This is a genomic window from Desulfuromonas sp., from assembly GCA_002869615.1.
GTDB lineage: Bacteria > Desulfobacterota > Desulfuromonadia > Desulfuromonadales > UBA2294 > BM707.
Genome location: PKUH01000024.1, coordinates 1 through 57671 on the forward strand (window position 1 = coordinate 1; position 57671 = coordinate 57671).

Below are 57671 nucleotides of genomic sequence, written 5' to 3' on the forward strand. Positions count from 1 at the left end.
ACCAAAGGGCGACCTCAAGAGCTCCGGGGGTGAGTCAAAATCATCAATGGATTCCTGATCGGAGTCGAAAAGCTGAACGGGGACACTACCCGAAGTTCAGGGAAGTGTCCCCTGACCAGGAGACAGGAAGAACCGCCGGGTCCCGGCCCGGCAGCCGGGCTCATTTCTTTATTAAGCGATAAAGAAACGAACCAAAGAAACCGCTCCCTTGCAGGGGCTTTTTTGTTTGTTCTAAATTGTTTCTGTTCAACTGTGCTACCGGGGAGTTTGCCTTGAGGCAAACGCAGTTCGTCGCTGTGGCGGTTGCGGTCGGGCTGCGGTTTAGTGATCGCGCTGACGGGAGCGACCTCAAGAGCTCCGGGGGTGAGTCAAAGGCAAAAGTATTGAGATTTGTTCCTGATTCTCTCTGACAGCTTATAGCTTAAAACTCACAGCTATCTTAAAGTGCGATATACCAAAAAAGGGGCAGCGTGCGCTGCCCCTTTGAGATCTCTATTTCCGGATATCAGGGATTCAATTCGAGATTGATCAGGGTTTCGCCGGTCGGTTCCTCGGTTGACCAGTCAGCGATAATCTCTTCTTTATTTGAATCAAAATCGTAGGTATAGACCTTGACCTGAACTTTGGTCATCCATGGGTCCCCCGGGATGGAATTGTAGGTCACATCGATCGTGTTGTTGCCATGCTGTAACTGACTGCCGCTGCCGGTGTAGTTGTAGCTCATATCCTCTTCACCCTTGATCTGGTAGAAATCCTGACCGTTAACCCGGACTGAGCCCTGGTAATTAATTGCGTAGATATAAATATAGAGCTTTGATTGATCATCGATCTGGCCGCTGAAACTCACGGCACCGGCGGTGCTCCCTTTCGGCCGGAACTTATCGAGGGGGCTGCTCTCATTCTTCGGTTCGACAGCAGCCGGATCCATAATCTCTCCGACCTGGATCTGCGGTGATTTCGCCACATCATAATAGCCGCCGGATGGAAAGTCGAGAAACAGACGGGCTTCGTAAATACCGGGACTGGCCGGAGCGAGGAACGTCAGTGTGCCGCTTGATCTCGAACCGAGATATTCGAATTCTCCATACTGTTCATTCGGGTCATCGACCCGGTAAAGGGCGACCCAGTCCTTCTCGGCCGGTTCGTCAATACCGCTGAAGCTGACAAAGATGGTGGCGCCCGGTTCCACCCTGGTGTTGCTGACCGTCAGCGTGGCGTTGCTGTCGATCACCTTCTGTGGTGGAGCCGCAGCGGTTGAATTCTGTGGACCGGTTTTGTTCTGCTGGTGCAGTCCCGGCTGGTCAAGCATTTCGAAATTAAAATCGTCGCTCGTAAAGGGTGCCATCAGGGCGCCAAAAAAAGCGCCACCGGCAACAAGGAAAATAATGACCGGCAGGACCAGGTATCCGACAGAGCCGGCGACGATCCATTTTGTCTTGCGGCCGGTTGAAGCGTTGACCGGGTGCGTTCCCTTGATCTGCTGCAGATCAAAGTACATGGTAAAGATGAATATCAGCGAGAATGGTGTGGTCAGCAGCGACAAAAGCGGACCGACCAGCGGAATGGCACCCACCGCCATGCAGATCAGGGCAAGGATGACGACTTTGAAAAAGGTGTTCCAGCCGTGCCCCTTGACGTATTGATAACTCTTGAGCAGCGAGTTCATGCCCCGTTCCTGTTCAACAGCGATGATGAAAGGAACAAAAAGGAACCAGACTGTAAACAGTACGCCGGGGATGAAGAAAAGAAAATAGGCCCCGACGATCAGAAATGAAGAGAGTGAAAGGGCCCACATGAAAGACCAGACCTGGTCCCGGCCGCGCCGCAGCGCTTCGCCGAAACCGCAACTCTGATCGATAACCGCATGGACAAAGGCTCCATACCCCCAGAACAGGACGTATGACATGACGAGAGCCGTGACCAGGCTGCCGAGTGGCATCAACAGCCAGCCGAGGCCGGGAATCAGCGGCATGGTGACAGCGGTGCCACCGCCGAAGATCACTCCTGCTGCCAGGGTCATGATGAACATCAGCAGGTAGAGCCCGATCAGCACGAAGAAACGGCTGGCAAAAACCCCGAAACTCTGGCTGAAGAGGTTGCCGATCGATTCCGGACTGCCGCCGAGACCGGCGTGCGGATCGACCGGGGCGGCAGGCTGTTGCGGCGGCGGTGTCGGACGCGGCGGAACAGCCGCTGCCGAGCCCGGGGCCGCGCCTGAAGCGGCCGAATCACGCGGCTCAGCCGCCTGCAGCTTCGCCGGATCGAGCGGGAATTGATGTTTGCACTTGGGGCAATTGACCTTGACCGGTTTGGACGGTGCTTTGTCGCGTGGCACGGTTTTGGTCAAGCCGCAGTACGGACAGGTGATATTCACCATGCTCATGAGGTTCCTCCAGAATTAATGGACCAAGCCTATCATACACTTCAGTTCAATCCCGGTCAGCCGGGAAAATAATTTCATCGATCTTTCGGCCGGTTCCGCACCGGGTCAGGTAGAAGAAGAGCCGGATATGGCGCCGGCGATCATCGAGATGGCGGAAGACGGCAGCAAAGTATTGCAGCTTTGTCCCCTGGCCGCGCAGCTCGAGTTGCCGCTGTTGCACGCTCTGCCGGACGATGGTCTGTTCGTCCGGGCGCAACCCGGTGTCGAAGAACCCGGGAGCCCGGGCCGGGATCACCCGTTCACACAGGGCATAATCCCGGGCGAGGTGTTCTGTCAGAACCAGCCGCTCCGGCTCGGCGAAGAGTTCCTCGACAGCAGCGCAGACCGCTTCGAAGATGCCATTTTGTGACAGCGGCAAGCGGAACAGTCCTTTCTTTTGCAAATGCAGAGCCAATAATTCAAGGGTTTTGCTCATGCCGCCGGTCAGCCCGGAAGCAGCCCGGAGAAAGTTTCGTAAACGTCCGGAATTCCAGGTTAAATCTATAAATCTGCTGATCGCCCTGAGGCACTCGAGGTCAGCGAAGTCGAGATCGTTATTGCTGGTAATGGTGTACGGAGGATTGGGATCGTAGCGCAAGTTTTGCGTTTTCGCCGCATCGCGCAACGGCGCGCCGGGGAGCAGCTTGACCGGTTCGATTTGCAGGTGATCCGGGTTCAGCGCGAACAGCCTGTCGATCGAATCGAGGAACTGGGCTGCGGTTTCGCCGGGCAGCCCGGCGATCAGGTCGAGATGGAGTTCGATCCGGGTTCTCTTGCTGAGCTGTTCGATATTGTTCAGCAGCTTATCGAGCGAGACCTTGCGATCAATCGCGGTCAGGGTTTCGGGCAGCGTCGATTGCACCCCGATTTCGAAATGAAACATCCCTTTCGGCACCTGTTCAAGCAGCTCCAGGGTCGGCTCATCGAGCAGGTGGCCGCCGATTTCAAAATGGAAATGCGTCTCCCGGTTGTTGTCGAGGATGAACTTGAAGATCTCATAGGCGCGCGGCGCGTCGTAATTGAAGGTGCGGTCAACCAGCTTGACCTTGCCGACCTGCTGCTCGAGCAGCCAGCTCAGATCGGCCTTGATCCGTTCCATTGAAAATGATCGTACCGAATCGTCGAGGGCGCTCATGCAGAAGCTGCAGTTGTAAGGGCAACCGCGGCTGGTTTCGAGGTAAACGAAGCCGCGTGCGGTGTCGACCAGGCCGCCGCTGAACGGCGAGGGGATGTCATCAAGGTTGTCGAGCGGCGGCAGATCCGGGCCGTTGGCTATGGCATCGCCATCGCGCCAGGCGAGTCGTGGCACCGCGGCCGGCTGCTTTCCATATTGCCAGGCGCTGAGAAGGCCCCGCATCGGGATCTCGCCTTCGCCCCGGATCAGGGCGGTGAGGCCGGGGTGGCGCGTGAAAATCCCTGCATCTTCGAAGGAGACCTCGGGGCCGCCGATGACCAGCTTCAGCTCCGGGTTGACCGTTGACAGCAGGTCGACCAGTTCGAGGGTTTCGCGCCGGTTCCAGATGTAGGTCGAAAATGCGATGACGTCCGGCTTCTCGGCGAGCATCGCCGACAGAATGTTCTCCTTCGGTTCATGCACGGTGTACTCGCGGATCAGTATTTCACCACAGGCGTCGCCGCAGTAGGCAGCGATGCAGGGCAGGGCGAGGGAGTTGTGGATGAATTTGCTGTGCAGGGTCGTCAGTAGGGTTCGCATATCACCAGAGATAATAACGGAAGGGAGCCGACATGGAAAGTTGATTTACCGTTTTTTCGGCCTGTGTTATCTTCCCTTATGATGAGTCAAAACAAAACCATACTGGCCGTAATCGCCGATGAGCAGGGCGAGGTCTTCGAACATCCCGACCTGCTGCTCGCCGGCATGAACGGCATGACCGCCCGGAGCCCGCATGCCGATGAGCTGATCCCGCTGCCGGAGGGGAGCCGCCTCTTCACCATCCCCGGCACTCCGCCGATGGGAATCGATCGAAAAAGCGGCGAGCTGGTTGTGCGTGACCATTTGCCGCAGGGCTGGGGCGGCGGCCGGGCGCAGGCGGTCTCGGCCTTTCTGACTCCGGCCTACACCCGGACCCTGTTGCCGGCTGCCGCCTGGCAGCGGAAAAAGCAGATGCTGCCGCTCTGGTCGTACACCGCCGTTGGCTGGTGTGTCGAAGAGGAGCGCTTCTATGCGGCGGCGGTCTGTGTCGACCGCAACCGGCAGTGGCAGCCGGAACATTTCGATGACCGGCAGCTCGATCCGCTGGTCCGCCAGGCGTTGCAGGAAAACCCGGAGAATCGTCTGCTCGAGCAGTTGTCGCGCTGTGCCCTCGATTACCACTGCTTCGCCGCCAAAAACCTCTTCTTCCGGCGCTGGGAGGCGCCGCTTCCGACCTCGCCAACCTGTAATTCACGCTGCATCGGCTGTATCTCGCTGCAGGAGTCGGATTGCTGTCCGGCCAGCCAGGACCGGCTGACCTTTGTGCCGACGGTGCAGGAGCTCTGCGAAGTCGCGGTGCCGCACCTCGAAGCGGCGGAGCATGCGATCGTCTCGTTCGGCCAGGGCTGCGAGGGCGATCCGATCCTCCAGGCCGAGACCATCTGCGAATCGGTGCGGCAGATGCGCCAGACAACGGCGCGCGGCACCATCAACTTCAACAGCAACGCCTCGATCCCGGATGCAATCGATCGTCTGGCCGAGGCCGGGGTCGAATCGATCCGGATTTCGCTCAACTCGGTGCGCGAGGATGTTTATAATGCCTATTACCGACCGGCCGGTTACGCTTTTTCCGATGTCATGGAATCGGTCCGGCGGGCCCGGGCGAACGGGCTCTACACCATGCTCAACTACCTGGTGTTTCCGGGAGTCAGCGACCAGCGGCCGGAGGTCGATGCCCTGGCCGACCTGGTCGAAGAGACCGGTATCGATATGATCCAGATGCGCAACCTCAGTCTCGATCCGACCGTGTACTGGGAGGCGACCGGCGAAGAGGGGGAGGGTATCGGCATGCGGACCATGCTCGATGAACTGAAGCGGCGAATCCCGAAGTTGCAGTTCGGCTATTTTAACCGGACGAAAGAGAATTTCTATCCGGATGGTCATGAGAGTGACTGGCCGATTGGATAACTTTGTGTAACCGGAACGTCTGTGTTCGCGGGTGCGGGCTGACATGAGAGCCGCTCAAGAGCAACGGGGTGGCAGTCAAAAGCAAAAGCCCTTTAGCCCTCGGATAAAGATAAAAGGGAACAGTCCACATCGGGACAGCCCCCTTTTCTTTTCTTACAGCTTAAAACTTACAGCTTACAGCTAACGCTTCACCGCTTATTTCGGCGTAATCTTGATCTCGACCCGTCGATTGAGCTGGCGGCCGTAGTTGGTGTCGTTGCTGGCGATCGGCTGGCTCTCACCGAAGCCGACTGCGGTAATCCGGCTGGCAGCAACACCGTTGGCGAGCATGATATTGCGCACTGCGCCGGCCCGGCGTTCGGAGAGGGTCTGGTTCAGCGACTCGCTGCCGGTGCTGTCGGTGTGTCCGGAAACAACAATCCGGGTCTTCTCGAATTCGGCGAGGACCGCCGACATCCGGGCGACGTCGCTCTGCGATGAACCGAGCAGGGTGAACGAGCCGACATTAAACTGGTTGTCGGAACGGAAGGTCACGAACAGGACGTTGCCGTCCCTGACGATATTAACCCCTTCGACCGAGGCCAGGGCGTTGCGCATCTTCTGCTCCTGGACGTCCATGTAGTGGCCGATGCCGGCACCGGTGGCGGCGCCGAGGGTGGCCCCGACCAGGGTTCCTTTGGTGTCGCCGCGTGCGGCCTGACCGACCAGGGCACCGGAAGCAGCGCCGATCAGCGCGCCTTTCTGGGCTTTTGTCATCGGCTCGGCACAGGCGCTGAGCAGCAGGGCGATCGATATCAGTACAAACAGTTTTTTCATAGTCATCTTCCCCTTAAGGTTATTGTTTTCCATTATTATAACCTTCATTTCCTGATTCGGACAGGTGGATATGCACAGTTTTTACTCGATTTGAATTCAATAGTGGGCAAAAGCCCAGGAATAGCTGGTCTGGTACTTCTCCTTGCCGAACCTGTTGACGGCCTTGAACATCACCCGGGCGATCCAGGCTGATCCTCCATCCTCTTTGATCTCCTGTTTCAATGCCAGGTCAGCCGCCCGTCTTTCCGCGGTGTTCCCTTTTTCGCCGTAGGCATATTTCAGGTCGTGGCGCAGGGCGATTTCGGTGATGTTCGGAATGCCGAACAGCCACGCGAAGAGCCCGTCCGGAGCCATTGATACACCGTCGAAGCGCCAGCTTTTGTACCGCTCCGGGTGGGCTGTTATGCGGTCGACGAGATACTGGAACCGGTAATGCCGGCAGAGTTCGATAGCGCGTTCGGTGGTGATGGTTTCGCCGATTTCGGGGAGGGTGATGTTTGGCTGGGCGTCGGCCAGGGTTGAACCGGCGAGCAGGGTGGCAAGGATCAGGGTGATGAAGAGGGTGAGCCGCTTTTTGATGAAAAGATGGTGCATCGGTTATTTCGTTTTCCTTTTAGGATGCCAATACGAAACGGAACTTCGTAACAGTGTCCTCCTGGTAGCCCTGTACTTTGGTCACCCAGGATCAGATGACAGGTTGGTGTGTCCCTTTACGTGGTCGTATCGTAAGGTGGAATTACTTTAACCCTAACAGATAAGGATAAAAAGTACGATCCTCCTCAAATCTGATCCAGGCCTAATCGGCAATGCCTGTCGGTACGTCGACGTTCTGAATCAATTCATTGGCAGGCCTCGGCTCTATCCCTATTAAAAAACGGATAACCGCTATAAATAAAATGATTTTGGTAGGGATCAGAAAATAACTTGCGAACAGCATAACGGCATAACTGGCGCCGCCACCTTCAATCGTGGATGCGAACAACCGTATAGTGATATATGAAATAAAAATAAAATTTCCAATTCCAAACAAGGTGTTGCTGAGGTAATGACGTTGAATTCTTTTTGCAATGTTCAATTTTTTGAAAATCAAATAGAGCAAAATCGCGGTCGGTATGTATGTCAAAAACAAACCTGATAAATGGTAAAGAACGGGAGGGTACTGCCTGAAAAACTGACCATACATCCCATTCGAAATGTTCTTTAGTACCACGCTTCCAAGTGGAATAATGCTGCCCAATAGTATTGTGAACCCCAATATTGCATTGACCATTTTAATTCCCCCTCCGTTGATTTTCAGTCAATAGTTCGCGAAAAGCATTGGCGACCGGTCATATCATCCTCATCGAACTTCCCGCCTCCTATCAATACCTTTCCGGTCCTTGACTGGATGGGTGGACACCCTTATTGAAATGTTTGGTCGAACTTGTCTTGATCAAGATATTTTTCGAATGCTCCAAGAGCTTGAGAAACGCTCGGCTCGGTCATCAACTCCTGCATGGCAACTTCTCCCACGATTCCGAACGCATATTGAATCGATGAGGTGCCACCTTCTTTAAAGGCTGCATTAGCCGTCTGCGGACAATCTTCGGTCATAAGACGTGTTATTAACCCGCCGACATATTTGTTCATACCATCGAAATCTTTCTGCGTCGCTTTTGTGTACGGTTTAATGGTGCTATGCGTAGACATCCCAAAGTAAATCCATTTAGCCAGGTTTTTTCTTTCTTTGCCATTAATCGAGTCAGTAAGGCAAACTGCTAAATCCTGAGCGGCTTGACCCGCATGCGTTATCACGGGGGTCAGTGTCAGCATGATGATGAGCAATGATGTCACAAATAGATGGTTTTTCATTGCAACTCCTTTTTTATCAACGGTTCATGATAATCGGCGGCGACGAAATGTTCGAACACCACCGCAATTTTAGACATTTTGCTTTTCAGATTCACACAGACGTATTTTCCGTCTGGTTGATTAGTTTGTTAGAAATTCTCTTTAAAGCTACAGAACCAAAAACAATATAAATACCAATATTGAAATAAATAAAGAAAAGATGAAAGCGTACCGTTTGGTTATGAATTTGGAAATTATTGCTCCATTCATTATGGTTGCAATGATTAATGAAGTTAAAAATAATTCGTTACCAACTATCGGGCCTAACATAAAAGACCACGGAAAACTGGTGATTGTCAGGGATATTACCAACGTGTAATTTAAGGCACTATATGGATCACCATTTTTCAGTGTAATTAAATACGCTATGAATAATGATATCAAGATAGGCGATGATGCTAATATGCCGTCTCTTATAAAATTGACAAGCTGTGAGATATGTTTACTCATTCCATATCAACGGACCAAGCTAAGCGGGCTGGGCCTGGTCACTTTCAAATTAGTAGAAACCTTTACGCGAACCACCGCCGTATTTCCCAGTCCGCTTGAGCAATTGGTTAGCCATTCGACCTCTACGATTTAAGCATAGAGATGAACATGCCCACCGTTATAAATAAGCCAATATAGAAATAGTAAATTTTAAGTAACAAAGGTGGCTTGACTAATATTTTAGTTGGTAGGAAAGCCACAATTAAAGTTGGGAGAAAAGCAATGAAGAATGCTATTGCTTCAATTTTTTGCGTGGGAGTGTTGTTTTCAGCTAACACAATTATGGCAAAACTGACAATCCCACCGATAATAAAAATTGGGACGAATATAAACAGTCTGACAAGTATGACAATAGAATTTTCCATATATGTGGCTAACTACTGATTAGACGGAATTATTTCCGCATAATATTCACTGTGAATTACTAAAGAACTGGCTACAGCTTCATGATTCCAGCAACTTAACATTTTGATCTGTAATATTGAAAATGAAAATGCGACCAATTCCCATCAATTTAATAAACAAAAAAGTTACCCATAATTCCGTCAAATGACGAAAAAAATTATCAGGTATACTCAAAAATAATTCGGCTCATTATAGCAACCATTTCTTACATTTTTCTTACATCTGGAGGGAAAATCAGGTGCTCCTGAATTTTTCTTGCAGGTGCCGTTGGGCTTCGACCAGGAAGCGGGCAGAGTCTTCTTCCAGCTCGTCATAATGTTTCAGTAACTCACCATACCCCTCGGCCAGCGGATTCTCCCGCTTGATCCGCTCACCAATGCGGATCAGGGCGCGCTCCATCACCTCGACCTCGCGGTAGGAGACGAGCCAGTTGTATTGAATCATGCGTGGGGCGACAGCTTGTAGCTTTTCCGGCAGGATGTGTTGGTATTCCTCGAGCAGGAGGTAGGTCTCTAAGGCGAATTCCTCGAGGGTCCCCTCGGCGTGCCGGTCCCAGTTGCGGGCAAGGAAGTGATCGTAGAATACATCGATGAGAATGCCGCGGAAATAGCCAAAGCGGGGATCGATCCGTTCACGGCTGGCGTTGACCGCCGGGCTGACCTGGGAAAAGGAATCGATGCTCCGGTGCTGACGCAGGCCGTGGATGATCTGCGGATGGTAGGGTGCCTTTTCGAGCCGTCCTTTGACGAAATCGCCCATCATATTGCCGAGGCGGACGAGGGGGGTCGGATCGGAGAGGTGGAGGTGCATCAGGTAGTTCATACTGAGATTATAAGGCGGAAACGGTCTGCTGTCCCGTTTCACCGCTTCCGAGGACGCCGTCCGCCATACGGATATGCTCGATATCGGTCCAGTCGAGGCCGAGCAAGGCGGCACCGGCCGCATCAACGGCGACCGGATCGGTGCCGACGATCAGCTTGCCGAGCGGCGGTTCGCAGTGGGCGCCGCCGAGGTGGTATTCCGGCATGCCGATGCTGGCATCGACGAGGGCGAGGTCGGGGGCGCGGTGGCGGTTCAGCTCGAAGATCGATTGGTGCATCCGGTTGTGAAAGGATGATTTCTTCCAGTAGCCGCCCTGCTGATAGTGGCTCGGTGGGGCGCAGCCGATCATGTTTTTCATCGAAACCGTTACATCGGCCAGCGAATGGGCCTTGAGCACCGGCACCGAGACGACAAAACTTTCGAACAGGATCTCCGGCAGGTACATCTCCGGGAAAATCGTGCAGTCGCTGATTTCCAGACGGCGCAGTGGCGCCTCGTTGAGGTCGATCAGCGGGATGTTGTGACGGACGGCAATCTGGCGATAGCCGAGCTCCTGGTAGATTTCGGTGGTCGAAAGCTGGCGGTCACCGCTCCCTTCGGCGATGACAATCTCGCCGTCACAGTTTTCTGAAATGGCGACAACCAATGCTTCGGCGATACTGACCGGCAGGGTGATCGGCGGTGGTGACGCATTGACCAGGTTCGGCTTGATCAGGATTTTCCGTTGGTCACGCAAAACGTCAAACGCCCCGGCATTGGCCAGGGCGGTATGGACTGATTCTTCAGCTGAGATGTAGTTTTCAATGTGACAAGGTTTAGCCATGATCCTGTGCCCGCGGGCTCCGGATTGATTACATCATGAGGATCTTGTTCTTGAGGATCAGGATCTCAAACGACATCGCCATCTTCGCCGCCAGTTTCTGCAGATCGAGCAGTTTCTCCGGCAGGTCGGCGCTTTTGTCGTCGATATAGATGATGGTGACAACCCGGCCCATGACGATAACCGGAACGAGCAGGGCGGTCGGCGGCATATTGCCGCCCATCGATTCAACGAGCCGGAGATTGTCGGCGCTGGCTTTCGGGATCGGGCCGATATAGTAACTGGCGGTGTCGATGACCGTCTTCAGGATCGAGGGGTGATCGAGGGTAATCTGGAACTGCCCGAAATCGGTTTTGGGCTTAACATCGACATAAAGTTTCCATCCCTGAACTACTTGTCCACGGATCTGGAAGAGGGCGGCGCGGTCGACTTCCTGGCCGAGATGCGCGATCAGGCTGTCGGCAATATCCTCGCGATCAGCCGGATCGGCCAGGTGTTTGAAGACTTCCTCGATCGAGAAAGAATCAATACTCGCGATGCTCTCCTCAACGATATCGGCCTCGGCGAGATCAAAGACTTCGTCCGGCTCGGGCTCCGGTTTTTTTGCCGGCGCCGCCGGTTTCGGTGGAGCGGCAGCCGGCTTTCGCTCTGGCGCTGCCGGCTTCGGCGGCTCCTCGATCACTTCGTCGTCTTCGTCATCTTCAAACTTTATCGTGCGGGCCGTTTTCTTTTTCGTCTCCTGCTTGGTCTTCTCTATCGCTTCCTGCTCAGATTCTTTCTTCCTGGCCTCGAGGTGTTTCTGTCGCTGCGTCTCCATGTCCTTGATTTTTGGCGCAACGGTGGCCGGAACTTCTTCCGGCATGATTTCGTTGCCGACCTTGTCAGGTGAGCTGACCTCTAATTCATCGCGTAAAGATCCCTCGACTTTCTTGCTGACCTGGACGTAGCGGATTTCCCGCGGGATGTGGTAATACTTTTCCAGGGCGAGGATCAGACGAACTTCGGCGGCGACAGCCGGACGCACGATCAGACCGGTCCGGAAGGAGATCTCATCGATCGCCTTGAGGTCGGACGGGTTGGCCATGACCAGGGTCAGCTTGCGATGTTCGATCGAAAAAGGTACGACCTGGTACTGTTCGGCAATGTCGCGGGGGATAAGGTGGATCACATCATCCGGAATATTGTGGAGTTCTTCACCGGAAACGAGCGGAACCCGGAGCATGCGGCTCAGGGTCTTGGCGATATCATCTTCACGAACGAAGTCGAGCTCGATCAGGTTGGTGCCGAGCTTGCCACCAAAAATAACCTGGTATTTCAACGCCTCCTCGAGTTGATGAGGCGAGATTACACCCTCCTGGACCAGGAGTTCACCGAGTTTCATTGCAGCTGCCATACGGCCCCCAACAGTATTAAAACGGACAAGTAGTAAAGGTTACAAACAATCCGACTATTTAAAACCAGATTTTGTCAATAGTCAACCGTTAGCTTCGAGCCGCCGGAAATATTCATTCCGGCACCATTCTTCGGTGGCAATCATGGCGGCCAGGGCGTCCCTGAAGCCATCCCGGCCGATTGCAAAAACACCATGTCCGAAAACCATGACCGCTCCGGGCTCGCCGATCACCGGGGCGATGCGTTCAGCCAGGCCGCCGGCGCCGACTTCTCCGGCAACAATCGGGATAGTGCCGACCTGGCGAACATGCGGGCAATCTTTCCAGCAATCGGTGATCGGGCACTCGGCCGTTTCACAGATCATGCTCATGATGACGGCAAATTTCGGATGTCCGTGCAGCAGGGTCCGGGCGCCGGTTTGAGCATAAACCTTCTGGTGCGCCAGCAGTTCGCTCGATGCAGTGATACCGCAGGTCGACGAGTTGTCGATCGGAACCGGGTCGATGCACCCTTCGAGCTCGTCGAGGGAGGCGGCGGTCTGGGAGATATAGATCGTCTCCTGATGGCGCAGGCTGATATTGCCGAAGAACGAGTCGACCAGTCCGAGCCGCACCGTTTCGCGGCCGATTCGACAGATCTCATCGAGAATGTGTGCCCGTTCGTCGAGTGTCCCTGCCGGCGCGAACGCGATATCCGATGCAAGCGGCTTGAGCCAGTTTTTCTGAAAATCGGCGAGCGCCAGTTGTTCCTCTGCGGAGAGACTCTTTTCGCCGAGGATATCGAGCAGGTACTTGACGAACACCGAGTGAAAAATCGAGGAAACATTGATGTAGGCCTGCTCCGGGGTGACCGCGCCGGTGGCGATAATGCCGAGTCCCTCGACCAGGATGCCCTTGCGGTTGCCGAGCAGGCGGGCGAGTTGATCGGCCGGCTGCGTCGCCAACTCCTGGTGCCGGACAAACGGGATGTCGTGCAGAAAGGTCCGGGTTTCGGTGTCGCGGGGGACCAGGCAGGACTCGGCCCGACCGGCTTTTCTGATCAGGAAGTCGGCAAAGGGGAGGGCCGGTTCGACCAGGGCGACGGCGACCACGTTGAGGCGCTCGAGCAATTCGTGTCCCAATTGACAGAGATCGTCAGCCCCGGTGCCGACGATGCGATCGTCGTTGGCGAGCAGGGCGCTCCGTCCCGGCCGCCCGGTCCGGTCCAGTTCGAGCTTGTCGAGGAATTTCTGTGCCTGCCTGATCATGGTTGCTGCCCGAGGAAGTCGGAGTCGGTAAACCGGCCGTGATCGTCGAGGCCTCTGATCCGGTAGTATTTCCGGCGCTCCTCGAGGAAGCGGGTTCGATCAATCGGGTTGATGGAGATGCCGTCACCGCTGCTTCCCTCCTCCGTGAAGAAACGCTCCGGCAGGATATCATCAGTATCGGCGAAGCCGTTTTCGATATTATAAAACCGTTCGGTCAGGTAGATCCGTTCACCGATCCGCTTGAGTTCCTGCGGTGAGTAATCATGGCCGGTGACTGCTGACAGAGCTTCGGCGTACTCTTCGAGTGATGCTCCGAAAAACGAGAATTTGCAGGCGACCAGTGAGTCGATAACGGCGTTGCTGTCCTCGGCGATCTTGATTATCCGGGCTTTGCCGGCGAACGAGAAGCGATCGGTTGCGACCGGTTTGCGCAGAATTTCGTGCGAGATCGGGTAGGCGCGGAGATGACAGCCACCCCGGTTGCTGGTGCAGTAGGCGAGGGCCATGCCGTAAGCGCCGCGCGGGTCGTAGGCCGGCAGCTCAAGCGATTTGACCGCCATCGCGACCTCCGGATGGCCGAGCTGTTGCGCCATTCGCCGCGAACCGAGGGCGAGCAGGTCGCCATCGCCGTTGCGGTGGGCAATCGCCGCGAGCAGCTCCCCGAGCTCGGTCGCGGTCGGGAATTCGCCCCTGATTTCACCCCAGGCGGCAAGGGTCGCGGCGGCGGTGATGGTGTCGAGGCCCATTTCGTTGCAGAGGGTGTTCGCCTTGACGATGGTGTGCAGATCGTCGATCCGGTTCAGCGCCCCGAAGTGGGAGACGGTTTCATACTCCGGCAGGTGTTCGCCTTGCGGCGTGCTTTTCTTGCACTGGATCGGGCAGGCGTAGCAGCCGTCTTTCCTGGCCGCGAAGTGTTTGCGGATCGCCGGTCCGGAGTAGTTCGATGAATTCGCGAACAGCGTCTTCCGAAAATTGTCGGTCGGCGCCATGCGCCGCTGCGCCATCAAATCGACCAGGGCCGGGGTGCCGTATTCGGCAATGCCGAGCTCGCCGAAAATGACCGGCGACGCCCGGAACAGGCGCATAATATCCTGCTGCGCCAGGCGCAGTCGATCCGGGTCGGCGACCCGGGTCTTTCGATCACCTTTGACGGTGATCGCCTTGAGTTTTTTATGGCCCATTACGGCGCCGAGGCCGCCGCGACCGACGGCGTTCCCTTCGCTCATCATGATCGAGGCGTAGAGCACGCCATTCTCTCCGGCCGGACCGATCGCGGCGACGCTGCTGGCGTTGGCGAAGGCGCGCACGGTCGCCGAAACCGGTTCTCCCCAGAGCAGTGTCGCGTCGTCGAGCCGGGCGCCGTCTGCGGTGATATTGAGGGCGACCGGCCGGCTGCTTGTCCCGGTCACAACCAGGGCATCGTAACCGGCCTGCTTGAGCCGGTAGGCGAAACGGCCGCCGGCCGAGCAGTCATAAATTGTGTTGGTCAGGGGCGACCGGCTCACCACGGCAAGCCGGGCCGCGGTCGGGGCGGCGGTGCCGCACAGCGGACCGACGGCGAAGATCAGCGGCATGTCGGGATCGAATGGGTCAAGGCGGTAGTAATCGCGCATCATCCTGACCCCGAGGCCGCGGCCGCCGAGATAATTCGACAGCCATTCTCCGGGGATCGGTTGCGAATGGATAGTACCGGTACTCAGGTTGACGTGCAGGGCCTGGCCTTGCCAGCCGAACGGTTGTTTTCCAGAAACGCTCATGTGGTATTTCTCATATCGATTATTATTGTCCGGAACGTGGCCGTCGGGTCTGGCAGTGCGGCTTTCGTCCGGCTGACGCAGTGCCGGATCCTTCGCAGACATAATCACCGATAACAGGCGGGTGTTGTCAAGCTCTTTCCGGAGCGGCCAGAGACTTGAAGCAGTTTGTCATGATCAGGGAGCTGAGCTGAGGGAACAGGCTTACTGCTGCTCGATCGTTTCGCCGGACTGATGATCACTACGGGCGACCATGGTTCGCGACTCGAACCGGGCGAGCAATGGCTCGATCGTCGATTTGAAGGCGGTCAGGTTTGCCTCGGAGACCGGCTTGGCCGATTTGGCCTTGACCCGCGATGGATTGACCGGTCGGCCATGCTTGTACATCCGGAAGCAGAGGTGTGGTCCGGTGGCCAGTCCGGTGCTGCCGACATAACCGATAACCTGCCCCTGGGAGACCCGCTTGCCCTTCTTCATGCCCCGGGCAAAGCTGTTCATGTGCAGGTAGAGGGTCTGGTAGGTGCCGTTGTGACGGAGCTTGATATGACGACCGTTGTTGCGGTCCTTGGCGATCTTGACAATGGTGCCGTCGCCGACGGCCTTGATCGGGGTGCCGGTCGGGGCGGCATAATCGATCGCCGGGTGTGCCTTCCAGGTCTTGGTGATCGGGTGGTAGCGGCGCATGGTGAAACCGGATGAGATCCTCGAGAAAGAGAGCGGCGCTTTCAGGAACATCTTGCGGACGCTTTCGCCATTCTCATCGTAGTAGCCGGCACGGCTTTCGCCATCCCTGTAATAGAAGGCGCGGAAGGTCTCGCCACGGTTATTGAATTCGGCGGCGAGGATGCGGCCATAACCGGCCGGTTCGCCATCGCGGAAACGTTTTTCAACCAGCGCTTGGAAGGAGTCGCCCTTGCGGATGTCGAGAATGAAGTCGATGTCCCAGGCAAAGATATCGGCGAGGTTCATCGCCAGCTCGGGTGCCTCGTCGGTCGACGTGACGGCATCGAAGAGCGAGGTTTCGATCGTGCCGCGAACGAGATCGGTTTTGATCATGTAGTCGATCGGCTGGCGCGAAACATCGAAATTGTCGGTTCCGCGGATAATGATCAGCTGCTCGTCGCTGTTGATGTCATATTCGAAGCGTTCGAATTCGCCTTCGGTCAGGCAGATCTTGTAGGGCTGCCCGGTGCAGATTCTGGAGAGCGGGAAGACCGAACGGCTCTTCCGGTTGAGGTCGTCAATCTCCTGCAGGGTCAGGTATTCGTCGAGGAGGACGCTGATCGAATCGCCCTGGCTGACCGCACCTTCAATAAATTCCCGACGGATTTCCGGGACGATCTCTTTCGGCGGTGCCTCGGTGTGGGCCTCGGTGTTGGGTGTGATATTGGTGAAGATGAAGGGGACGGAGATGGCAATGATAGCGAACGCCACCATGTAGAGCGGCAGCAGTGAACGTCGCTTGCGCTTGTTGCGCAGGTTGGATCCCCTGGGGGGATTGAAATCATGATTCATTACAGCCCGGTCCCTGACACCCGGAATGTTGACCTTCCGAGTGTGAATTATGGCATAATTATATTAAATTAGTGATAATTCTGCCTATAAGTATCATAAAATTATGTCGTCTGTCCAGCGCTTTTGATAAATCGACTTGCCAGCAGTGCTCCGTTGACGTAAAACCGGAATTGAAAAGCAACAGGCGGACCCATCGATAACACAGAGGAGAAGTTATGGTCAACCGTGAAAGAATCACCGAAGAATTTATGCGCCAGGCGGCAATTTCAAGTCCGTCTCTAAAAGAGAGCGCGATGGCACAATACCTGGAAAAACGTTTTGCCGGGATGGGGGCCGAGGTCGTTTACGATGTCGCCGCCGGCCGGGTCGGCGGTGAAGTCAGCAACCTGATCGCGCGCTTTCCGGGAAGCCGGGATGGTGAGCCGTTCCTGTTCTCCGTACACATGGACACAGTCGTACCGTGTGATCATGTCGAGCCGGTTCTGGTCGATGGTGTCGTGCGTACGGCCGGCGAAACGGTTCTCGGGGCGGATGACAAGGCCGGGATCGCCGAGTTGATCGAAGCGCTCGAGGTGGTGCGGGAGCAGGGCATTGAGCATGCTCCGCTCGAGGTCGTGGTGACCATTGGCGAAGAGATCGGCCTGGTCGGCGCCAAACATCTCGATTATTCACTGGTCCGCTCAAAGCGGGGTATCGCGCTCGATACGCCGGGTGTCGACTGGATTGTCCGCCGGGCACCGGGCGCCAACCGGTTCGAGGTCACGGTTTACGGTCAGGCGGCCCAAGCCGGTGTTGCCCCGGAGAAAGGGGTGTCGGCGATCGAGGTCGCGGCCCGGGCCGTCGCCAGGATGCGTCTCGGCCGCATCGATTTTGAAACGACCGCCAACATCGGCACGATCAATGGCGGTCTGGCGACAAATATCGTTGCCGAAAAGGTGATCCTGAGCGGCGAAGCGCGCAGCCATGATGCCGAAAAACTGGCGGACCAGACGGCCCACATGCTCGCCTGCTTTGAAGAGGCGGCCGACGAGATGGTGCGCGAAATTGATGGTACGGTGGTCCGGGCCAGCATCAAAAGTGAGGTCCGGCCCGACTTCCCCCGAATGGCGGTCGCCGCCGATGCCGCGATTGTTGACCTGGCCAACCGGGCCGCAGCCAATATCGGTCGGGAGATGCGGGACCGCCTCGGCGGTGGCGGCAGCGACGCCAATATCTTCAATGAAAACGGCATCGAGATGGTCATCATCGGGACCGGCATGCAGAACGTCCATTCAACCGATGAAGAGGTCGCGGTCGCCGACCTGATGGCGGTGGCGGAGTTCCTGGTTGAAGTGATCCGTGAGGCTTGAACCTGTTGCAATATTATTGCATAACTTAAATATAATTAGAGTATAATTATATTTTATTTATACTAATTTTGTTGTCGCTAATCTTTTCGTTGGCCCGGGCCAACTGTTCTTCACCAGAGATGATTGAATCGACCCGTTCGCGGTTTTCCACGAGATATCTTGTCGCCGCCGCACTGATTTCGTGGCGACCGCAGGCGAGGAGCTGCTGGCGGAGCTGCTGACGCATCTCCAGGGTCAGCCCCTGCTTGAGGTTCGAGAACTCATGCGCGCCCCGACCGCCGGGTGACAACGGCCGGTCAAGATCGCTAAAGACGGAGAGTTTCGCCTCCTTGATCGCCTCGTCGCTGAAGTCTTCGGCAGCAGCCCATTGCGCGGCCTGGTCATAGACATCAAGGGTTCTGATCAAATGCGGATCACGGTAGGAGAGCAGGGTAAAGAGCCCCGCCTCATTGTTGCAGCTCGCCATGCCGCCGTAGGCGCCGCCGCGCTCACGAATTTCCCGATGCAGAAATCCGGAGCGCAGCAGTTTCGCCAGGATCATCAGCGCCGGTGCATCCTGGTGCCGGTAAGGGACCGTCTTGAACGTCCGCGTTACATAGGAGACCGGCACCGAAGTGCTCCAGCCGATCCGGCCGCTTCCGGCCAGCTGTTTGGTGAAATCGACCGCGATGTCTCCGGTCGCTGACGGCAGCTGTTCGCTGAAGGTCGCGAGGTGTTTCTCGACCTCCTGAAATGAGTTCTCTTCGCCGGTGACTGCGAAGCTGATGTTGTCCCGATTCGCCAGCTTTGCGGCGATGGCGGCAAAGCGATCGGTTTCATGGCGCAGGCCCGTATCGTCAAGAGCATTGAGGTTGCGCAACAGGTGCAGCAGCGAAATGCCGGACCAGAGTTCGCGCTGCTGCGCCGAGGCTGACAGCCGGGCGGCGCCGGCCCGCGCCGCGTAGAGATGCCCCGAGCCGGGGATAGCGTTTTCGACCGAAGTCTGAAGCTGGCGCAGGACCGTTCGGACTCTTTCGATATCGGAAAAATCGGGAGCAATCAGGAACTCGCCAAGGATCCGGAAGAACGGTTCCTGCTTGTGGTTGAGTGCCTTGCCGCGGAGGCTGACCAGCGCTTCGAAATCATCGCTGTCTTCCGGGTTGTCGAGGATCTCGCTACTTAAGCTGATGCCGCCGGTGTGCGCCTCGACCTGTTGTGCCATCTCGACATAACTCTTGCCGGCCGCACCGACCTGGCTGGCGAGGCTGCAGTAAATCGGCAGGTAGGGGAGATCGCAGTGCTCAATCCCATCCAGCGAAAGGTGAGCGTTGAAATAGAGGATGCCGTTGGTCGGTTGCGGGAACCAGGTTGTCGGAATCGACGCGACCGCGGCGGCGCTATAAGCAACGGCCGGTTCCTTTTCGGGGATATCGGACAACTCGAGGGTCGGCAGGCAGGAGAGATCCTCTTCCTGTTCCTGACTCTCTTTCAGTTCGGCCGCCTTCAGGAGAATCTGCTCTTTCTCCCCGTCTGAAAGCTTTTCGGAAATCGTGGCAAGTTTTTGCTCGACTTCGGCGTCGATCCGGTTCTGCATTTCCGGATCGGGTGCCAGGGTCAGGGTGACCCGGTGCTGGTTGTCGAGCAGGTATTGGCGGATCAGGTCCGGAAAATAGTTGCTGTTGGCGGCCTCGCTACGCAGGCGGTCGAGGTTGTCCTCCAGCTTGAGGACCGAAACCGGATCGTCAGCGTGCAGCCATGGTCCCATGATCCGCATCAGCAGGCCGAGGGAGTAGTGATAGCGGTCGCCGCTCACCTCGCGCTGGCCAAACTCGAGGCGATGAATGACCGCATCGATTCGTTCCCGGGTGAACCCGGTTTCGGCGACCTTCCCCAGGGTTTCGAGAATCAGCCCTTCAATCGCATCGGTGTTTTCCGGTTCGGTTGCCTGCAGGCCGGCGGCGAAAAAGGTGGTCCGGTTATCGTCCTGGAATCCGCAGCCGGGAGCGAGGTTGCCGCCGAGCCGCGAATCGAGCAGCGCCTTATGCAGCGGCGCCGCCGGATTGCCGAGCAGCAGCATTGAGAGCAGACTGAGTGACAGGCGGCTGAAGCTCTCCTCGATGTCGCAGGTCAGCCAGGCGGTCTGCACAATCGATTTGTTTGTGGCTGTCTCGCCGGGATCGAGCGGAAAAGATTCGGCAACCCGGAATGGTTTGGCAAACCGCTGTTCGGACGGGACACTGCTGTCGATGTCGAGGCGGGAGAAGTGGCAGAGTACCTTCTCGGTCGTCACGCCGAGATGCTCTTCGACCGGAATGTTGCCGTAGGTATAAAACCAGGCGTTGCTCGGGTGATAGTAGCGGGCGTGAAAATTGCGCAGGTCGTCCCAGGTCAGATCCGGAATATCCGAGGGCTCGCCGCCGGAGTTGAAATGATAACAGGTCGTCGGATAGAGCGCTTTTCCGAGTCGTCGGTAGAGCAGGGATGAGGGCGAGGCCATCGCTCCCTTCATTTCGTTGTAGACGACCCCTTTGTACTCGAGGGGTGAATCCGGATTACCCGGTTCGCTGAACTCGAGCCGGTGCCCCTCCTGGAGAAAATCGTTCTCGCGCAGCAGGGGAAAGAAGGCGGCGTCGAGATAGATTCCGAGGAGGTTGGCGAAATCCTTGCGGTTCTGCGACGAAAAGGGGTAAACCGTCCAGTCGCTCGCGGTCATGGCGTTCATGAAGGTATTGAGACTCCTTTTCAACATCGAAAAGAAGGGGTCGCGAACCGGATAGTTGCGTGATCCGCAGAGGGCGGTGTGTTCGAGGATGTGGGCGATGCCGGTAGAGTCGGCCGGTGGCGTCCGGAACCCTACGGCAAACAGATTGTTGGGATCTTCGTTGTTGAGGTGGACCCAGCGCGCCCCGGTCGCCGAATGCGTGAGTTGGATCAGTTCGGTGTTCAGCTCTTTCAGGTATTCGACATTCAGTACATTGAAACCGTGGGTGGTGTCGCCGATGTTGAGCTTTGTCCTCTGCATACAGTCTATCCTTCAGTGTTGGTTAGGTGTTGTCTTCGTATATTATAACCGGTGATTCCGGTCTGTTGTGTTTCGGGCGCCGGTATTGAAACTTCACAAAAAAGCTCCGTCGATACAATGACGGAGCTTTTAAGAACTTTATGTTGAGTCGTTTTCTAAGATCAGGCCTTGACGACATTGGCCGCCTGCAACCCTTTGTCTCCTTCGGTGATGTCAAAGGTGACTCTCTCACCTTCGGCGAGGGATTTGAAGCCATCTCCCTGAATGACCGAGAAATGCACAAATACATCAGGGCCATCTGCCTGCTCGATAAAACCGAAACCTTTTGAATCGTTGAACCATTTTACAGTACCTTCAGCCATCTTTTTGTTCCTCCTCTTTCTGCTACCACCCGTGGTCTCTGGCCGGAGCGGATCTTTCTTTTCTATTCGAAAGCCCTCGCCGGCCCCTGTCAATAAAAAGCTGTAATATCAGCCATCTCAAAAAAACAATTATATTCCGTTTATCACAACAGGGAGGTCTTTGCAAGTTGTTGAAAACATTTTCTTTCTTGCTGACATTGCTGTTTTGTTGATTGCCCGATTCCGCTTTACTGCGATATGATGTGCTGAATTTTTATTTGATGGTGAACTCATGAAGCGGAAGATTATCGAACTCAGCCCCGATGGCTGTAAGGAAAAAGAGAGCCTGGTCGCCGCGGAGAAGTTGTTCCGGGTCAATATAAATGGCCGTGACCTGCTGACCCTGGTCGCCTCGCCGCATGAGCCGGAAGTTCTGGTCACCGGTTTTCTTTACCTGCAGGGCATGATTGCCGCACCGGATGATATCATCGCGCTCGGGATCTGCAGCGATTCCGGACAGGTGGCGGTGACGGTGCGCAAGGAGTTGCCGGAAAGTTTGTTGCCGATTATCTCGAGTGGATGCGGCGGCGGTATTGTTTTCGCGGAAGGGTCTGTGCCGGCGGTCGGGGCGACTGGCCAGTCTTTTCCGGCCGGTGATGCGGCGCTGGCGATTCGCCAGGGGATGGCCCGGCTGCTTGCGGTAGCGGAGCAGTACTCGGCGCATGGCGGCATCCATTCAGCGGCGATCTGCGACTGCACCGGATTGCTGCTGCACGCCGAGGACCTCGGACGCCACAATACGATTGACCGGCTGGCCGGGGCGGCGTTGCGCCAGCGGATCGATGTATCCGGCAAGCTGCTGCTGACCTCCGGCCGGATTTCCAGCGAGATGGTCGCCAAGGCGATCCGGCTCGGGGTGAAAGTTTTGGCATCGCGAACGTCGCCGACCGATCTGGCCGTCGAACTCTGTTGCGACCATGGGGTCGGTTTGGCCGGTTATGTTCGTGGCGGCAGTATGGAAGTTTATACCCATCCGGAACAGTTTACGGCATAGGTTAACCGGGAGAGTGTTGTGATGTCTGAAAAACTGCTCGAATTCAGGGAGGCGCAGCAGATTGTCCTGAATGACGTTTCTGTGTTGTCCGGCGAGATGGTTGCCTGCGGAGAGGCCGGAGGTCGGGTGTTGGTGCAGGACTTTCTCGCCCTGGCAGATCTTCCGGGCTTCGATAATTCGGCGATGGATGGCTATGCTGTGCGCGCCGCGGATACGGCGAGGGATGCCCTGCTTGAAATAATCGGTACCGTTGCTGCCGGCTCGAAGCGGACGCTTGAGGTCGGTCCCGGTCAGGCGGCCCGGATTATGACCGGTGCAGCAATCCCGCAGGGTGCCGATGCGATTGTTCCTTTTGAGGAGACGGCGGTCGAAGGTTCGGCGATCAGGCTCCCCGGAGCGGTTGAGGCGGGTCAACATGTCCGTGTACGGGGTGAAGATCTGGCTGCCGGCGCTGTTGCCGTTGCGGCAGGTCGTCATCTTTCGCCGGTCGATCTCGGACTGATATCCTGCTTCGGTAACGAACGGGTGAAGGTTGTCAGGCGACCGACGGTGGCGGTTCTGGCGACCGGAGATGAGATTGTTTCTCCCGGCGCCAGCCTCTGTCCGGGGCAACTTTACGACTGCAACACGACGGCCATTTGTACTGCGATTGCGCAAGCGGGCGGCCGGCCGGTGCCTCTCGGAATCGCCCGGGACAACCCTCAGTCACTGCGCAGCAAGGTACTGAAGGGCCTCGAATCGGATATGCTGATCACGGTCGCCGGCGCTTCGGTCGGCGAGTTCGATCTGGTCAGGACGGTATTGCAGCAAGCCGGTGTCGAAGAAAAGTTCTGGGGAGTATCGATCAAGCCGGGCAAGCCAACGGCATTCTGCCGATTCCAGGAAAAACCTGTTTTTTGTCTCCCCGGCAACCCGGTTTCGGCACTGGTGACCTTTGAGCTTTTCGTGCGCCCGGCCCTTTTGCAAATGACCGGTTGTCGGAACCCCCTGCCCGAGATGCTCCGGCTGCCGCTGGCCGAAGCGATTACCAAGAAAAAAGCGCGTACGCTATTTGCCAGAGTCCAATTGCTGAAGCGTCCGGAAGGCCCTGTTGTTGTCAGCTCCGGTCGCCAGCAGACAGGTATTCTCTCTTCGCTTGCCCGGGCCGATGGCCTCGCTGTTCTTCCCGATGGTCAGGCCTGTTTTGCCGCCGGGGAGAGGGTTGAGGTTATTCTGCTGCAGCGATAGGCCGCACCCTGCGAACACGGCTATCGGGAAAATGTCAGGCGCCGGCTTGACATTTTTGTTTCGGGTGATAGTTTAATGTTAAACTAATGATTATTGAGGTGTTATGAATCATCATTCGCCAGACATGCAAAATAAAAAAAGAGCCCTTTCTGCCTATATCAAGTTGATGCGGGCTGCCGAAGCGATCACCGGGCGGATTCACCGGCATCTGGCAAATCACAAGCTCTCTGTGAGTCAGTTCGGGGTGCTTGAGGCTATTTTTCATCTCGGCCCGTTGTGCCAGCGCGACCTGGCCAGAAAGCTGCTCAAAAGCGGTGGCAATATCACCATGGTGATCACCAACCTCGAGCGCCGGAAACTGATCCGGCGCCGGAGGGATGAAGCGGACCGCCGCTATTATCTCGTCGAGTTGACGAAAGATGGCAAGGACCTGGTCGAAACCGTTTTTCCCGATTACGCGAGCAGGGTCGTTAAAGAATTTTCCATTCTGGATGCGGCCGAACAGGAGGAATTGCAGCGACTCTGTCTGAAGCTTGGACAACAACCGCAGGCTTGATTCCATGCAGCCTGGAAAGGATTGAAAAATGAAGAAACTCGTTTTGGGAACTGATTCTGATGCGGCGGGACTGGTTTTACGACTCGGACTCGGGGTTGTCATGTTTCCGCATGGCGCCCAGAAGTTGCTGGGCTGGTTCGGCGGCTACGGGATCTCGGGAACCATGGGTTTTCTGACCGACACCATGGGAATCCCGGCCCTGTTTGCATTCCTCGTTATCATCGCCGAATCGTTCGGAGCCCTCGGGCTTATTTTCGGCTTCATGACCCGGCTATCGGCCCTCGGCATCGGTCTGGTCATGGCCGGAGCGGTTTTTATGGTTCATCTGCAGTACGGCTTTTTCATGAACTGGAGTGGCCAGCAGGCAGGTGAAGGGTTTGAATATCATATTCTCGCTATTGCCATTGCTGTCGTTCTGTTCTTTAAAGGCGGCGGGGCATTGTCGGTTGACCGGGCCATAGCTGGCGGCCGGCGATCATAAAAAGGAGCATGTCATGTTGGAGATAAGGCCTTCGGGCGAACGGGGTCATTTCGAGGTTGACTGGCTCAACAGCTATCACACCTTTTCGTTCTCAAACTATTACGATCCGGAGCATATGGGGTTTCGCCAACTCCGGGTCATTAACGAGGACCGGGTTCAACCGGGCGGCGGCTTCCCGACGCACCCGCATCAGGATATGGAGATTCTCTCGCTGGTCCTTGCTGGTGAACTCAAGCATGAAGACAGCAGCGGCAACAGCGAGATTATTCCGGCCGGTGGCGTCCAGCTGATCTCGGCCGGCACCGGTGTCCGACACAGTGAATACAATCCTTCGAACGAGGAGGTCGTACATTTTTTCCAGATCTGGATTCATCCCGAGCGCAGCGGCCTTGAACCGGGCTACCGGTTTGCCCGTTTCGATCTGCAGCAGCCGGATATTTTTATTCCGATCGCCAACCGCCGGGGGACGGGGGGAGCGGTGCAAATTCATCAGGATGCGGGACTTGATTTCCTCAACCTCACCGCCGGCAGCCGGGTCGAGCGGATGATTGTTCCGGGCCGGCACGCCTGGGTCCAAGTGGCGAAAGGGGAGGTAAATGTGAACGGTGTTGAGCTGGCGGCTGGAGACGGGCTGGCGGTCAGTCAAGAAAAGCAACTCGATTTCTCGACCGGCAATGGCACCGAACTGCTGCTCTTCGATCTGGCTTGAAAACAGAATCGAAACATTGATGGTCAGGTTGCCGATTGTTTTGTATACTCGTTTAATTCAAGGAGGGATTTATGGAATTTTACCGTTCTTTTGCCTGGTTGCCGATTGCCTTGTTCGTCAGCGGCTGTGCCATGTCATGGCAGCCGCAGGTTGATGCTTCTCGTGCCAGTGTTCCGACGGCCCAATCGGCAAGCCTTACCCTTGCTGCTGACCAATGTTTTGCCCGGGCTGACAATATGGATAAGCTGGCGCAGTGTGAGCAGGATTACCTGGGGGTACTGCAGGCCAATCCGGGTGATTACCATGCGTTAACCCAGCTCAGTACGATCAATATCCTGGTCGGCACTGCCTACACCGAAGGGACCTCTGCCAAGAGCAAACGCTTTCAAAAGGCGATGTCTTATGCCGAGCAGGCGATGTACATTAATCCCGAATTCAGGCAGCGGGTAGCCGCTGGCGAATCGATCTGGGATGCGTCCGACAGCCTGACGGAAGCAGAAGCCGAAGCAATGTTTTTCTGGGTTACAGCGCTTCAGTATGAGTTCAAGGAAGCAATGAATCTGCCGGAAAAAATTGTCAATATTAAATGGATGCAGAAAGCCCTGGTTTTCATTGAAAGAGTTGAAGCGGTGGACCCCGATTTCGGTGGCGGTGGAGTGCAATTCGCCAAAGCCATCTGTTATTATGCTCTGCCCAAGGCTTATGGCGGCTCGAAGGAACTCGGTGACAGAGCGATGCAGGCGGCGGTTGATCACGATCCCGACTGGTTGTTGCCGCGCTGGGCCCGGGCCAAATACTATTATGTAATCACCGATCAGCCCGACAAATCGAAACAGGAACTGGGCTGGGTTGCCAGTCGCAATCCGGATAACTTCAGGGATCCCTTGCCCTGGCGAATTCATTTTATTGAAAGTTCGGCGGCACTCCTTCAGCGATGAACGGTGGATGTCGTCATATCTGCCTTCAGTAGCGGTTCCAGACTGTCGAGATGGGCCAGGAAGATTTTCCGAAAGCTGCTGTAGCTGTGACCGCCGGCAACCGAAAACGAACGGCCGTCGGGTAAAGACCGGGCGAGCAGGGCCGGACCGTCGCCGGTTATGAAATCGTCCTTGCCATAGCCGAGGTAGATCGGTGGATAATCTTCCGGTCGGCTGTTGTATCGCTTGATCCAGCTCCAGATGACCCTCTGCCAGTCACTTTCGTCGTCGGTTGTCGCCGTCCAGTCGGCGACGCCCCCGGCGTCATTGATTTCATCGATGATGCCGCCCCAGCCGACAAATGGACAGATCAGCATGACGCCATCAACCTGTGCAGCGTATTCCCGCAGGTAAAAGAGACTGCCGAGGCCGCCCATGGAAAAACCGGCCAGCCAGATTTTCCGGTATCCCGCCTTTCTTGCCGGCAGCACGATATCCTCGTTGATCCGGTCTTCGACCGATTCGTTGCGGTAGTAGCCGAAGTGCGCATCCGGGGCCACGATGTCGAATGGCAGGCCTCTTTTTCTGATCTCATCGATCAGTCCATGTTCTTCAAATGATTCATTATCACCGCCGATCCCCCTGAGCAGGATCAGCAGGTTTCGTTCGGCATCCGCCTGCTTTTGCGGGTATTCGAGCGTCTTCATCGGGATAGTCGCGGCGGGTGTACAGCCGATTAGAACAAGTATCGTCATTAACAGGAGCCAGGACCGTTGAAGCTGTCTTGACATAGGTTTCTTGTCCTCGTTCAGGGGGTGCGTTTAAACTGACGGAAGAAGTTCCAGATCTGTTCGGTAGCGTTGAATCCTTTCAGTTTATCCGACTCGGGCAAATCCGAGGTGAAGTATTCGGCCGGCCACTGGTGGCCCCAGTCCTTGAGGCGGAAATATTCAATGCGGGAGCCGTCGGCGCAATCGGAGATAATCGATTTTTCGAGCGAACCGGATAAACCGGTGCTCGTCACAACATCGTCAGTACAGCGGTTGGCCTCCTGCCAGAACCTTTGCGCCTCGGTAAAGGAGCTGTACGAACGGCCGCCACCCTTGCGTGGGCTGGCGCCGCCGGCAATCGGTATATGTTTGTCCCCGGTTCCGTGAAAGGCGATAACCGGCAACGGGGACGACGGAGGCGGCAGTAGCCATTCCGGATTGTCCGGTTTTTCACGGCTGCCGATCACTCCGGAAACCACGGCAATAGCTGCCAGCCCGCTACCACGCTCGGCGGCATAGCGATAAGTCAGCATGCCGCCATTCGACATCCCGGCCATGTAGATGCGACTATTATCTATAGCAACAAGCGCTTTTGTCTTATTGATCACCGCATCGACAAAAGCAATATCGTCGATGTCATCTCGCGCCGCCTTGCCGCAGCAGTGGCCGGCATTCCAGTGTTGAAGGTAACCGAAAATACCGATCCCTTCCGGGTAGGCGACAAAGAAATTTTCCTTGTCGGCGAGTTGGCTGAAGCCGGTCTCTGTTTCGGTCTGTGCGGCCGTGCTGAAGGCGCCGTGCAGCACCACAACAAGCGGCAGCGGCGCCTCGGCTGCGGCCCCCGGCGGAATGTGAAGCAGGAAATCACGTTTTGCCAGGTTGAATCGGATGTCGGTCGCCACCCGGTACGTCGCTGCATCGGGAGCGTCGCCGTCCGGCAACGGCCTGGCGCAGGCGCCAAGGCACAGGATAAACAGCAGAAGTGCGAGCTTTTTCAGGATCATCGTGCCCATATTATAACAACGATTTCGATTGTTTTTAATAATGTTCATTTTTAAATAATTTACCAGGATGAAAACCGGGAGGAAACTTGTAGTGCCGCCGGGTCTCCGGTGTAGGGCACAATACTGACAATCCACTCCCTGAAATGACTTGTTTTTCGAAAAGTTTCATGTTATTCATGTCCGCCCAACTCAGGTTGGAAAAAGATGTCGGGGAGTAGCGCAGGCTGGTAGCGCATCTGGTTTGGGACCAGAGGGTCGCAGGTTCGAATCCTGTCTCCCCGACCATTTTTTTATGCGCCAGTAGCTCAGCTGGATAGAGCAACGGCCTTCTAAGCCGTGGGCCGGGGGTTCGAGTCCTCCCTGGCGTGCCATTCGCCCCGGGAGAGATTCCCGTTGACAATTTAAAGAGTAGTTGGATAATATCTGTTTCTTTTGCGGTGGGTGTAGCTCAGTCGGTAGAGCACCAGGTTGTGGCCCTGGTTGTCGCGGGTTCAATCCCCGTCACTCACCCCATTATCTATCCAAGCCCGCCTTTTCCGTTGTATTTTTCGGGGCACTTTGCCACCGGGAAGTTGGCAGAGGGTAGGGCTTTTTTGTTTTTGAAAACGCAGGTTATATTTGATATAAATTTGCGGGCATGGTGGAATTGGCAGACACGCCAGATTTAGGATCTGGTGCCGCAAGGCGTGGGGGTTCAAGTCCCTCTGCCCGCACCATAAATTCTCAGCCGCAAGGGCTGAACAAAAAAGAGGCGAATTAAAGATGGATGTTCAGATCGAAGAAGTCAGCAGTATCCGCAGGAAGCTCTCCTTTTCTATTCCGGCCGACCAGGTTGATGCCGAGATCGGCAAAGCCTATAAGAAGATAGCCAAAACGGCCAAGGTCAAAGGTTTTCGCAAAGGCAAGGTTCCCCAGAATCTGCTTGAGCAATACTACGGTTCCGAAATGCGCGAGCAGGTTGTTGGCCGCCTGGTCAACGACTCTTATTTCAAGGCTCTGACCGAACATGAAATTCCGGCGGTTTCGAATCCGCAGATTGTTGATAGCGGCACTATCGAAAAAGGCCAGGCTTACACCTATGCTGCCGAGGTTGAAGTCAGACCGGAGGTCGAGGTCAGGGATTACAGCGGTCTGAAGTTGCAGAAGGAAAAATTCGTTGCCGAAGAAGGGATCGTCGACAAACGTCTCGAAGAGATGCAAGCCGCGCGTTCCGAGCTCGCCGTCAGTAAACGCAAGACGGCCAAGGATGGCGATTTTACAACGATCGATTTCGAAGGGTTTGTTGACGGCGTTGCTTTCGCCGGCGGCAAGGCAGAGAATCATCAGCTCGAGCTCGGATCCGGTACGTTTATTCCGGGCTTTGAAGAGCAGATAGTTGGAATGAAGGTCGACCAGGAGAAGGATGTCGAAGTCACCTTCCCGGAGGAGTACGGCAACGAGGATCTGGCCGGAAAGCCGGCCGTTTTCAAGGTCGTACTCAAGGAGATCAAGGAGAAGAAGCTGCCGAAACTCGATGCCGATTTTGCCAAGGAGCACGGTGCCGAGTCGATGGCCGATCTCAAAAAACAGCTCGAAGAAGCCTACGTTGCCTCCGAACAGAGCCGGATCGACAATGATCTGCGCGAGCGGATGATGAATGAACTGATCGAAAAGAACCCGTGTGAAGTTCCGGCAGGGATGGTTGACAGCCAGCTCGAGTATATGCTCGGCAATATCCGGGCGCGCATGCAGCAGCAGGGCATGACGATGGAGATGCTCGGCATGAACGAGGAATCTTTCGCCGCGATGTATCGCGAGACAGCCGTCAAACAGGTTCAGGGCAGCCTGATTCTCGAGGGTATCGCCCGGCAGGAGGAGATCGAAGTCGGTGACGCCGATTTTGATGAAAAGCTCGAAAAGATTGCCGAAATGTCGCAGGCACCGCTGGAAACCGTTAAGAAATACTACATGGGCGACGAGGCCAAGTCCGGTCTGATGGCCCAGGTCAAGGAAGAGAAAGCGATCGAAGTCATCATGGCGAAGGCGAAGATCAAGGAAGTTCCGAAAGAAAAACTCGAAGAGCAGGATAAAAAAGAGAAGGAGTGAGGCGATGTCTCTAATCCCGATGGTGGTTGAACAGACGGGTCGGGGCGAACGCGCCTACGATATTTACTCCCGTCTGCTGAAGGACCGGATTATATTTCTCGGCGGCCCGATTGATGATCATATCGCCAATCTGGTGATTGCCCAGTTGCTGTTTCTGGAAGCCGAAGATCCGGATAAGGATATTCACCTTTATGTCAACTCGCCAGGTGGTGTTGTTACGGCCGGAATGGCGATCTATGATACGATGCAGTATCTCAAGTCGCCGGTTTCGACGATCTGTATTGGTCAGGCGGCGAGTATGGGGGCGATGCTGTTGGCGGCCGGTGAAAAGGGGAAGCGTTTTGCCCTGCCGAATTCGAGAATCATGATTCATCAGCCGCTCGGCGGTTTCCAGGGGCAGGCAACAGACATCAATATCCACGCCCAGGAAATCCTCCGAATGCGTGAGACGCTGAACGAGCTTCTGGCCAGGCATACCGGCCAGGAACTCGATAAAATTGCCGCTGATACCGAGCGGGACTTCTTCATGGGTAGCGACGCAGCGAAAAAGTATGGTATTGTGGATGATATCGTGCAACGCAAAACATGAAGAGGAGATAGATTAAGTGACTCAGAATGACGAAACATCCGGATCCTTGACCTGCTCGTTCTGCGGTAAATCGCAGGAAGAAGTAAAAAAGCTCATCGCCGGCCCTTCGGTTTATATCTGCGATGAATGTATCGAGCTCTGCAAGGATATTATTGCCGATGAGGCGCGTCTGGAAAGTACGGCCGGATCAGGCGACGGCAAGCTTCCGAAGCCGTCCGAAATCAAGGACGTGCTCGATGATTTCGTTATCGGACAGGAACGCGCCAAGAAGGTTCTCTCCGTTGCTGTCTACAATCATTACAAACGGATTGACAATGCCGGAAAGACCGGTGAGGTCGAAGTCCAGAAAAGCAATATTCTTCTGCTCGGGCCAACCGGCAGCGGGAAAACCCTGCTCGCCCAGACCCTGGCGCGGATTCTCAACGTGCCGTTCGCTATTGCTGATGCCACCAACCTGACCGAAGCCGGTTACGTTGGCGAGGATGTTGAAAATATAATCCTCAGTCTTCTGCAGGCCTCAGATTACGATCTTGATCGCGCGCAGCGCGGCATCATCTATATTGACGAGGTTGACAAGATTGCCCGCAAGGTCGATTCTCCCTCGATTACCCGCGATGTCTCCGGCGAGGGTGTGCAGCAGGCCCTGCTCAAGATTATTGAAGGGACGACCGCTTCGGTCCCGCCGAAGGGTGGGCGCAAGCATCCGCAGCAGGAGTTTCTCAAGGTCGATACGACCAATATTCTTTTTATCTGCGGTGGTGCGTTTGCCGGACTCGAGTCGATTGTTGCGCAGCGGGTCGGCGCCAAAAGTATGGGCTTCGGGGCAGATGTCCAGAAACTGCGCGAGGACAATGTTGGCGAACTTCTCGCCGGTGTCGAACCGGGCGACCTGCTCAAGTACGGACTGATTCCGGAGTTTATCGGCCGGTTGCCGCTGGTCGCAACCCTCGATGAACTCGACGAGGATTCGCTGGTGCAGATTCTGACCGAACCGAAAAACGCCCTGGTCAAGCAGTACAAGAAGCTGTTTGATATGGAGAAGGTTGAGCTGAAGTTTACCGACGGCGCTCTGCTGGCGATTGCCAAGGAAGCGCTGAAGCGTAAAACAGGGGCCCGCGGTTTGCGGTCGATTATCGAGAATTCGATGCTTGATGTGATGTATGATATTCCATCCCAGGACCGGGTCAAGGAAGTCGTTATCAGTGAAGATGTTATCTATAATCAGGCGCAGCCGATTATTGTCTATGATGTTGCCGAATCGGCATAAGCTTCTTCTCCCACAACCGAAAATGTTGCTATGTCTGAGATTAACGACACAAAAAAACTGTCTGCAATGACCACCGGGAAACTCTACCCGCTTCTACCCTTGCGTGATATCGTTATTTTTCCGTTCATGGTCACCCCCCTGTTTGTCGGTCGACCGCGCTCGATCAAGGCGTTGGAAGAGGCGATGGAGAAGGACAAGCTGGTCTTCTTAACGACGCAGATCGACCCGAAGGTTGATGATCCGTCGGTTGCCGATGTCTACGAAATCGGGACGATTGGCCAGGTGGTCCAGATGCTCAAGCTTCCCGATGGAACGATCAAGGTTCTGATCGAGGGGAAGAGCAGGGCACGTCTCGGTTCTTTCGTAGACAAGGAAGAATGTTTTTACGCTGAGGCTGAAGTGGTCAAGGAGCCTGAGCTCGCCAGTCCGGAGAGCGAAGCCTTGATCCGGGGTGTCAATGCGGCCTTTGAAAACTATGTCAATCTGAGCAAAAAGGTGCCGACCGAGGTTCTGCCGACGGTTTCCGGAATCACCGAACCGGGCCGCCTGGCTGACTCCATTATCGCTCATCTCCAGGTCCGTATCGCCGATCGTCAGGAAATTCTTGAATCTTTTGACCAGGTTGAGCGTCTCGAAAAACTGCTTGCCCTGCTTGAGCAGGAGGTTGAGATCCTGCAGATCGAAAAAAAGATCCGCGGACGGGTCAAGAGTCAAATGGAGAAGAGCCAGAAGGAGTACTATCTGAATGAGCAGATGCGGGCGATTCAGAAAGAACTCGGCGACAAGGATGAATTCAAGCAGGAAGTCAAAGAGCTTGAAGAAAAGATAGAAAAGAAAAAAATGTCGAAAGAGGCGACCGAGAAAGCGACCGCCGAAATGCGCAAGCTGAAGATGATGTCGCCAATGTCGGCCGAAGCGACCGTCGTCAGAAATTATATCGACTGGTTGATCTCGATCCCCTGGCGCGAACGTTCACGGGCCAGACTCGACGTTGACAAGGCAGAGAATATCCTCGACGAGGATCATTACGGCCTTGAGAAGGTCAAGGAGCGGATCGTCGAGTATCTTGCGGTTCAGGCTCTGGTTAAAAAGCTCAAGGGTCCGATTCTCTGCCTGGTCGGTCCACCCGGGGTCGGCAAGACATCTCTCGGGCGTTCGGTTGCCCGGGCGCTGAACCGGAAATTCGTCCGGATGTCACTGGGCGGGGTCCGTGATGAAGCTGAAATTCGCGGTCACCGCAGAACCTACATCGGGGCGATGCCGGGCAAGGTCATCCAGGGGATGCGCAAAGCCGGGGTGCGGAATCCGGTTTTTCTGCTCGATGAGGTTGACAAGATGAGCACCGACTTCAGGGGTGACCCTTCTTCGGCGCTGCTGGAAGTCCTTGATCCGGAACAGAACACGACCTTTTCTGATCACTTTCTTGATGTCGATTACGATCTCTCGCAGGTTCTGTTTATAGCAACGGCCAATACGCTTCCCTCCATCCCGCCCCCCTTGCGTGACCGGATGGAGATTATCCGGATCGAAGGATATACCGAAGAGGAAAAACTCAATATCGCGCGACGCTACCTGCTGATCAAGCAGCTCGAAGCGCACGGCCTGAAACAGGAACAGGTCAGCTTTTCCGATGAGGCGCTTTACGAGATTATCAGGCGTTATACTCGCGAAGCCGGTGTCCGTAACCTGGAGCGCGAAATTGCCAGCGTCTGTCGCAAAATTGCCCGGGATCTGGTCCGGACAATCAAGCAGGAACCGGACAAGCGCTATGATGTTGACGCTCCGCAGATCAAGGATTATCTCGGTGTGCCGAGGTTTGAGTACGGAGTCAAGGATGACGAAAGCCGGATCGGCATGGCGACCGGTCTGGCCTGGACCGAGGTCGGTGGCGAGGTTCTCAATATCGAAACAGTGATTCTTCCGGGCAACGGAAAGCTGACGGTAACCGGCAAGCTTGGTGATGTCATGAAAGAGTCCTCGCATGCGGCTTTAAGCTATGTCCGCTCACGCTGGCGCGAGCTCGGACTGGAAAAAGATTTTTATCAGAAGATCGATCTCCACATTCATGTTCCCGAAGGAGCCATTCCGAAAGACGGGCCATCGGCCGGGATCACCATGGCGAGTGCCCTCGCTTCAGCGTTGACCGGTAAGCCGATAGATCGGGATCTGGCAATGACCGGAGAGATCACCCTGCGCGGCCGTGTTTTATCGATTGGTGGACTCAAGGAGAAGCTTCTGGCGGCCAAACGAGCTGGAATTACACGGGTTCTGATCCCGAAAGATAATGAAAAGAATCTCGAGGAAGTACCTGATCAGGTCAAGAACAGCCTGACCATAATCCCGGTCGCTCATGTCGATGAAGTTCTTGAACAGGCTCTTGCAGTAAGTATGCCCTTGCCACCGTTTTCCGGAGATACACAAACGGTTTCCGAAGAGACTGATTCATTACCGCATTGATCCCCTAAAAAAGCGGTCTTGAAGCCAATTATTGCTTGACACTCTTTTCATCGGTTTGATATAAATAGCGCGTTTTCAGCAGGGCTTAACGATAATATAAATTCATGGAGGTATGTTGTGACAAAAGCGGATCTTGTAAATGCGATGGCGGAAAAGGCTGGTCTGAGTAAAGCGGATGCAGAGAAGGCTTTGAAAGGCTTCTGTGATGCAATTACTGACGGACTGAAGGCTGGCGAAAAGATTTCTCTGGTAGGTTTTGGTACTTTCAGTGTCAGCAAGCGCGCTGCACGGACTGGCCAGAATCCTCAAACTGGGCAGAAAATCAATATTCCTGCTGCCAACTCGCCGAAGTTCAAGGCTGGCAAAGCACTCAAGGACGCTGTTAACTAAACAGCAACCTCACGCTTTACTTTTTAGTTGTAAAACAACTTAGAATAGGGAACGGAAGAAACAGTCTTCCGTTTCCTATTTTCTTCTGATTTCATGGGGCTGTAGTAGAGTCGGTTACAACGCCGGCCTGTCACGCCGGAGGTCGCGGGTTCAAGTCCCGTCAGCCCCGCCATTTTATATGGGCGAATAGCTCAGTTGGGAGAGCATCGGCCTTACAAGCCGAGGGTCACAGGTTCGAGCCCTGTTTCGCCCACCATTTCAATCGAATAGAGGGGCTGTAGTAGAGTCGGTTACAACGCCGGCCTGTCACGCCGGAGGTCGCGGGTTCAAGTCCCGTCAGCCCCGCCATTATTCACAGGAGGCGAGTCATTTTTGACTCGCCTCTTTTATTTGTTTCGATTGACTTCTGCAGTATGGTTTGGCTACGATGAAAGATCAATAACCAGTAGATGGAGTAATGTCATGTCCCTTCAATCAAAGTGTTTGACCGTAAGCCTGTTCATGGCTGTTTTTTTATGTCTGATGTCGACAGTTTCTATTGCTGAAGTCAGGGTTGTCGCAAGGGTCGGGAGTGTTCCGATCACCGATTTTGAATTGAATCAGAAGCTCCGGCAGCTGATTCCTCTTGCAAGCAGTTATCACCGAGGTGTTTCCCAGGAGAAAATTGGAGAACTGCAAGTCAAGGCGATGGATTCACTTGTAGAAAGCGCATTGATGGTTCAATACGCCATCGATGAAGATATTCTATTGCCGGAAGATGCAGTTGGGGAAGAATTTAAACGTTTGCGCTCCGGTTACTCGACTGATGAATCCTTTAATAAAGCCCTCGGGGAATTAACGAGAACAGAATTGCGTGATGCGATTCGTCGTAAATTACTTGCAAGCGAGGCAATGAAAGTTGCTGTTGATAACAAGGCCGTTGTCACTGAAAAATCGGTAAAGGAATATTATGACGAGAACAAGCACCGTTTTAAGCGCCCCCGTCAATTCAGGGCCAGTCACATAATGATCAAGGTCGACCCGTCTGCTTCATCTGAAACCAAGAAAGATCGGTTTGAGCATGCAAGAAAACTTGCGCAAAGAGCGCAATCAGGGGAAGATTTTTATAATCTTGCCTATTATAATTCCGATGACAAGACAAAATATGTTGGTGGCGATATGGGTTATTTCCATCAAGGTGGGATACAAAAGGAGCTCGAAGACGTCATATTGAAAATGAAGGTCGGTGAAATTTCCGATCCGATTAAAACTCTTTACGGTTATTCCATCGTTAAACTGGTAGAAAGCAACCCCCCTCAACAACTCTCTTTTGACGAAATGAAAGGAAAGCTGAAAAAGCAACAGAAGAAAAATCTTTATGAAAAGCTTAAGGCGGACTGGTTGGCCAGCTTGAAGGCTAAATACAAAGTTGAAAAAAATATCGAGTGATAATGTCGCGTTGTCTCAATATTTCTGTTTTCTGCCTTTCCCTTTTAGCGTTTTTGATAGCATCCTGCGCACCAGTGGAGATGAAAGTCTCGGACTGGCAGGATGAGTCACTGCCTGAAACGGTTTGGCCGGATCCCCCTGAAACTCCCCGGATCAAGTTGTTGCGAACGATAGCTACCGAGAGGGATCTTTCCGGACAAGAAGAGAACGGTTTCCTTGAGTGGCTTATTGGTGATAGGGGATCTGAGGATTCTCTGGTTTCGCCGTATGGTATTACCGCTGACGGTTCTGGCAAGGTGTGGGTCGCTGATCCAGGTGCCGGCCAGGTCCTGGTTTTCGACTTGGCACGACAAGAGATCAAGCCTCTCGACCCGCCACCGGGACTTTTTTTTCAGTCACCTGTTGGCGTTTCTTATGATCCGAACAATCGGCGACTTTATGTTTCTGACAGCATCACCGGAAGTGTACATATCTACCAGGATTCTGGTGTTTATGTCGGAATCCTGTCACCCGGTAATATGATAAAACGACCTGCCGGGATGGCTGTGGACCAATTGTCCAATTTGTACGTTGTCGATGTGCTGAGAGGGGTTGTCGAAGTTTTTTCGACAACCGGGAAACATGTCAGGTCTATTGGCAGCAAAGCGTCAAAAAACGGATTATTTAATCGTCCTTCTAATGTGTGGGTTGATCAGTCCGGGAATATCTATATTGTCGATTCACTCAGGTTTAGAGTCGAAATTCAATCGCGAAATGGAGAATTGTCAGGTGTACTCGGTGGTGTCGGCAATGCCGCCGGAGACTTTGCACGGCCGCGAGGGGTTGCAGTTGATTCGCAGGGCCATATTTATGTATCTGATGCGGCATTTGACAATGTGCAAATATTCGATATGGCGGGAAGACTACTTCTGTTTTTCGGATCGGCCGGAGAAGGCCCTGGTGATATGTGCTTGCCGGCCGGATTATTTATTGATAGTAACGACCGGATATATGTAACGGAAGGCTGTAATCAACGCTTTCAGGTGTTTCAGTATCGTAGTCATGCGGAGTAAAACCTCAAGTTTATTTCTTGCGGCCTTTAGTTGGTGTGTTTTTTGCTTGTTTTTACTCAGTTAAGCTTGTGAAGATATAAGATAATTAACAGGGATGTCCTGTATAAAATGAAACGGTTTAGTGTGAATAAATCAAGTTTTAAAATATTGATAACAGTTTTATTGATCCTCTGTGCTTTTATCAGCAATGCCCCGGATGTCAGATCGGCCCAAAAGCGTCTCGGGTCTACCCCGAGTCATCCTCACAATTTTTCTGACACGGCGACCAGCGCGATACATGCTCCTGCCGGGACTGAAAGCCGCATATGCGTATTTTGCCATACACCACATAGCTCTTCGGCTGACGGACCACTCTGGAATCGAAATCGCCCTACCGGGCCAAATGGCGATGGAACCTTTCCGCTGTATGGCCAGCTCGGCGATCTCTGGATTGATGATATTTCTGGACTTTCAGAATATAACACCACTGATTATCCGAACGGAGCCTCGAGACTTTGCCTCTCATGTCATGATGGAGTAACGGCTATTGGTGAAGTTATTAATCCGGGTAGCGGTTCGGCTCCCCTGGGAGGGCTTGGAACCATTGAATCGATCAGCGGTCCCGGCGACCCGGCGATTATCGATCTGACGACTTCACATCCGGTTTCGTTTGTTTACAATGAAACTGTGCGTGCATCCATTGAAGGTAACAAGCAGGTTGGCGGTTCCGGCATTCCCGTCGGGTCATATACTCTGCCCTCGGCCGGCATCCTTGACGGTAATCAGCGGATGCAGTGCACGGCTTGTCACGATCCGCATACCGATACGCGAGAGTTGAATTACGATCTACCAATGTGGCGAAAGTGGAGCGGAATTGAAGCAAATGACTATGACAACACTTGTCTGGAGTGTCATGGCTCATTCGATACTGGTAGCCCGGGATTGAACCAGCCGGTAATTAATATCGGTGGTAATCATAACTTGTGATTTGAACAGTGAATTGACTTGAGATATATTTCTATGATTCGCATCTTTTATTTTTTAGCCTTTGCCTCATTGTTTTTCTTGTTGTGGAGCCCTTCCGCTTTTGCCCGGACAAGTCAAGGTCTTCTCCAGGGCGCTCATGGCGATAAGTCTGTCATGCCCAAGTCCTGTCGAGCTTGTCATAAGGGGATGAATATGTCAGTTAATGGTGAGGAGGATTCGTGCCTACAGTGTCATGGTGGCGGGTACGCGCGCTCAAATATGCAGTCCAGAGGATATCTGGCGAAAAATATTGAATTGGCAAATATTGAAACTGAATTGCAGAAGCCTTATCGACATCCTGTTTTGACAGAAAGGGGCATTCACAGGCAAAACGAGATCAAACCTGAACAGGAGATCAATGCCCCGCGTCACTCCGAGTGTGTTGATTGCCATAATCCGCATGCGGCCTCATCCGATAATCCCTACGCAGGTTTCAGTGGCAAAAAAATCGGCAACCTGACTGTTGAGTTAGATCAGGAATATCAGCTCTGCTACCTCTGTCATTCCGACAGTCAGAACCTTCCCGGGAATTCGACCAACAAGCACGCCGAGTTCAAAACGACTAATCGGTCCTACCACCCGGTTGAGGGCGAGGGCGCAACCGAGTTTGTCATCAGCCTGAAGGAACCTTATGCTGCCCGCCAGGAGCGGCCGGGTGATATTTCGATCATCACCTGCAGCAGCTGTCACGGCAGCGACGATAGTCGCGGACCCCGGGGACCACACGGGTCAAATTACGAGGGTCTGCTGAAGTTTAACTACGAGATGAGAGATGGTATGAGCGAAAGTGCTTTTGCCTATGCGCTCTGTTACGAGTGTCACGAGCGTGACAGCATTCTCGGGAATGAGAGCTTCCCTTATCACTCACTTCATATCGAAGGGAAGGGTGGGCAGGACGGAACATCATGTTTCACCTGTCATGATGCGCACGGCAGTGTGCAATATGCATCGCTGATTCGCTTCAACGAAGATGTCGTCGAGCCTCTCCCTTCAGGTAAACTGAAGTTCGATACGGTTGCCGGAAATTCGCGGAGTGGTTCCTGTACTTTGGTCTGTCATGGAGTTACTCATGATGATCAGAAATACTGATTTTCGCCGTTTGTTTTAAGTCTATTCAGGCCAGACATCCGTCTGGCCTTTTTGTTGTTTTGCGTCGATTTTTCCGGTCATTTATGGTAGTTGTTTAAGGATATGCCAAGTTATGTCTGCAAGATAGGAACGGCCGATGGTCGTGTTGTTGAAAAGAGCTTCGAAGCCGCCAGTCGGCAGCTTCTGGAAGCGAATCTGAAAGAGCAGGGCTTTCATGTTTTCAGGATTCGTCGAAAGACTTTTCAGCTGTTCACCGATATGGGAAAAGGTGCCGGACGTCTCAGCAGTCGCCGGTTCCTGGCATTCAACCAGGAATTCCTGGTTCTGCTTAAATCGGGACTGCCAATCCTGCAGGTTCTTGACACTATCGCTGAACGTCTTGAATCAGGTTCCTTTCTCGATGTTCTGACTGAAATAAGGGATGAAGTCAAGGGGGGAGCTGCGATCTCCGAAGCTTTCGGGAAATTTCCTCGGCATTTTCCACATCTCTATATTGCCACAATCAGGGCCGGGGAGCGGACCGGAGACCTTCCTGTTACCCTGGAGCGTTATATTGCCTATCAGAAGCGGGCTGAGAAGCTTAAAAGCAAGGTCCAGAGTGCTTCATTTTATCCGATATTGCTTTCAATCGCCGTTGCTGTCGTTCTACTCTTTCTGATGCTTTATGTTGTACCGAGTTTTACTCAAATCTATGCTGATGCTGATGTTGAGTTGCCTATTGCCACCCGAGTGATTATATTTCTTGCAGAGTGGCTGGTCGATACGATGCCGTTTATTTTGCCCGGATTTTTTTTGTTGCTGTTCGTAATCAAAAGCTTCATCGCTACGGAACGGGGGCGGATAGTGCTTGACCGGGCCAAGCTGATCGTCCCTTTTTTTAGTCGATTGCTGGTCGATTACGCTCTTTCGAGTTTCTGCCGAACACTGAGTACCACGATGATGAGCGGGATTCCAATTGTTCAGGCCATGCAGATGTCGCGCGGCACCCTGAATAACCGTATACTGGAAGATAAGCTGCACCAGGCGACTCTTCGGGTGGAAGAAGGGACCGCCATTTCGACATCCCTTGAACAGGCCGGGTTTTTTCCCGGGATTGCTCTACGGATGATCGGTGTTGGTGAAAGCAGTGGCTCACTTGCCGAAATGTTGAGTGATGTTGCAGACTATTATGAAGATGAGGTCGAGCGTCGGCTCGACCGTTTGACGACAATGATCGAACCGTTGATGATGCTCTGCATGGGGCTTCTGATAGGTGGAATTGTCGTCGCGATGTATATTCCGATATTCCAGTTGGCCGGCACGGTGCGTTGATGGGAGAAGCTGCGTTGAATTTCAAGCGGAAAAAAATTGGTGAAATTCTCATTTCAATGGGAGCCATCACCCCGGCCGAAGTCCAGTTGATCCTGGAACAGATGGATCAATCAGGCAACCGGTTCGGTGAAACAGGGGTTGCCGAAGGCATGTTTGACGATGATGTTCTCGCCCAGGCCCTGGCTGAACAGTTCCGACTTCCCTACGTTGACCTCGATGCATTTCTTCCCGAGGCCGGCCTTGCCGATGAAATTCCGTCCGGCCTGCCGATGAAATTCCGTTTTTTGCCGCTCAGCCGTACCGAAGATGGGCTTATCGTCGCGGTCGCTGATCCTACGGACGTTGTCTCTCTTGATGAACTCGAACTCCAGCTCGATACGGTGCTGCAGGTTCAGGTTGCACCCTGGAGCAAGATACGGAAGATACTGGAAAAAGGGGATGTCGGCTCGAAGCATGTTCTCAGAGACGTATCTGAAGATTTTAAGCTGCAGTTGGTCAAGGAGACAGATAAGGGTGAAGAGGTTCTGTCGATTGAGAAGCTGACAGCAGATACCAGCCCGATCATCCGTCTCATCGATTCAACTCTTTATGATGCATTGAACAAGCGGGCCAGTGATATTCATATCGAGAGCAGTGCCGAGGGTGTGGTTATCAAGTACAGTGTTGACGGCGTTCTTTTCCGCGCCACTGACCCGCTTGATGAGCGGTTCCAGGGACCGATCATTTCCCGGATCAAGGTTATGAGCGAGCTTGATATTTCGGAGCGCCGTATCCCCCAGGACGGCCGCTTCAAGGTCCGGTTGGCAGGTAAATCGATTGACTTCCGGGTGTCGATCATGCCGAGTATTTTCGGGGAAGATGCCGTTATTCGTATCCTTGACAAGGAGTCGATTGCCAGCGATTTGCAGGGCTTGACCCTTGAGGCGCTGGGGATTCCTGCTTCCGAGCTTGTCCGCTTTCGGCGCATGGTCAGGGAACCGTACGGAATGGTTCTGGTGACCGGTCCGACCGGCAGTGGTAAAACGACAACCCTGTATGCGGCTCTTTCAGAAATTAATTCCGAAGATGAAAAGCTGATTACGATTGAAGACCCGGTCGAGTACCAGGTCAAAGGCGTCGTGCAGATTCCGGTCAACGAGAAAAAAGGGCTGACTTTTGCCCGTGGTTTGCGGTCAATCCTGCGGCACGATCCGGACAAGATCATGGTCGGTGAGATTCGTGACCCTGAAACAGCCCAGATTGCCGTCCAGTCGGCTCTGACCGGTCACCTTGTGTTCACTACTGTACATGCTAACAACGTATTCGACGTTCTTGGACGTTTTCTCCATATGGGAATCGACGCATATAATTTTGTCTCGTGCCTCAATTGCGTTGCTGCGCAACGTCTGGTTCGCAAGATCTGTCCTCACTGCAAGCAACCGGTTAAATATAGCAAGCAGACACTTGTCGAGGCCGGCTTGCCCTATGAAAAGTTCCGCCGCGTCAAGTTTTATGAAGGGGCTGGATGTGATGAATGCCATGGTACCGGATATCATGGGCGAAGTGCCATCATGGAACTGCTGGATATGAATGACGAGCTTCGCGAGTTGATAGTTTCAAAGGCACCTGTTTCGAAACTCAAACAGGCGGCCCGCAAAGCCGGAACCATTTTTCTCCGCCAGTCGGCGGTCGAAAAAGTCATCGAAGGAATAACAACACTGCCGGAAATTAACCGGGTCACTTTTGTCGAACAGGATGAGTCGTGATTTATCGCAACTATCTCGGTCTTGATCTGCAGCCACTGGCGATGCGCGCTGTTTCTTTACGGCGCAAGGGGAAGTCGACGACTTTGAATGGTGGGCGGATGCTCGGACTCGAAGAGGGTGTTCTGGCCCCCTCATTCCGCAATCCGAATATCATGAAGATCGAGACTTTCATTGAAAGTCTTCATGAGGTTGTTGGTCCCCTGGCCGGCGCTGAAAACCGGATCTCTCTGGCAATACCGGAACAATCCGGCCTGCAATTGCTGGCCGACATCGAGTCACCTCTAAAATCGAAATCAGATGGAATTGATATATTGAAATGGCAGCTTCGTGACAAGCTGCCAGAAGATGTCGAACTGCAACTTGACTATCAGATATTATACAGAGAGGAAACCGGTCGGCAAAAACTGTTGGTCGTCTGCATGGCAAAGGCGGTCCTCGAGCAGTATGAGGAGGTTCTGGATGAGGCAGGGTACGGTGCCGAATTGATCGGATTCAGATCAATGGGCCTTTTTAATTATTATCGTCCCCGCCTCGACACCGGTGAAAACTTTGCTCTGATCCAGGTTGAAGATGGTAGCCTGGTGTTCCAGTATTTCCAAAACTCCCGGCTGTCCTTTCATCGTTCACGGCTGGTCAATCATGACATCGAGGATGTTTATCGTGAAATCAGCCGATCACTGGCCGGTGAACAGGGCCGGTTTGCCGGAATTAACCGGGCGTCGATCTTTGTTCATACAAACTGGGACGAAAAAGAGAGCCTGACCGAAGCCCTGGGCAGTCTTTTCAGCAAGGAACCCGAACTTCTTAAGCCGGTGATGGAGCGGCTGACCAGTGAATCGTTGACCCTCACTGAGAAACAGCGTCTTTCCCTGGTGACAGCAGTCGGTTCAGCCGAATTGTTAATGTAGGTAGAATAGATGAAGTATTCACTAAACCTGGCCAGTCGGTCATATATCAATAAACGGGCCCTTTACGCCGGCTATCTGGTCTGCGGCATCGTGCTGCTTGCAGGGCTGATGTCGAATTTCGGATACTATGTGAAATTACAAAATCAGAAGCGTCTGACCGAGGTCCGTCTGGCCGAATTGGAAGAAAAGATATTGGCAAGCCAGGGCTCTGAGATCGCTGCGACCTACAGCGCTGAAGGTTATAAAGATATACTGAAGGAAATCAACGCTGCCAATCGCATCCTTGAACGTGATGCTTTCCGCTGGACGGCACTGCTCGATCAGCTTGAAAAGGTAGTTCCCTGGGATGTCAGCATCGAAAATATTAATCCCGATCATAAAAAGGGGGTTGTCAAGATTACCGGCTTGGCGAAAGATCTGTCAGACATGAAGCGGTTCCTCGATAATCTGATTGATTCCGGTGATTATGTAGATGTCCTCCTGCTGAGTCAGTCATCAGTTGATGTCATAGGATCTGGTCAGTTTCTCCGGTTTTCAATTGAACTCAGGGGGGCTTTCTGATGGCAAAAGAGACTATCTTGCAGGCAATATGGCGGATTAATCGGAAACTCCCGGTTATTCTGATGGTTCTGATCGTCGGAAATCTGTTGTTCTTCCTTTTTCTGACGCAATACCTCGAACCAGAAATTTCTCTACTGGAAAGGCGTTTTATCAGCAAGCAATCGGAAGTTCGCGAGGCTGAACAGGGAGGGCGTTCGGCCGAGTCTCCGTTGGTCATTTACGCCCGGGGAATAAAAGATTTGCAAGCGTTTCGTAAAGCAATTCCCTCGAAAAGCGACTTAACCGGATTGGTCGGAGAGGTCTTCAACCTGGCCGAGAGTTCCGGCCTGGTTATTGACCGGATTAGTTATGATCCGAATCAAATGGAAGAGCTGGCGTTATTGCAATACGGGCTCAACTTCGTTGTTTCAGGAAACTACAATCAGATCAAAAAATTTACGCACAAGATTGAACAGTCAAAACGGATTCTCTCGATCGATCAAATGAAACTTAATCAAGGCACAAAAGAAAAGGACATTCGGCTGAGTCTCGAGTTAACCACGTATTTCAAGGCAGACGAGGCATGAATAGGCAAAAGCAGATATTGGTTGCTCTGCTGGTTGTCCTGGCGTTGCTCGGAGTTCGCGCCTATCTGGCCACGCCACGGCAGCAGAAGGTCGTGACAGACGATCCCGGTCGTAACAGAGATGCTGGGCAACTTGAACGATTGACCAGGTCTGGCTCGGTTGATGATCAGCAGGTCAAGCTCGATCTCCTTGAGCCTGCCAAGGAAAAATACCAGGGCTACAAGAGGGATGTTTTTAACTTTTACGTGCCGAAACCGAAGCCGAAACCTGTGGAAAAAGTTGTGACTGCACCGCCGAAAAAAGTTATACTGCCGCCTCCACGCGAGGTTGTGACTCCCCAGGTCCGACAGCAACTGGCCAAGTTTACTTTCCTCGGTTTCCTGGTAAAGGATCAAGAAAGAACCGTATTTCTTGCCAAGAGGGATGACCTTTTTCTGGTCAAGCGCGACGACACCTTTGGTGAAAATAATCAGTTCAAGGTGGTTTCGGTTACCGAAGAGATGATGAAGATCAGGCAAAACGATACGGATGGTCTGATTGAGATTGTCCTCGTCGAAAAAGAGCCATTGATTCCTTCTTTTTCGTCTGGCGGAGTCACAAGTCGTCCGAGCGGCGGCTTTGTAACGAGGCCTTCGGCTCTGCCGAATGCGCAACCAAGTGCGGTGCCGCTGCAGGAACAACGCAAGCCCTGGTTCAAGCAGGCGCAACAACCGCCAGAAGAGTGATTTCCGGTGCACGTATGAATGTAATAAATATGCAAATAATCAAGTTGCCAAGAGGTCAAAAAATGAATTTTCGCCCGAGTACCATTTGCCTCCTGATCACATTGACATTGTTTCTGTCAGGCTGTGCCGCCGGAAGAGGCTCCTATTTGCGCGGTGTAGATGCGATTAGTGAGGCAAATTATGATCTGGCTGTTGTCGAGTTGTCAAAAGCCCTGGAAGCAGACCCTTCGAACCCTGAATACCGGGCCCGGATTGCTGCGGCAAGAGCCCAGGCGGCCATGGTGCATCTGGAAAAAGGCCGTGATTTAAGGAGTGAACGGAAGTTGACGGAGGCCGCCGGTGAACTGCGAGTGGCAGCATCACTGAATCCGACACTCGACGTTGCACGACAGGAACTCAATGAAGTCGAGAAATTGAATGAAGCTCGACTCATGGCGGCGGAAGCCCTCGAGCATCAACATGCGCGGCGGCTCAGAAAAGCCAGAAAGCTGGCGCAGGCCGCCCTTGAGATCGATCCTGAAAACGAGGCCGCAATCAAGCTGCTTGAACAGATGAAGCAGCAGGAAAAGACCCGCCTCGGTGGGTTCGAGCTCGATGTTGAATCGAATAAACCAGTGACGCTCAAGTTCAAGGATGCAAAACTGCAAGAGGTCTTTAAAATTCTCAATCGCCTCTCCGGGATCAATTTTATTTTCGATGAAGACCTTAAAAGTGAACAGGTTACGCTGCTTCTTGAGGACGCTACTTTTGCCCAGGCCCTTGAACTGATCATGAAGATGAACAATCTTGGCAGCCGGGTGCTGAATCCGAAGACAGTCATTATCTATTCCAACTCAAAGGATAAACAGAAACAGTATGAAGATCAGATCATCCAGACTTTTTATCTTTCGAGTATTGATGCAAAAAAAGCGGTCAACATGTTGCGGACCATGCTTCAACTCCGGAAAATCTATGTTCACGAAGAGTTGAATGCTATTGTTGTACGCGATAGCCCCGATGTTATTGAACTGGTTTCACAGATTCTTGCCAACGCTGACCTGGCCGATTCCGAAGTTGTTTTTGATCTCGAATTAATCGAAGTCAGTCACGGCGACGTACTCAAGTTGGGGGTGAAGCTTGACCCCAAAACGATCGGTATTGGTGCGGTTAAAAATGGCAGTATTGTAACAAGGTCGTTGCCGACAACCGGACTCGACAACCTGATTAACGATTTTACCGGGCTTGACGCCTTTTTCACGCTGCCGACCGCCACCTTCGATTTAACCAAGCAACTGACAGACACCGAAATCCTGGCCACTCCGAAAATCCGGGTCAAGAACCGAGAAAAGGCCAAGGTTCATGTCGGGACGCGTGAGCCGACGATCACAACGACCACCTCCGGTGACAATGTCAGTGAAAATGTCCAGTATGTTGATGTCGGGGTCAAGGTTGACGTTGAACCGGTGATTCAGCTTGACGGAACAGTCAAGGCTAAATTGCGCCTTGAAGTCAGTACGGCCAGCGATCCGATTACGACAGCAAACGGTACCCGGTCATTTACGATTAATACAACCAATGCCGAAACAGTGCTGATCCTGAACGATGGTGAACGGACGATTCTCGGTGGGCTGATTCGGACGGTTAATTCGTCAACCAAAGAAAAAATACCTGTACTTGGCGACATCCCGTTGCTGGGGGCGTTGTTTACAAATCATGATCTGGATGATGGTAAGCGCGAGATCCTCCTTTCGGTTACACCGTACATTGTCAAAAAGATTGACGTGCCGGGAGTAAATGAATCGAGAATCTGGTCGGGTGGTGAAGAGGAACTGAAAGCCGGCCAGAACTTTGCCGCCTTCGCTGAAATGCCGGAAATCGATGACACTCCGGCGGTGAAGCCAGCGCAGCCAGATACGCCGCCGGTAACCCCGGACAGCGCTTCAGCCGAGTCCGCTGCCTCATCTGCTCCGTCTACTTCAACTCCTGACCAGGATATAAAACAGGAAATAGGCCAGGATCCGGCTGACGAAGGGATGGAGGCGCCGACCCCGGCAACCACGGAAGGGACTGCTGCCACTCCAGAGACGTCTGTAACTCCTGAGACGTCTGTAACTCCTGAGACGTCTGTTGCCCCAGGGACCGGGGGTGATGCTGTACAGCCGGAGCCTTTAAAGCCCCTTGCCCCGGTTGTGATCCCTGACCAGGAAAACGGAGTCGCTCAGGTCGATGTGGCCCCGGCAGAAATCAAAACCCCTGTGATAAATGCGCGGATGTTTGTCAACGGCAGTCAACTTGTTAACGTAGGTGACGAGTTTACAGTTGACCTGAACATTTCCGAAGTCGATAAACTCTACAGTGCTCCGATGTTTGTTAATTATGATGCTGAACTGATTGATTTTGTCCGTGCCGGCGAGGGCGATTTCCTGAAAGTACCCGGGCAGTCAACCGTTTTTACCTCGAGCCCGAACCGGAGTCGAGGTGAATTGATCATCGGTTATAAGCAGGGAGCTGGAGGTGAAGGTGCGACCGGCAGCGGGACTCTGCTTAATATCCGGTTTAAGGCGAAAAGTGCCGGCAACGCCCTGATCCGCCCGAACCGAATTAATTTCCGGGATCCGCAAGGAAACCGGATTCAGGTTGATGTGGAGCCGTTCAGTATTGAGATCCGCTAGCCAAAGAGCCAGGCTTTTTATAAGCAATAACCATGGTTTAACCTTGATCGAGCTGGTTATTGCCATGGCGATACTTGCGGTTCTCGCTGCGGCCGTATTGCCGCTCGCCGAAGTCACGGTCAAACGGACCAAGGAGATCGAGCTACAGCGTGCTCTACGCGATATCAGGAGTGCGATTGACGCTTACAAGGCAGATTATGAAAAGGCCAAAGCCGAAAAGAAAATCATAACCAGCATCGGTGAAACCGGCTACCCTGAAGAGCTTGCAGAGCTGGTAGAGGGAAAGGAATGGGGCGATCTCTACCCTTATCCGCGAAAATATTTACGACGCATTCCCAAAGACCCATTTGACAAGTATGATGAGGGGTGGGGGTTAAGGTCCTACAAGGACGATCCCGATTCATCCGTCTGGGGCGGAGACGATGTCTTCGACGTCTATTCCCAGAGTGACGGGATAGCGCTCGACGGAACTGAATACAGGAATTGGTGAGAAATCGAAATGAAACTTCTGGCAAGCATGAAAAAAAACAGGGGATTCACCCTGATCGAATTACTGATCGTTTTGTCGATTATTGGAATACTTGCTGCGATCACGGTGCCGAGCTACAAACGACATACGATCAAGGCACGAGAAACAGTTTTGATGGAAGACCTTTATCAGATGCGCCAGGCCATCGATGCTTTTTTTGCCGACAAGGCAAGGTATCCTGAATCGCTTGACGAACTGGTCACGCAGAAGTATCTCCGTTCGATTCCCCGCGATCCGTGGACTGAAAAGACTGATACCTGGGTGACCGTACCACCCGAGGCCTTGCCTGACAGCGGCGACCTGGCCGAAGGCGGGGTGTTCGATGTTCACAGCGGCAGTGATCTTATCGGCCTCAACGGCAAACCGTATAGTGAATGGTAGAAGATGATTCAGCTATTCAACCTCTCCAAGTCCTACTCAAAAGATGGGAATGCTCTCGAAGACCTGAATCTCAAGATCCCGAAGGGTGATTTTGTTTATATTACCGGCCCGTCCGGGGCGGGAAAATCGACCCTGATGAAGCTGCTTTATGCGACGGAAAAACCGACCCGGGGGCAGATCTTAATCAATGGGCAGAATGTCACCCGCATGGGGCCGTCGAAGATACCTTATCTCCGCCGCCAACTCGGTGTCGTGTTTCAGGATTTCAAGCTGATCGCCAGTCGAACGATTTTCGAGAATGTTGCCTTCCCGCTGGAAGTTCGTGGCCGCAAACGGTATGAAATTGGCAAAAAGGTCTACCACGCACTGAAAAGTGTTGGTCTCGAGCATAAATTGCTGAAATATCCGCTGGAACTTTCCGGCGGAGAACAACAGCGTGTCGCCATTGCCCGCGCTCTGGTGATGGAACCTTTGGTTCTACTTGCTGACGAGCCGACCGGAAATCTCGACCCGGAAGTGACCCTCGAAATTATGGATCTCTTTAAAAGTGCCAATGCTCGCGGTACGACAGTTCTTCTGGCAACCCATGATCGGGAAATGATCCAACGTTTCCCGCGGCGCCAGATCAGCCTTGATGATGGGCGCCTCGTTGAAGACCGGATTCCGTAACTCTTGATTAAGGATATGAATCGATTGTGATCAGCCGATTTATTTATCTCATACGCCGGGCCCTGCGGAACATGCGGCAAAGCCTTTTCCTCTGTACCGCTGCCATCGGTACCGTCACCGTATCCCTTTGTATTCTCACTTTTTTTGCGATCATCGTACTGAATGTCCAGCAGATGACCAAGCACTGGAGCCGGGAAGTTCAGGTTGTGGCCTATCTCGATGAGGTTCCGTCGAAAAAAAGTTTGAATGCGCTGATCCGGGAAGCCGAAATGCTGGATGAGGTTGAAGAGGTGGTGTTTATCTCGCGCAAGCAGGCTTATGATGATTTCCGACAGCGCCTGGGGGATGATGTGATTCTGCTCGAAGGCCTGGAAGACGACTTCCTCCCGGCATCTTTGAAGTTGTCGCTGAAAGAGGACCATCGTACCCGCGAAGGGGTGGAACGGGTGGTCAAGCATCTCCGCACCAAGAAAACATTTTCCGATTTCCGTTATGGTCAGGATTGGCTGGAACGGTTTGAGTCGTTTGTCGGATTGATCAAGATGGCCGGTTTGATCCTCGGTGGGTTCCTCCTGTTTGCAACCCTGTTCATTGTTGCAAACACGATTAAATTGACAGTTTATGCCCGCCGGGACGAACTCGAAATTATGGCTCTGGTCGGAGCAACCTCCGCATTTATCAAAATTCCGTTTTTGATCGAGGGTGCCATTCAGGGTGCTTTTGGCGGACTGCTTGCCCTCGGCTTTTCATTTACTCTCTATTCACTTTTTCTGCAACGCGGCCTTGAAACGCTACTTCTGGCCTCCGGGGTCGAGCAAGTGGTTTTCCTGCCTCAATATTTTCAAATCATGGTCGTTGTGACCGGTGTCTTGCTCGGTGTTCTCGGGAGTATGTTTTCTTTGCGGAAATTCGTTCGCATTTAGGTGGTAGCAGACTGATGCGCAAGCTTCTTTTTTTCGTATTCATTTCCCTGTTGAGCTGGTCGGGGCCCTGCTCCGTGCACGGAAACCCCGATCAAGCGGAGAATGTGCGTAAACTCGAGGAAATTGAGGCGCGGCTTGAAGATGCGCTTGTGGCGATTGAACAGAAGCGCACTGACGAGGTTGACCTGCTATCGGAACTCAACAGTGTCGACCGTCAGTTGAGCATAAAACGTCAGCGAGTGCGGAAATCGAAAGCAGGGCTGCAGGAGCTGAAAAAAAAGATCCGGCAACAGATGGACGACCTGGATAAAAGACGTCATGAGGTTCAGATTCTGCAGGGCCAGGTTCAACAGCGTCTGATTTCACTGTACAAATCCGAGGAAACAGGGGTTTTGAAGACCCTTTTTTCAGCTGAATCAATTTCATTGATGTTGGAAGATTATGATTTCCTCAGCCGAATTGTTGCCCATGACCGGGAACTTCTTGAGGATTACCGAAACCGTCTGGCAAAAAGGCAAAAAGCTTTTGACGCGCTGGCCGTGAGTAAAAAAAAGCAACAGGTTACTTTATCCCGGCTGCAAAAAGAGGAAAAAAAGTTGACCCGGGCGAAAAAGCTGAAAGAACGGTTTCTCGCCGCGGTTCGACGCGACCGGTCGGCACTCGATACGATGGTCGGGGAATTGCGAAAACGTGCGGCTCGACTTAATTCACTGGTTAAAGGACTCGAATCGGGGAAATCGGATTCAAGCCCTTTAACATCAGCGCTTTTCCCGCTGCAGAAGGGGCTTCTGCCCTGGCCGGTCAAAGGGCGATTAAAAGTGAAGTTCGGGACCGATCGACATCCTGAACTCGGTACCTTGATTGAAAGCAACGGGATCGAAATATTCACCGAACCCGGGACGCCGATCAAGGCGGTCTGGCATGGACGAGTCGCTTTTGCGAAACGTTTCCAGGGATACGGGAACCTTCTTATCGTTGATCACGGTGATGGCTTTTATACGCTATACGCTCAGGCTTCACAGCTGAAGAAAAAGACAGGGGACATGGTGAAAAAGGGTGAAGAGATTGCCATATCAGGTTACGATGGAAACGATGCCGTTTATTTTGAAATCCGGCAGGGTCGTACTCCTCTTAACCCGTCTGGATGGATAACCAGACGCTGACATGAGTAGTTTAAACCTGTTCTGAAAAGGAGAGCAGAATGCACCGGAAAAACGGACTTCTTGTTACGCTGATATGTCTTGTCGTTCTGGCTGGCTGGATATCTTTTGCCGGAGGGCAAACCCGGACGGCCCGTTCCGACTCACCTTACGAGGAGATGAAGATCTTTACCGACGTGCTTTCGATTGTCCGGGAAAGCTATGTCGAAGAAGTCGGTTTGCCGGAGCTGATCTACGGAGCGATCGACGGTATGCTTGCGACGCTCGACCCTCATTCTTCGTTTATGGACCCCGAAATGTACAGTGAGATGAAAACTGATACCAAGGGAGAGTTTGGCGGTCTCGGTATCGAAATCTCGATTCGTGACGGAATCCTGACAATCATCGCGCCAATCGAAGACACGCCGGCTGATCGAGTCGGACTTGCGGCGGGTGATCAGATTGTCCGAATCGATGATCAATTGACCAAGGAAATCGGGATCATGGAAGCGGTTAAACTTCTCCGCGGCCCAAAGGGGAGTCAGGTCACCGTTACGATCATGCGGGACAGTTTTGATCGCCCACAGCCTTTTACCATTGAGAGAGAACTTATCAAGATTGAAAGTGTCAAGGCTCGTACCCTTGAAGACGGATACGGATATATCCGGCTGAGTCAATTCCAGGAAAATACGGACGATGATCTTGGCTCGGCACTTGAGCACTTGCGCAAAGAAAACGGCGGCCAGCTTAAAGGGCTGATTCTCGATATGCGTAACAACCCGGGAGGTCTGCTCGAGCAGGCGGTCCGGGTTTCCGATCATTTTCTCGACAAGGGACTGATTGTATATACCGAGGGGCGTGAAGCGGCCAGTGAAATGAAATTTGAAGCGCACCGGGATGGTACTGAACCTGATTATCCCGTGGTTATTCTAATCAACAGTGGATCAGCCAGCGCGGCTGAAATTGTTGCCGGTGCCCTGAAAGATCACCGCCGGGCTATATTGCTCGGAACCAGAAGCTTCGGTAAGGGGTCTGTTCAGACAATTATTCCTCTCGAAGATGGATCCGGTCTCAGGTTGACAACGGCTCGTTATTTTACTCCGAGCGGAACATCAATCCAGGCTCTCGGGATCGAACCTGATATTCTTGTTAATCAGGTTACTGTCGAAGAGAAAGAGGGTGGGGCGCATTTACGCGAGAAGGATCTTGAAAATCATTTTGACAACGGTGACTTAGATCATGCAGACAGTTCGGTCAAGTTTCGCCTGGGAAAAAAAGATCGCGACGATTACCAACTGGTCCGGGCGCTCGATCTGCTCAAGGGATGGGATCTGTTTCAGTCAATTCAAAAACCTGCGGCCTGATCAGGACCGTGCCGATCACCGTCGATAGACAGATGTTTATTTATGGCTGTAAAAAATAGTAAGAAAACGAAACGTAAATATAAGGGGCGCAAAAAAAAGCAGACGAACTATTCGGCGCAAGCGCTTTTTGCCGGTCTGGTTTTAACGATCGTATCGATCGCCGCCCTGTTGTTGATCCGCGGCCCTTCCATTGAAAAAGAAGATGTACGGTTTGCTCTGGATGACCTTGAAGTTGAGGTTGAATCGGTACTTTTACGTAGCGGATATGCGCTTGAGCAGATTGAAATTCGACGTGAATCGGATCTTTTGAATTACGAAATCCGGGGCGGCATGCCGGACGAACCGGTGCTGGACCGGTTTACCCATCGGTTACAAAAAAAGTTTTCCGGGATCGAAGATGATCGACGTCCCGATTCGGGTGAGCTGCTGATTTATCGAAACGGGGCGCTAGCCTGTCTTCTTCAGTTCGAAATTGGCGAGACACCTCTCTCCCCACCTGATATTCGACCAGGTAAACCGCAAGTCGTGATCATAATGGATGATCTCGGGCGAAGTCTTACCCGGGCCAAAGAGTTGATCAATCTTGGTTTGCCGGTTACTTTTTCAATCCTTCCGGGAGAACAGCTGGCGACCGATGTCGCCCTGCTGGCGGCACGAAGTGGTTATGAAGTTATGATCCACCTGCCGATGGAACCGCACAGTTATCCGGAAACCAATCCGGGACCGGAGGCGCTGCTGCTCGGTCAGAGCGAAAGTGAGATGATCCGCAAGGTTCACTCCTATTTCAGCAAAGTGCCGTACGCCGCTGGCGCAAATAATCATATGGGTTCACGTTTTACCGAATTTGATCGAGGGATGAAAACCGTATTGAATGTTCTGCGGGAGAAAGGGATGTTCTTTATTGATAGCCGGACAACCGGTCAATCGGTTGCTCTCTCTGTTGCCGGGGAGCTCGGTGTGCCTAATGCCGTACGTGATGTTTTCCTCGATAACGTTGCCGAAGTCGACCCGATCCGGCAACAAATCAGAAAACTGATCAAACTCGCCTTAAAACGGGGCAGTGCCATCGGGATTTGCCACCCGTACCCTGAGACAATAGAAGCGCTAAGACAGGAAGTGAAATTTTTGCGCTCCGGCGAAGTTGATGTTGTCTTCGCTTCCAAGCTGGTCTCTTCCTGAGTCAGGTCTGCTCAATAAACTGCTTCCGGATGCGTTCGCTAATCTGCTTGAATGTTTTGTGCTTTTCGTCATAGAGAATTTCATCGGGGAAGTCGGTGCAGACCTTTCGGATGAGCAGACAATCATCTCCCAGCATTTTGTCAGGGCCGAAAAGAACTTTTTCAGCCAGGGTATATAGAGCGGAACGCTCACGGTTTATCAGACCTTTTTCGAACTCTTTCAGCTCAATTTCCTTATGCGAAATTTCGAGGCCATCTTCATCAAATCTGTACAGGGCGATCTGTTGCTGGTGAAAATTTCGGGTATTGATTGCCCGACGCAGGACGAAGAAAGAATGCTGCGCTGATTCGCGAAAAAGATCTGATAGCGGGTCTGAGCCGGAACCGTTCACCGGAGATCGGTAGAAGTGACGAAAAACAAGAGAGGTCAAGCATTCATCCTCAATAAATGCCGAGTGTTTTCCGCTAAAGGTTGTGGCATAGTAGCCGACCGGATCGATACCGTGGTCGTTGATGATCTGAGAGCCACAGATCAGGCAGTTTTTATCGACTGAATCGAATCTTTTGCTAAACTCTTCGTCTCTGACCCTGAGACTGTTTTGCATATCGTCGGCATAGCGGTCGAGCCGTTTTGTTCTGGTGTCGGCATAGTTGAGGTAAACCTGGCGCGTGATGTGAGACATCTGGATATGAACGTCAGTACTCCGGCCGTGGGTTATCACCGGATAAATTTTCCCTTCGGGATTGGTGTTGAGTGACTCGACCTTGGGGCTTTTTGCGATATAGCCTTCGAGGCATCGATAACCACGGCTCATGGCATAAGCTTTCAGGAGTTGGTAAGGGTCGCGGAAGGGCCCATCATAATGGATTCGCGAATCGATCAGGCAGGGCAGTATGCGGAGCGCCGATTTGCCAAGTTCATTCGCTGCAAAGAAATCATAAAGATGTTTGCAGTTTTCCAGAGAAGGGGCATCCTTGACCGGGACAATAACCTGATCGGCGCAGAAAAGGGCATTCTGGGTGAAAATATCGAGGTCGGGGCGAGTGTCGATGACCAGAATTCCGGGCAGATCGGTCGCGGCAAGTTTTCGGGCGAGAACATCCGGACCACTGATCTGATCACGGATAGAGGAAAGTTGTCCGTCCGAAGGGAAAAACTGGACGCCGAATTCCCCGGTTTCGAGGATCTGCTCGGCTTGACCGCCATTGAAAAGTGATGCAACATTGGCTTTCGGCACACTGCCGTTGATTCTGAACATCCGGTCAACCGAAAAGTGATTATCGAAACTGCAGAGAGTGACCGGAAGGTCTTCGTGCAAAGCCTTGAGATATATGGCAAGGTTGGTGGCCAGCGTAGTTTTGCCGACGCCGCCCTTCTCACTGGATATGGCTACAACATAGGGACGGTTCATGCTTCTTCCTTTTACTGCTCAGGTTGCGCTATATATAGTAGAAGGGCTGGATGATGTCAAATGAAAACCACAAGATATTGTGAGAGTTTATGTCCGATCAAAATCAGGTTCTGAGTGTGTCGCGTCTGGTCTCCCTGCTCAAGGAAACGGTAGAAGATAATTTCGTGCAAGTCGCGGTCGAGGCCGAAATTTCCAACCTGGCGCGGCCGGCTTCGGGACATCTGTACTTTACCCTGAAGGATGACTCTGCTCAGCTCCGGGCGGTTTTGTTCAAGCCGTCGGCACGGTTACTCAAGTTCGATCCCGAGAGTGGTCTGCAGGTCATTTGCCGAGGCCATGTAACACTTTATCCGCAACGGGGTGACGTGCAGATGGTCGTCGAGGCGATGGAGCCGGTCGGAGCCGGTTCGCTTCAGCTGGCGTTTGAACAATTGAAGGCCAGGTTGGCCGCCGAGGGTCTTTTTGCTGCTTCACGTAAACACGAAATTCCATCCTATCCACAGACGGTCGGGGTTGTGACCTCGGCAAGTGGCGCGGCGATACATGATATCCTCCGGGTTCTGCGGCGTCAGGCCGGCGGGCTCGAAGTTCTGATCTGGCCGGTACGGGTTCAGGGCGATGCTGCGGCCAGCGAAATAGCCGTCGCCATTGAAGAGCTTGACCGGCGTGAAAATATTGATGTCTTGATTGTGGGTCGCGGCGGTGGCTCTCTGGAGGATTTATGGGCATTCAATGAAGAAATCGTTGCCCGGGCGATTGCCGCGTCTCATACTCCGATCATATCGGCCGTCGGTCATGAAGTTGATTTTACAATTGCCGATTTTGTTGCAGACCTGCGAGCGGCAACGCCGACTTCGGCTGCTGAACTGGCGGTAAAGGGCCGGCTGGAGCTCGAAGCCCATCTGGATCAATTAAAATTCCGCCTGGCCTGCCAGGTTGAAAGCCGTCTTGATCTTTTAAAAGAGCGGATTTTTGGTTTACGGCGCCGTCTCGTATCACCGGAACGGCAGATTGAGATCTGGCGCCATCGGTTTGAGGAGCTTGTGGGCCGTCTCTCCCGGTCCGGTAAATACATACTGGAACAGAAATCATCCGGCATTGCGACTCTCGCGGCCCGCCTCGATCTGTTGTCGCCGCTGAAAACACTTGAACGGGGATATTCGATTGTCAAAAAGGCTGATGGTTGTGTCGTCAGAAGAAGTGCGCAGGTTTCAACCGGAGAATCGCTGCTGGTAAAATTTGCCCGTGGCGAAGCCAGGGTCAAGGTCGAGGAGACAGGAAATTGAAGTTGCGTATTGTTTTTTTATTGATTCTGCTTTTTCCCTCAACTGTTTGCGGTCAATGGGTCCTCAGTCCCCGCACGATGGTCAACGGCGGCGTTGCTGTTCTGCGCTGGCAAGGAGAGGTGCCGATGGACGTCGCGGTGGCACGTTTCAATGGAGAATCATTTTTTCTCGACCGCGACAGTGAAGGACCGTTTGCTTTGATCGGCATTGATGTTCTACAGAAGCCGGGAACCTACCAGGTTGAAATGACCGGTGTCGATAAATCCGGTGTCAATCATTTTGATTCTATTCAGATAATAGTGAAAGATGCCAATCGGAAAACCGATTACCTGACCCTTCCTCAAGAGATGGTCACTCCGAAAAAGCCGGAGATACTGAAAAGAATCGGAAGTGAGTCGCATCGCCTGAAATCGATATTTGCACAAGACAGTGGCCCCTATATCGGTGGTCTTTTCGGGTTGCCGGTCGCCGATCCGGTCAGTAGTTTTTTCGGTACGAAGAGGGTTTTGAACGGAGAGCCGAAGTCGCCTCATTCGGGAACCGATTTCCGCTCGCCGCTCGGCCGACTCGTCCGGGCCCCGGCAGCTGGGCGGGTCGTTTTTGTCGACGATCTTTACTACACAGGTCGGACTGTTATTCTTGATCATGGCAGCGCAATCTACAGCCTTTACGCCCATCTGCTTAAGCCGCTCTGCAAGGTCGGTGAGAGGCTTGATTCTGGCCAGCCTCTCGGCAAGGTCGGCAGTACCGGCCGTTCGACCGGAGCGCACCTGCACTGGACCGTCAAAATCCGTGGCGCGAAGGTTGATCCATTGCTTCTTCTGGCCAGCTACGGCAAGGAAAGGCCTTGACTGCATTTT

The 57671-nt window shown here is 53.4% G+C and carries 51 protein-coding genes and 7 tRNA genes; 40 read left to right on the forward strand and 18 right to left on the reverse strand.

The genetic code is table 11. The annotated features are described in order from the left end of the window. Positions 1-505: 505 nt before the first annotated feature. Positions 506-2383 (reverse strand): hypothetical protein, encoded by a 1878-nt coding sequence (locus tag C0623_03530; protein PLY02547.1) that lies wholly within the window; start codon positions 2381-2383, stop codon positions 506-508. Between the two features lie 46 nt (positions 2384-2429). Then, complete coding sequence (locus C0623_03535; protein ID PLY02548.1) at positions 2430-4136, reverse strand: B12-binding domain-containing radical SAM protein; 1707 nt, start codon at positions 4134-4136, stop codon at positions 2430-2432. A gap of 81 nt (positions 4137-4217) precedes the next feature. Here C0623_03535 and C0623_03540 point away from each other — a divergent pair, with 81 nt between their 5' ends. After that, positions 4218-5543, forward strand: a complete 1326-nt coding sequence (locus C0623_03540; protein PLY02596.1) for a radical SAM protein — start codon at positions 4218-4220, stop codon at positions 5541-5543. A 195-nt stretch (positions 5544-5738) separates the two neighbouring features. Here the strand turns inward: C0623_03540 and C0623_03545 are convergent, their stop codons facing one another. The 11 genes from C0623_03545 to C0623_03595 all read right to left on the reverse strand — a co-directional run bounded on the left by C0623_03545 (position 5739) and on the right by C0623_03595 (position 16692). After that, positions 5739-6359, reverse strand: a complete 621-nt coding sequence (locus C0623_03545) for a hypothetical protein (GenBank protein ID PLY02597.1) — start codon at positions 6357-6359, stop codon at positions 5739-5741. A gap of 96 nt (positions 6360-6455) precedes the next feature. Then, the gene (locus C0623_03550) at positions 6456-6953 is read right to left on the reverse strand and encodes a hypothetical protein (GenBank protein PLY02549.1); all 498 of its coding nucleotides are present in this window, start codon (positions 6951-6953) and stop codon (positions 6456-6458) included. Between the two features lie 202 nt (positions 6954-7155). Then, positions 7156-7629 carry a hypothetical protein gene (locus C0623_03555; protein ID PLY02550.1) on the reverse strand — a complete coding sequence of 158 codons (474 nt, stop codon included), beginning with the start codon at positions 7627-7629 and terminating at the stop codon, positions 7156-7158. A 131-nt stretch (positions 7630-7760) separates the two neighbouring features. Beyond that, positions 7761-8210 (reverse strand): hypothetical protein, encoded by a 450-nt coding sequence (locus tag C0623_03560; GenBank protein ID PLY02551.1) that lies wholly within the window; start codon positions 8208-8210, stop codon positions 7761-7763. A gap of 611 nt (positions 8211-8821) precedes the next feature. After that, on the reverse strand, positions 8822-9103 hold the full coding sequence (locus C0623_03565) for a hypothetical protein (GenBank protein PLY02552.1): 282 nt from the start codon (positions 9101-9103) through the stop codon (positions 8822-8824). A 274-nt stretch (positions 9104-9377) separates the two neighbouring features. Further along, the gene (locus C0623_03570) at positions 9378-10088 is read right to left on the reverse strand and encodes a DUF479 domain-containing protein (GenBank protein ID PLY02553.1); all 711 of its coding nucleotides are present in this window, start codon (positions 10086-10088) and stop codon (positions 9378-9380) included. Further along, positions 9973-10788 carry a hypothetical protein gene (locus C0623_03575; GenBank protein ID PLY02554.1) on the reverse strand — a complete coding sequence of 272 codons (816 nt, stop codon included), beginning with the start codon at positions 10786-10788 and terminating at the stop codon, positions 9973-9975. The genes C0623_03570 and C0623_03575 overlap by 116 nt, the downstream gene beginning before the upstream one ends. A gap of 28 nt (positions 10789-10816) precedes the next feature. Next, positions 10817-12178 carry a hypothetical protein gene (locus C0623_03580; GenBank protein ID PLY02555.1) on the reverse strand — a complete coding sequence of 454 codons (1362 nt, stop codon included), beginning with the start codon at positions 12176-12178 and terminating at the stop codon, positions 10817-10819. A gap of 81 nt (positions 12179-12259) precedes the next feature. Further along, entirely contained in the window at positions 12260-13423 is a 1164-nt protein-coding gene (locus C0623_03585) for an aldolase (GenBank protein PLY02556.1), read from the reverse strand. Next, entirely contained in the window at positions 13420-15180 is a 1761-nt protein-coding gene (locus tag C0623_03590; protein ID PLY02598.1) for an aldehyde:ferredoxin oxidoreductase, read from the reverse strand. The genes C0623_03585 and C0623_03590 overlap by 4 nt, the downstream gene beginning before the upstream one ends. 201 nt (positions 15181-15381) lie before the next feature. Continuing rightward, a complete protein-coding gene (locus C0623_03595) occupies positions 15382-16692 on the reverse strand; it encodes a peptidase M23 (GenBank protein ID PLY02557.1) in 1311 nt (436 codons plus the stop codon). A 215-nt stretch (positions 16693-16907) separates the two neighbouring features. On the opposite strand from C0623_03595, the gene C0623_03600 reads away from it, so the two are divergent. Then, positions 16908-18041 (forward strand): peptidase M20, encoded by a 1134-nt coding sequence (locus C0623_03600; protein PLY02558.1) that lies wholly within the window; start codon positions 16908-16910, stop codon positions 18039-18041. Between the two features lie 46 nt (positions 18042-18087). On the opposite strand, the gene C0623_03605 is transcribed toward C0623_03600, so the two are convergent. Both C0623_03605 and C0623_03610 read right to left on the reverse strand, forming a co-directional pair. Beyond that, positions 18088-21042 carry a peptidase M16 gene (locus C0623_03605; protein ID PLY02559.1) on the reverse strand — a complete coding sequence of 985 codons (2955 nt, stop codon included), beginning with the start codon at positions 21040-21042 and terminating at the stop codon, positions 18088-18090. 161 nt (positions 21043-21203) lie between these two features. Next, positions 21204-21404, reverse strand: coding sequence for a cold-shock protein (locus C0623_03610; protein ID PLY02560.1), 201 nt, complete (start codon positions 21402-21404; stop codon positions 21204-21206). 271 nt (positions 21405-21675) lie between these two features. On the opposite strand from C0623_03610, the gene C0623_03615 reads away from it, so the two are divergent. The 6 genes from C0623_03615 (at position 21676) to C0623_03640 (ending at position 26348) form a co-directional block, all read left to right on the forward strand. Further along, a complete protein-coding gene (locus tag C0623_03615) occupies positions 21676-22437 on the forward strand; it encodes a formate dehydrogenase family accessory protein FdhD (protein ID PLY02561.1) in 762 nt (253 codons plus the stop codon). A 21-nt stretch (positions 22438-22458) separates the two neighbouring features. Next, positions 22459-23664, forward strand: a complete 1206-nt coding sequence (locus tag C0623_03620; protein ID PLY02562.1) for a molybdopterin molybdenumtransferase MoeA — start codon at positions 22459-22461, stop codon at positions 23662-23664. A 124-nt stretch (positions 23665-23788) separates the two neighbouring features. Beyond that, a complete protein-coding gene (locus C0623_03625; GenBank protein ID PLY02599.1) occupies positions 23789-24220 on the forward strand; it encodes a MarR family transcriptional regulator in 432 nt (143 codons plus the stop codon). Between the two features lie 28 nt (positions 24221-24248). Continuing rightward, positions 24249-24701 carry a hypothetical protein gene (locus C0623_03630; protein PLY02563.1) on the forward strand — a complete coding sequence of 151 codons (453 nt, stop codon included), beginning with the start codon at positions 24249-24251 and terminating at the stop codon, positions 24699-24701. 13 nt (positions 24702-24714) lie between these two features. Then, positions 24715-25410 carry a quercetin 2,3-dioxygenase gene (locus tag C0623_03635; GenBank protein PLY02564.1) on the forward strand — a complete coding sequence of 232 codons (696 nt, stop codon included), beginning with the start codon at positions 24715-24717 and terminating at the stop codon, positions 25408-25410. A gap of 71 nt (positions 25411-25481) precedes the next feature. Beyond that, positions 25482-26348, forward strand: a complete 867-nt coding sequence (locus C0623_03640; GenBank protein PLY02565.1) for a hypothetical protein — start codon at positions 25482-25484, stop codon at positions 26346-26348. On the opposite strand, the gene C0623_03645 is transcribed toward C0623_03640, so the two are convergent. Then, on the reverse strand, positions 26339-27118 hold the full coding sequence (locus tag C0623_03645; protein PLY02566.1) for a hypothetical protein: 780 nt from the start codon (positions 27116-27118) through the stop codon (positions 26339-26341). The genes C0623_03640 and C0623_03645 overlap by 10 nt on opposite strands. A gap of 17 nt (positions 27119-27135) precedes the next feature. After that, entirely contained in the window at positions 27136-28149 is a 1014-nt protein-coding gene (locus tag C0623_03650) for a hypothetical protein (protein ID PLY02567.1), read from the reverse strand. A 160-nt stretch (positions 28150-28309) separates the two neighbouring features. On the opposite strand from C0623_03650, the gene C0623_03655 reads away from it, so the two are divergent. The 30 genes from C0623_03655 (at position 28310) to C0623_03800 (ending at position 54114) form a co-directional block, all read left to right on the forward strand. Beyond that, a tRNA-Pro gene (locus C0623_03655) sits at positions 28310-28386 on the forward strand. A gap of 9 nt (positions 28387-28395) precedes the next feature. Then, positions 28396-28472, forward strand: a tRNA-Arg gene (locus C0623_03660). A 66-nt stretch (positions 28473-28538) separates the two neighbouring features. Continuing rightward, a tRNA-His gene (locus C0623_03665) sits at positions 28539-28614 on the forward strand. 118 nt (positions 28615-28732) lie between these two features. Next, a tRNA-Leu gene (locus C0623_03670) sits at positions 28733-28817 on the forward strand. Positions 28818-28863: 46 nt separating this feature from the next. Beyond that, a complete protein-coding gene (gene tig / locus C0623_03675) occupies positions 28864-30186 on the forward strand; it encodes a trigger factor (GenBank protein PLY02568.1) in 1323 nt (440 codons plus the stop codon). Between the two features lie 4 nt (positions 30187-30190). Further along, entirely contained in the window at positions 30191-30775 is a 585-nt protein-coding gene (gene clpP / locus C0623_03680) for an ATP-dependent Clp endopeptidase, proteolytic subunit ClpP (GenBank protein PLY02569.1), read from the forward strand. A gap of 16 nt (positions 30776-30791) precedes the next feature. After that, positions 30792-32042 carry an ATP-dependent Clp protease ATP-binding subunit ClpX gene (locus tag C0623_03685; GenBank protein ID PLY02570.1) on the forward strand — a complete coding sequence of 417 codons (1251 nt, stop codon included), beginning with the start codon at positions 30792-30794 and terminating at the stop codon, positions 32040-32042. Between the two features lie 30 nt (positions 32043-32072). Next, complete coding sequence (locus C0623_03690) at positions 32073-34499, forward strand: endopeptidase La (protein PLY02571.1); 2427 nt, start codon at positions 32073-32075, stop codon at positions 34497-34499. A gap of 117 nt (positions 34500-34616) precedes the next feature. Next, a complete protein-coding gene (locus C0623_03695) occupies positions 34617-34889 on the forward strand; it encodes a DNA-binding protein HU (protein PLY02572.1) in 273 nt (90 codons plus the stop codon). Positions 34890-34984: 95 nt separating this feature from the next. Further along, positions 34985-35061, forward strand: a tRNA-Asp gene (locus C0623_03700). 8 nt (positions 35062-35069) lie between these two features. Further along, positions 35070-35145, forward strand: a tRNA-Val gene (locus tag C0623_03705). 15 nt (positions 35146-35160) lie between these two features. Continuing rightward, positions 35161-35237: transfer RNA gene (locus tag C0623_03710), tRNA-Asp, on the forward strand. A gap of 114 nt (positions 35238-35351) precedes the next feature. After that, entirely contained in the window at positions 35352-36317 is a 966-nt protein-coding gene (locus C0623_03715; GenBank protein ID PLY02573.1) for a hypothetical protein, read from the forward strand. Between the two features lie 2 nt (positions 36318-36319). Next, positions 36320-37369 carry a 6-bladed beta-propeller gene (locus tag C0623_03720; protein PLY02574.1) on the forward strand — a complete coding sequence of 350 codons (1050 nt, stop codon included), beginning with the start codon at positions 36320-36322 and terminating at the stop codon, positions 37367-37369. A 277-nt stretch (positions 37370-37646) separates the two neighbouring features. Next, positions 37647-37889, forward strand: coding sequence for a hypothetical protein (locus C0623_03725; GenBank protein ID PLY02575.1), 243 nt, complete (start codon positions 37647-37649; stop codon positions 37887-37889). A gap of 479 nt (positions 37890-38368) precedes the next feature. After that, positions 38369-39463 carry a cytochrome C gene (locus C0623_03730; protein ID PLY02576.1) on the forward strand — a complete coding sequence of 365 codons (1095 nt, stop codon included), beginning with the start codon at positions 38369-38371 and terminating at the stop codon, positions 39461-39463. 102 nt (positions 39464-39565) lie between these two features. After that, a complete protein-coding gene (locus C0623_03735) occupies positions 39566-40774 on the forward strand; it encodes a type II secretion system F family protein (protein ID PLY02577.1) in 1209 nt (402 codons plus the stop codon). After that, positions 40774-42519, forward strand: coding sequence for a pilus assembly protein PilB (locus tag C0623_03740; GenBank protein ID PLY02578.1), 1746 nt, complete (start codon positions 40774-40776; stop codon positions 42517-42519). Before C0623_03735 ends, C0623_03740 begins: the two co-directional genes overlap by 1 nt. Continuing rightward, entirely contained in the window at positions 42516-43427 is a 912-nt protein-coding gene (locus C0623_03745; protein PLY02579.1) for a hypothetical protein, read from the forward strand. Before C0623_03740 ends, C0623_03745 begins: the two co-directional genes overlap by 4 nt. A 9-nt stretch (positions 43428-43436) precedes the next feature. Then, entirely contained in the window at positions 43437-43988 is a 552-nt protein-coding gene (locus C0623_03750; protein ID PLY02580.1) for a hypothetical protein, read from the forward strand. Further along, positions 43988-44554, forward strand: coding sequence for a hypothetical protein (locus tag C0623_03755; protein PLY02581.1), 567 nt, complete (start codon positions 43988-43990; stop codon positions 44552-44554). The genes C0623_03750 and C0623_03755 overlap by 1 nt, the downstream gene beginning before the upstream one ends. Next, the gene (locus tag C0623_03760) at positions 44551-45279 is read left to right on the forward strand and encodes a hypothetical protein (GenBank protein PLY02582.1); all 729 of its coding nucleotides are present in this window, start codon (positions 44551-44553) and stop codon (positions 45277-45279) included. Before C0623_03755 ends, C0623_03760 begins: the two co-directional genes overlap by 4 nt. A 14-nt stretch (positions 45280-45293) precedes the next feature. Next, on the forward strand, positions 45294-47930 hold the full coding sequence (locus C0623_03765; GenBank protein ID PLY02583.1) for a hypothetical protein: 2637 nt from the start codon (positions 45294-45296) through the stop codon (positions 47928-47930). Then, the gene (locus C0623_03770; GenBank protein ID PLY02584.1) at positions 47899-48420 is read left to right on the forward strand and encodes a general secretion pathway protein GspG; all 522 of its coding nucleotides are present in this window, start codon (positions 47899-47901) and stop codon (positions 48418-48420) included. Before C0623_03765 ends, C0623_03770 begins: the two co-directional genes overlap by 32 nt. A 9-nt stretch (positions 48421-48429) precedes the next feature. Next, positions 48430-48840, forward strand: coding sequence for a general secretion pathway protein GspG (locus C0623_03775; protein PLY02585.1), 411 nt, complete (start codon positions 48430-48432; stop codon positions 48838-48840). A gap of 3 nt (positions 48841-48843) precedes the next feature. Continuing rightward, positions 48844-49509 carry a cell division ATP-binding protein FtsE gene (ftsE, locus tag C0623_03780; GenBank protein PLY02586.1) on the forward strand — a complete coding sequence of 222 codons (666 nt, stop codon included), beginning with the start codon at positions 48844-48846 and terminating at the stop codon, positions 49507-49509. A 71-nt stretch (positions 49510-49580) separates the two neighbouring features. Beyond that, entirely contained in the window at positions 49581-50432 is an 852-nt protein-coding gene (locus C0623_03785) for an ABC transporter permease (protein ID PLY02600.1), read from the forward strand. A 14-nt stretch (positions 50433-50446) separates the two neighbouring features. Continuing rightward, positions 50447-51595 (forward strand): hypothetical protein, encoded by a 1149-nt coding sequence (locus C0623_03790; GenBank protein PLY02587.1) that lies wholly within the window; start codon positions 50447-50449, stop codon positions 51593-51595. Between the two features lie 38 nt (positions 51596-51633). Then, positions 51634-52935 carry a peptidase S41 gene (locus tag C0623_03795; protein PLY02588.1) on the forward strand — a complete coding sequence of 434 codons (1302 nt, stop codon included), beginning with the start codon at positions 51634-51636 and terminating at the stop codon, positions 52933-52935. Positions 52936-52977: 42 nt separating this feature from the next. Further along, complete coding sequence (locus tag C0623_03800; protein ID PLY02589.1) at positions 52978-54114, forward strand: hypothetical protein; 1137 nt, start codon at positions 52978-52980, stop codon at positions 54112-54114. A 1-nt stretch (position 54115) separates the two neighbouring features. Here C0623_03800 and C0623_03805 read toward each other — a convergent pair whose 3' ends face one another. Next, a complete protein-coding gene (locus C0623_03805) occupies positions 54116-55525 on the reverse strand; it encodes a ParA family protein (protein ID PLY02590.1) in 1410 nt (469 codons plus the stop codon). A gap of 89 nt (positions 55526-55614) precedes the next feature. On the opposite strand from C0623_03805, the gene xseA reads away from it, so the two are divergent. Continuing rightward, complete coding sequence (gene xseA, locus C0623_03810; protein ID PLY02591.1) at positions 55615-56811, forward strand: exodeoxyribonuclease VII large subunit; 1197 nt, start codon at positions 55615-55617, stop codon at positions 56809-56811. A 2-nt stretch (positions 56812-56813) separates the two neighbouring features. Continuing rightward, complete coding sequence (locus tag C0623_03815; protein ID PLY02592.1) at positions 56814-57662, forward strand: hypothetical protein; 849 nt, start codon at positions 56814-56816, stop codon at positions 57660-57662. Positions 57663-57671 lie beyond the last annotated feature (9 nt).

Coding starts and splice junctions, on each gene's coding strand:
- C0623_03530 (PLY02547.1), bottom strand. CDS start 2,383: ATGAGCATGGTGAATATCACCTGTCCGTACTGCGGCTTGACCAAAACC.
- C0623_03535 (PLY02548.1), bottom strand. CDS start 4,136: ATGCGAACCCTACTGACGACCCTGCACAGCAAATTCATCCACAACTCC.
- C0623_03540 (PLY02596.1), top strand. CDS start 4,218: ATGAGTCAAAACAAAACCATACTGGCCGTAATCGCCGATGAGCAGGGC.
- C0623_03545 (PLY02597.1), bottom strand. CDS start 6,359: ATGAAAAAACTGTTTGTACTGATATCGATCGCCCTGCTGCTCAGCGCC.
- C0623_03550 (PLY02549.1), bottom strand. CDS start 6,953: ATGCACCATCTTTTCATCAAAAAGCGGCTCACCCTCTTCATCACCCTG.
- C0623_03555 (PLY02550.1), bottom strand. CDS start 7,629: ATGGTCAATGCAATATTGGGGTTCACAATACTATTGGGCAGCATTATT.
- C0623_03560 (PLY02551.1), bottom strand. CDS start 8,210: ATGAAAAACCATCTATTTGTGACATCATTGCTCATCATCATGCTGACA.
- C0623_03565 (PLY02552.1), bottom strand. CDS start 9,103: ATGGAAAATTCTATTGTCATACTTGTCAGACTGTTTATATTCGTCCCA.
- C0623_03570 (PLY02553.1), bottom strand. CDS start 10,088: ATGCGGCCGGTGCCGCCTTGCTCGGCCTCGACTGGACCGATATCGAGC.
- C0623_03575 (PLY02554.1), bottom strand. CDS start 10,788: ATGGCTAAACCTTGTCACATTGAAAACTACATCTCAGCTGAAGAATCA.
- C0623_03580 (PLY02555.1), bottom strand. CDS start 12,178: ATGGCAGCTGCAATGAAACTCGGTGAACTCCTGGTCCAGGAGGGTGTA.
- C0623_03585 (PLY02556.1), bottom strand. CDS start 13,423: ATGATCAGGCAGGCACAGAAATTCCTCGACAAGCTCGAACTGGACCGG.
- C0623_03590 (PLY02598.1), bottom strand. CDS start 15,180: ATGAGCGTTTCTGGAAAACAACCGTTCGGCTGGCAAGGCCAGGCCCTG.
- C0623_03595 (PLY02557.1), bottom strand. CDS start 16,692: ATGAATCATGATTTCAATCCCCCCAGGGGATCCAACCTGCGCAACAAG.
- C0623_03600 (PLY02558.1), top strand. CDS start 16,908: ATGGTCAACCGTGAAAGAATCACCGAAGAATTTATGCGCCAGGCGGCA.
- C0623_03605 (PLY02559.1), bottom strand. CDS start 21,042: ATGCAGAGGACAAAGCTCAACATCGGCGACACCACCCACGGTTTCAAT.
- C0623_03610 (PLY02560.1), bottom strand. CDS start 21,404: ATGGCTGAAGGTACTGTAAAATGGTTCAACGATTCAAAAGGTTTCGGT.
- C0623_03615 (PLY02561.1), top strand. CDS start 21,676: ATGAAGCGGAAGATTATCGAACTCAGCCCCGATGGCTGTAAGGAAAAA.
- C0623_03620 (PLY02562.1), top strand. CDS start 22,459: ATGTCTGAAAAACTGCTCGAATTCAGGGAGGCGCAGCAGATTGTCCTG.
- C0623_03625 (PLY02599.1), top strand. CDS start 23,789: ATGCAAAATAAAAAAAGAGCCCTTTCTGCCTATATCAAGTTGATGCGG.
- C0623_03630 (PLY02563.1), top strand. CDS start 24,249: ATGAAGAAACTCGTTTTGGGAACTGATTCTGATGCGGCGGGACTGGTT.
- C0623_03635 (PLY02564.1), top strand. CDS start 24,715: ATGTTGGAGATAAGGCCTTCGGGCGAACGGGGTCATTTCGAGGTTGAC.
- C0623_03640 (PLY02565.1), top strand. CDS start 25,482: ATGGAATTTTACCGTTCTTTTGCCTGGTTGCCGATTGCCTTGTTCGTC.
- C0623_03645 (PLY02566.1), bottom strand. CDS start 27,118: ATGTCAAGACAGCTTCAACGGTCCTGGCTCCTGTTAATGACGATACTT.
- C0623_03650 (PLY02567.1), bottom strand. CDS start 28,149: ATGAACATTATTAAAAACAATCGAAATCGTTGTTATAATATGGGCACG.
- tig (PLY02568.1), top strand. CDS start 28,864: ATGGATGTTCAGATCGAAGAAGTCAGCAGTATCCGCAGGAAGCTCTCC.
- clpP (PLY02569.1), top strand. CDS start 30,191: ATGTCTCTAATCCCGATGGTGGTTGAACAGACGGGTCGGGGCGAACGC.
- C0623_03690 (PLY02571.1), top strand. CDS start 32,073: ATGTCTGAGATTAACGACACAAAAAAACTGTCTGCAATGACCACCGGG.
- C0623_03715 (PLY02573.1), top strand. CDS start 35,352: ATGTCCCTTCAATCAAAGTGTTTGACCGTAAGCCTGTTCATGGCTGTT.
- C0623_03720 (PLY02574.1), top strand. CDS start 36,320: ATGTCGCGTTGTCTCAATATTTCTGTTTTCTGCCTTTCCCTTTTAGCG.
- C0623_03725 (PLY02575.1), top strand. CDS start 37,647: ATGCTCCTGCCGGGACTGAAAGCCGCATATGCGTATTTTGCCATACAC.
- C0623_03730 (PLY02576.1), top strand. CDS start 38,369: ATGATTCGCATCTTTTATTTTTTAGCCTTTGCCTCATTGTTTTTCTTG.
- C0623_03735 (PLY02577.1), top strand. CDS start 39,566: ATGCCAAGTTATGTCTGCAAGATAGGAACGGCCGATGGTCGTGTTGTT.
- C0623_03740 (PLY02578.1), top strand. CDS start 40,774: ATGGGAGAAGCTGCGTTGAATTTCAAGCGGAAAAAAATTGGTGAAATT.
- C0623_03750 (PLY02580.1), top strand. CDS start 43,437: ATGAAGTATTCACTAAACCTGGCCAGTCGGTCATATATCAATAAACGG.
- C0623_03755 (PLY02581.1), top strand. CDS start 43,988: ATGGCAAAAGAGACTATCTTGCAGGCAATATGGCGGATTAATCGGAAA.
- C0623_03760 (PLY02582.1), top strand. CDS start 44,551: ATGAATAGGCAAAAGCAGATATTGGTTGCTCTGCTGGTTGTCCTGGCG.
- C0623_03765 (PLY02583.1), top strand. CDS start 45,294: ATGAATGTAATAAATATGCAAATAATCAAGTTGCCAAGAGGTCAAAAA.
- C0623_03770 (PLY02584.1), top strand. CDS start 47,899: ATGTGGAGCCGTTCAGTATTGAGATCCGCTAGCCAAAGAGCCAGGCTT.
- C0623_03775 (PLY02585.1), top strand. CDS start 48,430: ATGAAACTTCTGGCAAGCATGAAAAAAAACAGGGGATTCACCCTGATC.
- ftsE (PLY02586.1), top strand. CDS start 48,844: ATGATTCAGCTATTCAACCTCTCCAAGTCCTACTCAAAAGATGGGAAT.
- C0623_03785 (PLY02600.1), top strand. CDS start 49,581: ATGCGGCAAAGCCTTTTCCTCTGTACCGCTGCCATCGGTACCGTCACC.
- C0623_03790 (PLY02587.1), top strand. CDS start 50,447: ATGCGCAAGCTTCTTTTTTTCGTATTCATTTCCCTGTTGAGCTGGTCG.
- C0623_03795 (PLY02588.1), top strand. CDS start 51,634: ATGCACCGGAAAAACGGACTTCTTGTTACGCTGATATGTCTTGTCGTT.
- C0623_03800 (PLY02589.1), top strand. CDS start 52,978: ATGGCTGTAAAAAATAGTAAGAAAACGAAACGTAAATATAAGGGGCGC.
- C0623_03805 (PLY02590.1), bottom strand. CDS start 55,525: ATGAACCGTCCCTATGTTGTAGCCATATCCAGTGAGAAGGGCGGCGTC.
- xseA (PLY02591.1), top strand. CDS start 55,615: ATGTCCGATCAAAATCAGGTTCTGAGTGTGTCGCGTCTGGTCTCCCTG.